At 55.9% G+C, this 55,049-nt stretch carries 60 protein-coding genes and 3 tRNA genes (1 of these 63 running past the window's edge); 40 read left to right on the forward strand and 23 right to left on the reverse strand.

Going from position 1 to position 55,049, the window contains the following annotated elements; all coding sequences use genetic code 11:
* Window positions 1-6: 6 nt before the first annotated feature.
* The 3 genes from ACR0D7_RS13300 to ACR0D7_RS13310 are packed head-to-tail and all read left to right on the forward strand — an operon-like array spanning window position 7 to window position 2,728.
* Entirely contained in the window at window positions 7-1,929 is a 1,923-nt protein-coding gene (locus tag ACR0D7_RS13300) for a nitric oxide reductase activation protein NorD (RefSeq protein ID WP_480679435.1), read from the forward strand.
* Window positions 1,926-2,474, forward strand: coding sequence for a cytochrome c oxidase subunit 3 (locus ACR0D7_RS13305; RefSeq protein WP_480679436.1), 549 nt, complete (start codon window positions 1,926-1,928; stop codon window positions 2,472-2,474). The genes ACR0D7_RS13300 and ACR0D7_RS13305 overlap by 4 nt, the downstream gene beginning before the upstream one ends.
* A gap of 5 nt (window positions 2,475-2,479) precedes the next feature.
* Window positions 2,480-2,728, forward strand: a complete 249-nt coding sequence (locus tag ACR0D7_RS13310) for a cytochrome C oxidase subunit IV family protein (protein ID WP_480679437.1) — start codon at window positions 2,480-2,482, stop codon at window positions 2,726-2,728.
* A gap of 57 nt (window positions 2,729-2,785) precedes the next feature.
* Here the strand turns inward: ACR0D7_RS13310 and hemA are convergent, their stop codons facing one another.
* Window positions 2,786-4,009: a 5-aminolevulinate synthase gene (hemA, locus tag ACR0D7_RS13315; protein ID WP_480679438.1), complete on the reverse strand. Its 1,224-nt coding sequence runs from the start codon at window positions 4,007-4,009 to the stop codon at window positions 2,786-2,788.
* Between the two features lie 180 nt (window positions 4,010-4,189).
* Between hemA and ACR0D7_RS13320 the strand changes: the two genes are divergently transcribed.
* Window positions 4,190-4,882, forward strand: coding sequence for a Crp/Fnr family transcriptional regulator (locus ACR0D7_RS13320; protein WP_170381895.1), 693 nt, complete (start codon window positions 4,190-4,192; stop codon window positions 4,880-4,882).
* Window positions 4,883-5,001: 119 nt separating this feature from the next.
* Window positions 5,002-5,478 (forward strand): hypothetical protein, encoded by a 477-nt coding sequence (locus tag ACR0D7_RS13325; RefSeq protein WP_480679439.1) that lies wholly within the window; start codon window positions 5,002-5,004, stop codon window positions 5,476-5,478.
* Window positions 5,479-6,145: 667 nt separating this feature from the next.
* Here ACR0D7_RS13325 and ACR0D7_RS13330 read toward each other — a convergent pair.
* A tRNA-Thr gene (locus ACR0D7_RS13330) sits at window positions 6,146-6,220 on the reverse strand.
* An 83-nt stretch (window positions 6,221-6,303) separates the two neighbouring features.
* Between ACR0D7_RS13330 and ACR0D7_RS13335 the strand changes: the two genes are divergently transcribed.
* From ACR0D7_RS13335 to ACR0D7_RS13375, 9 genes are all read left to right on the forward strand, one after another.
* Window positions 6,304-6,459, forward strand: coding sequence for a hypothetical protein (locus tag ACR0D7_RS13335; protein ID WP_170381906.1), 156 nt, complete (start codon window positions 6,304-6,306; stop codon window positions 6,457-6,459).
* 6 nt (window positions 6,460-6,465) lie between these two features.
* Entirely contained in the window at window positions 6,466-7,734 is a 1,269-nt protein-coding gene (gene murA / locus ACR0D7_RS13340) for a UDP-N-acetylglucosamine 1-carboxyvinyltransferase (protein WP_480679440.1), read from the forward strand.
* On the forward strand, window positions 7,731-8,207 hold the full coding sequence (locus ACR0D7_RS13345; RefSeq protein WP_480679441.1) for a DUF2948 family protein: 477 nt from the start codon (window positions 7,731-7,733) through the stop codon (window positions 8,205-8,207). The genes murA and ACR0D7_RS13345 overlap by 4 nt, the downstream gene beginning before the upstream one ends.
* A 45-nt stretch (window positions 8,208-8,252) precedes the next feature.
* On the forward strand, window positions 8,253-8,726 hold the full coding sequence (locus ACR0D7_RS13350) for a GNAT family N-acetyltransferase (protein ID WP_480679442.1): 474 nt from the start codon (window positions 8,253-8,255) through the stop codon (window positions 8,724-8,726).
* Window positions 8,727-8,785: 59 nt separating this feature from the next.
* Window positions 8,786-10,087 carry a histidinol dehydrogenase gene (gene hisD / locus ACR0D7_RS13355; RefSeq protein ID WP_480679443.1) on the forward strand — a complete coding sequence of 434 codons (1,302 nt, stop codon included), beginning with the start codon at window positions 8,786-8,788 and terminating at the stop codon, window positions 10,085-10,087.
* A 97-nt stretch (window positions 10,088-10,184) separates the two neighbouring features.
* Window positions 10,185-10,664: a UPF0262 family protein gene (locus ACR0D7_RS13360; protein WP_170575145.1), complete on the forward strand. Its 480-nt coding sequence runs from the start codon at window positions 10,185-10,187 to the stop codon at window positions 10,662-10,664.
* A gap of 3 nt (window positions 10,665-10,667) precedes the next feature.
* The gene (locus ACR0D7_RS13365; protein ID WP_170381914.1) at window positions 10,668-11,120 is read left to right on the forward strand and encodes an arsenate-mycothiol transferase ArsC; all 453 of its coding nucleotides are present in this window, start codon (window positions 10,668-10,670) and stop codon (window positions 11,118-11,120) included.
* Window positions 11,121-11,122: 2 nt separating this feature from the next.
* Window positions 11,123-11,521 (forward strand): ketosteroid isomerase-related protein, encoded by a 399-nt coding sequence (locus ACR0D7_RS13370; protein ID WP_480679444.1) that lies wholly within the window; start codon window positions 11,123-11,125, stop codon window positions 11,519-11,521.
* On the forward strand, window positions 11,514-12,107 hold the full coding sequence (locus tag ACR0D7_RS13375; RefSeq protein ID WP_480679445.1) for a GNAT family N-acetyltransferase: 594 nt from the start codon (window positions 11,514-11,516) through the stop codon (window positions 12,105-12,107). The genes ACR0D7_RS13370 and ACR0D7_RS13375 overlap by 8 nt, the downstream gene beginning before the upstream one ends.
* A gap of 89 nt (window positions 12,108-12,196) precedes the next feature.
* On the opposite strand, the gene ACR0D7_RS13380 is transcribed toward ACR0D7_RS13375, so the two are convergent.
* The gene (locus ACR0D7_RS13380; protein ID WP_480679446.1) at window positions 12,197-12,673 is read right to left on the reverse strand and encodes a nucleoside deaminase; all 477 of its coding nucleotides are present in this window, start codon (window positions 12,671-12,673) and stop codon (window positions 12,197-12,199) included.
* A 225-nt stretch (window positions 12,674-12,898) separates the two neighbouring features.
* On the opposite strand from ACR0D7_RS13380, the gene ACR0D7_RS13385 reads away from it, so the two are divergent.
* From ACR0D7_RS13385 to ACR0D7_RS13430, 10 genes are all read left to right on the forward strand, one after another.
* Window positions 12,899-13,774 carry a carbon-nitrogen hydrolase family protein gene (locus ACR0D7_RS13385; RefSeq protein ID WP_480679447.1) on the forward strand — a complete coding sequence of 292 codons (876 nt, stop codon included), beginning with the start codon at window positions 12,899-12,901 and terminating at the stop codon, window positions 13,772-13,774.
* Window positions 13,775-13,865: 91 nt separating this feature from the next.
* Window positions 13,866-14,084: a translation initiation factor IF-1 gene (gene infA, locus ACR0D7_RS13390; RefSeq protein ID WP_005978431.1), complete on the forward strand. Its 219-nt coding sequence runs from the start codon at window positions 13,866-13,868 to the stop codon at window positions 14,082-14,084.
* A gap of 11 nt (window positions 14,085-14,095) precedes the next feature.
* On the forward strand, window positions 14,096-14,674 hold the full coding sequence (locus ACR0D7_RS13395) for a Maf family protein (RefSeq protein ID WP_480679448.1): 579 nt from the start codon (window positions 14,096-14,098) through the stop codon (window positions 14,672-14,674).
* Complete coding sequence (locus ACR0D7_RS13400) at window positions 14,671-15,693, forward strand: ribonuclease E/G (protein WP_480679449.1); 1,023 nt, start codon at window positions 14,671-14,673, stop codon at window positions 15,691-15,693. The genes ACR0D7_RS13395 and ACR0D7_RS13400 overlap by 4 nt, the downstream gene beginning before the upstream one ends.
* On the forward strand, window positions 15,690-15,872 hold the full coding sequence (locus tag ACR0D7_RS13405) for a DNA gyrase inhibitor YacG (RefSeq protein WP_480679450.1): 183 nt from the start codon (window positions 15,690-15,692) through the stop codon (window positions 15,870-15,872). The genes ACR0D7_RS13400 and ACR0D7_RS13405 overlap by 4 nt, the downstream gene beginning before the upstream one ends.
* 79 nt (window positions 15,873-15,951) lie before the next feature.
* Window positions 15,952-16,026: transfer RNA gene (locus tag ACR0D7_RS13410), tRNA-Phe, on the forward strand.
* A gap of 63 nt (window positions 16,027-16,089) precedes the next feature.
* Window positions 16,090-16,263: a DUF6538 domain-containing protein gene (locus ACR0D7_RS13415; RefSeq protein WP_480679451.1), complete on the forward strand. Its 174-nt coding sequence runs from the start codon at window positions 16,090-16,092 to the stop codon at window positions 16,261-16,263.
* Between the two features lie 168 nt (window positions 16,264-16,431).
* Window positions 16,432-17,979, forward strand: a complete 1,548-nt coding sequence (locus ACR0D7_RS13420) for a 3-deoxy-D-manno-octulosonic acid transferase (protein ID WP_480679452.1) — start codon at window positions 16,432-16,434, stop codon at window positions 17,977-17,979.
* A 567-nt stretch (window positions 17,980-18,546) separates the two neighbouring features.
* A complete protein-coding gene (locus ACR0D7_RS13425) occupies window positions 18,547-18,990 on the forward strand; it encodes a hypothetical protein (protein WP_480679453.1) in 444 nt (147 codons plus the stop codon).
* A 66-nt stretch (window positions 18,991-19,056) separates the two neighbouring features.
* Complete coding sequence (locus ACR0D7_RS13430) at window positions 19,057-19,245, forward strand: hypothetical protein (protein ID WP_480679454.1); 189 nt, start codon at window positions 19,057-19,059, stop codon at window positions 19,243-19,245.
* A gap of 137 nt (window positions 19,246-19,382) precedes the next feature.
* On the opposite strand, the gene ACR0D7_RS13435 is transcribed toward ACR0D7_RS13430, so the two are convergent.
* The 7 genes from ACR0D7_RS13435 to ACR0D7_RS13465 form a co-directional block, all read right to left on the reverse strand.
* Complete coding sequence (locus tag ACR0D7_RS13435; protein ID WP_480679455.1) at window positions 19,383-20,894, reverse strand: mannitol dehydrogenase family protein; 1,512 nt, start codon at window positions 20,892-20,894, stop codon at window positions 19,383-19,385.
* Window positions 20,894-21,667, reverse strand: coding sequence for an L-iditol 2-dehydrogenase (locus ACR0D7_RS13440; protein ID WP_480679456.1), 774 nt, complete (start codon window positions 21,665-21,667; stop codon window positions 20,894-20,896). Before ACR0D7_RS13440 ends, ACR0D7_RS13435 begins: the two co-directional genes overlap by 1 nt.
* Complete coding sequence (locus ACR0D7_RS13445) at window positions 21,664-22,668, reverse strand: ABC transporter ATP-binding protein (protein WP_480679457.1); 1,005 nt, start codon at window positions 22,666-22,668, stop codon at window positions 21,664-21,666. Before ACR0D7_RS13445 ends, ACR0D7_RS13440 begins: the two co-directional genes overlap by 4 nt.
* Before the next feature lie 12 nt (window positions 22,669-22,680).
* Window positions 22,681-23,511, reverse strand: a complete 831-nt coding sequence (locus ACR0D7_RS13450; protein ID WP_170614620.1) for a carbohydrate ABC transporter permease — start codon at window positions 23,509-23,511, stop codon at window positions 22,681-22,683.
* 12 nt (window positions 23,512-23,523) lie between these two features.
* The gene (locus ACR0D7_RS13455; RefSeq protein WP_480679458.1) at window positions 23,524-24,390 is read right to left on the reverse strand and encodes a carbohydrate ABC transporter permease; all 867 of its coding nucleotides are present in this window, start codon (window positions 24,388-24,390) and stop codon (window positions 23,524-23,526) included.
* A gap of 109 nt (window positions 24,391-24,499) precedes the next feature.
* A complete protein-coding gene (locus tag ACR0D7_RS13460; RefSeq protein ID WP_480679459.1) occupies window positions 24,500-25,804 on the reverse strand; it encodes an ABC transporter substrate-binding protein in 1,305 nt (434 codons plus the stop codon).
* Window positions 25,805-25,899: 95 nt separating this feature from the next.
* Window positions 25,900-26,925 carry a LacI family DNA-binding transcriptional regulator gene (locus ACR0D7_RS13465; protein WP_480679460.1) on the reverse strand — a complete coding sequence of 342 codons (1,026 nt, stop codon included), beginning with the start codon at window positions 26,923-26,925 and terminating at the stop codon, window positions 25,900-25,902.
* A 120-nt stretch (window positions 26,926-27,045) separates the two neighbouring features.
* Between ACR0D7_RS13465 and xylB the strand changes: the two genes are divergently transcribed.
* Window positions 27,046-28,482 carry a xylulokinase gene (gene xylB / locus ACR0D7_RS13470; RefSeq protein ID WP_480679461.1) on the forward strand — a complete coding sequence of 479 codons (1,437 nt, stop codon included), beginning with the start codon at window positions 27,046-27,048 and terminating at the stop codon, window positions 28,480-28,482.
* Window positions 28,483-28,506: 24 nt separating this feature from the next.
* Here xylB and ACR0D7_RS13475 read toward each other — a convergent pair whose 3' ends face one another.
* The gene (locus ACR0D7_RS13475; protein ID WP_480679462.1) at window positions 28,507-29,421 is read right to left on the reverse strand and encodes a LysR family transcriptional regulator; all 915 of its coding nucleotides are present in this window, start codon (window positions 29,419-29,421) and stop codon (window positions 28,507-28,509) included.
* Window positions 29,422-29,531: 110 nt separating this feature from the next.
* Here ACR0D7_RS13475 and ACR0D7_RS13480 point away from each other — a divergent pair, with 110 nt between their 5' ends.
* The 5 genes from ACR0D7_RS13480 (at window position 29,532) to ACR0D7_RS13500 (ending at window position 33,245) form a co-directional block, all read left to right on the forward strand.
* Window positions 29,532-30,227, forward strand: a complete 696-nt coding sequence (locus tag ACR0D7_RS13480) for an NAD(P)H-dependent oxidoreductase (RefSeq protein ID WP_480679463.1) — start codon at window positions 29,532-29,534, stop codon at window positions 30,225-30,227.
* A 55-nt stretch (window positions 30,228-30,282) separates the two neighbouring features.
* The gene (locus ACR0D7_RS13485; RefSeq protein WP_480679464.1) at window positions 30,283-30,411 is read left to right on the forward strand and encodes a hypothetical protein; all 129 of its coding nucleotides are present in this window, start codon (window positions 30,283-30,285) and stop codon (window positions 30,409-30,411) included.
* 146 nt (window positions 30,412-30,557) lie between these two features.
* Window positions 30,558-31,523, forward strand: coding sequence for an LLM class oxidoreductase (locus ACR0D7_RS13490; protein WP_480679465.1), 966 nt, complete (start codon window positions 30,558-30,560; stop codon window positions 31,521-31,523).
* A 12-nt stretch (window positions 31,524-31,535) separates the two neighbouring features.
* Complete coding sequence (locus tag ACR0D7_RS13495) at window positions 31,536-32,324, forward strand: SDR family NAD(P)-dependent oxidoreductase (RefSeq protein WP_480679466.1); 789 nt, start codon at window positions 31,536-31,538, stop codon at window positions 32,322-32,324.
* 72 nt (window positions 32,325-32,396) lie between these two features.
* A complete protein-coding gene (locus tag ACR0D7_RS13500) occupies window positions 32,397-33,245 on the forward strand; it encodes an enoyl-CoA hydratase/isomerase family protein (protein WP_480679467.1) in 849 nt (282 codons plus the stop codon).
* A gap of 266 nt (window positions 33,246-33,511) precedes the next feature.
* Here the strand turns inward: ACR0D7_RS13500 and ACR0D7_RS13505 are convergent, their stop codons facing one another.
* Together ACR0D7_RS13505 and ACR0D7_RS13510 are read right to left on the reverse strand one after the other, a co-directional pair.
* A complete protein-coding gene (locus ACR0D7_RS13505) occupies window positions 33,512-35,242 on the reverse strand; it encodes an adenylate/guanylate cyclase domain-containing protein (RefSeq protein WP_480679468.1) in 1,731 nt (576 codons plus the stop codon).
* Window positions 35,155-35,637 carry a hypothetical protein gene (locus ACR0D7_RS13510; RefSeq protein WP_480679469.1) on the reverse strand — a complete coding sequence of 161 codons (483 nt, stop codon included), beginning with the start codon at window positions 35,635-35,637 and terminating at the stop codon, window positions 35,155-35,157. Before ACR0D7_RS13510 ends, ACR0D7_RS13505 begins: the two co-directional genes overlap by 88 nt.
* A gap of 211 nt (window positions 35,638-35,848) precedes the next feature.
* Between ACR0D7_RS13510 and ACR0D7_RS13515 the strand changes: the two genes are divergently transcribed.
* The 4 genes from ACR0D7_RS13515 to ACR0D7_RS13530 all read left to right on the forward strand — a co-directional run bounded on the left by ACR0D7_RS13515 (window position 35,849) and on the right by ACR0D7_RS13530 (window position 38,402).
* A complete protein-coding gene (locus ACR0D7_RS13515) occupies window positions 35,849-36,427 on the forward strand; it encodes a c-type cytochrome (RefSeq protein ID WP_480679470.1) in 579 nt (192 codons plus the stop codon).
* Between the two features lie 9 nt (window positions 36,428-36,436).
* Window positions 36,437-37,336, forward strand: coding sequence for a c-type cytochrome (locus ACR0D7_RS13520; RefSeq protein WP_480679471.1), 900 nt, complete (start codon window positions 36,437-36,439; stop codon window positions 37,334-37,336).
* A 4-nt stretch (window positions 37,337-37,340) separates the two neighbouring features.
* The gene (locus tag ACR0D7_RS13525; RefSeq protein ID WP_480679472.1) at window positions 37,341-37,832 is read left to right on the forward strand and encodes a c-type cytochrome; all 492 of its coding nucleotides are present in this window, start codon (window positions 37,341-37,343) and stop codon (window positions 37,830-37,832) included.
* Window positions 37,833-37,925: 93 nt separating this feature from the next.
* A complete protein-coding gene (locus ACR0D7_RS13530) occupies window positions 37,926-38,402 on the forward strand; it encodes a DUF411 domain-containing protein (protein WP_480679473.1) in 477 nt (158 codons plus the stop codon).
* A gap of 333 nt (window positions 38,403-38,735) precedes the next feature.
* Here the strand turns inward: ACR0D7_RS13530 and ACR0D7_RS13535 are convergent, their stop codons facing one another.
* The 3 genes from ACR0D7_RS13535 to ACR0D7_RS13545 are packed head-to-tail and all read right to left on the reverse strand — an operon-like array spanning window position 38,736 to window position 40,092.
* Entirely contained in the window at window positions 38,736-38,864 is a 129-nt protein-coding gene (locus ACR0D7_RS13535; protein ID WP_480679474.1) for a hypothetical protein, read from the reverse strand.
* A gap of 53 nt (window positions 38,865-38,917) precedes the next feature.
* On the reverse strand, window positions 38,918-39,325 hold the full coding sequence (locus ACR0D7_RS13540; protein ID WP_480679475.1) for an ectoine synthase: 408 nt from the start codon (window positions 39,323-39,325) through the stop codon (window positions 38,918-38,920).
* 17 nt (window positions 39,326-39,342) lie between these two features.
* On the reverse strand, window positions 39,343-40,092 hold the full coding sequence (locus tag ACR0D7_RS13545; RefSeq protein ID WP_170381954.1) for an SDR family oxidoreductase: 750 nt from the start codon (window positions 40,090-40,092) through the stop codon (window positions 39,343-39,345).
* 115 nt (window positions 40,093-40,207) lie between these two features.
* Between ACR0D7_RS13545 and ACR0D7_RS13550 the strand changes: the two genes are divergently transcribed.
* Together ACR0D7_RS13550 and ACR0D7_RS13555 are read left to right on the forward strand one after the other, a co-directional pair.
* The gene (locus ACR0D7_RS13550) at window positions 40,208-40,474 is read left to right on the forward strand and encodes a LysR family transcriptional regulator (protein WP_480679476.1); all 267 of its coding nucleotides are present in this window, start codon (window positions 40,208-40,210) and stop codon (window positions 40,472-40,474) included.
* 18 nt (window positions 40,475-40,492) lie between these two features.
* Window positions 40,493-41,086: a LysR substrate-binding domain-containing protein gene (locus ACR0D7_RS13555; RefSeq protein WP_480679516.1), complete on the forward strand. Its 594-nt coding sequence runs from the start codon at window positions 40,493-40,495 to the stop codon at window positions 41,084-41,086.
* A 411-nt stretch (window positions 41,087-41,497) separates the two neighbouring features.
* Here the strand turns inward: ACR0D7_RS13555 and arsB are convergent, their stop codons facing one another.
* The 5 genes from arsB to ACR0D7_RS13580 form a co-directional block, all read right to left on the reverse strand.
* Window positions 41,498-42,544 carry an ACR3 family arsenite efflux transporter gene (gene arsB / locus ACR0D7_RS13560; RefSeq protein ID WP_480679477.1) on the reverse strand — a complete coding sequence of 349 codons (1,047 nt, stop codon included), beginning with the start codon at window positions 42,542-42,544 and terminating at the stop codon, window positions 41,498-41,500.
* Window positions 42,541-43,806 (reverse strand): organoarsenical effux MFS transporter ArsJ, encoded by a 1,266-nt coding sequence (gene arsJ, locus ACR0D7_RS13565; protein ID WP_480679478.1) that lies wholly within the window; start codon window positions 43,804-43,806, stop codon window positions 42,541-42,543. Before arsJ ends, arsB begins: the two co-directional genes overlap by 4 nt.
* Window positions 43,803-44,801: an ArsJ-associated glyceraldehyde-3-phosphate dehydrogenase gene (locus ACR0D7_RS13570; protein WP_480679479.1), complete on the reverse strand. Its 999-nt coding sequence runs from the start codon at window positions 44,799-44,801 to the stop codon at window positions 43,803-43,805. Before ACR0D7_RS13570 ends, arsJ begins: the two co-directional genes overlap by 4 nt.
* Window positions 44,801-45,631 carry an arsenate reductase/protein-tyrosine-phosphatase family protein gene (locus ACR0D7_RS13575; RefSeq protein ID WP_480679480.1) on the reverse strand — a complete coding sequence of 277 codons (831 nt, stop codon included), beginning with the start codon at window positions 45,629-45,631 and terminating at the stop codon, window positions 44,801-44,803. The genes ACR0D7_RS13570 and ACR0D7_RS13575 overlap by 1 nt, the downstream gene beginning before the upstream one ends.
* Window positions 45,632-45,916: 285 nt before the next feature.
* Window positions 45,917-45,992, reverse strand: a tRNA-Thr gene (locus ACR0D7_RS13580).
* Between the two features lie 556 nt (window positions 45,993-46,548).
* On the opposite strand from ACR0D7_RS13580, the gene ACR0D7_RS13585 reads away from it, so the two are divergent.
* On the forward strand, window positions 46,549-46,917 hold the full coding sequence (locus ACR0D7_RS13585; RefSeq protein ID WP_480679481.1) for a response regulator: 369 nt from the start codon (window positions 46,549-46,551) through the stop codon (window positions 46,915-46,917).
* 11 nt (window positions 46,918-46,928) lie between these two features.
* Here the strand turns inward: ACR0D7_RS13585 and ACR0D7_RS13590 are convergent, their stop codons facing one another.
* Entirely contained in the window at window positions 46,929-48,539 is a 1,611-nt protein-coding gene (locus ACR0D7_RS13590) for an adenylate/guanylate cyclase domain-containing protein (RefSeq protein WP_480679482.1), read from the reverse strand.
* Window positions 48,532-51,642 carry a response regulator gene (locus ACR0D7_RS13595; RefSeq protein ID WP_480679483.1) on the reverse strand — a complete coding sequence of 1,037 codons (3,111 nt, stop codon included), beginning with the start codon at window positions 51,640-51,642 and terminating at the stop codon, window positions 48,532-48,534. The genes ACR0D7_RS13590 and ACR0D7_RS13595 overlap by 8 nt, the downstream gene beginning before the upstream one ends.
* A 629-nt stretch (window positions 51,643-52,271) precedes the next feature.
* Between ACR0D7_RS13595 and ACR0D7_RS13600 the strand changes: the two genes are divergently transcribed.
* The 3 genes from ACR0D7_RS13600 to ACR0D7_RS13610 all read left to right on the forward strand — a co-directional run.
* On the forward strand, window positions 52,272-53,222 hold the full coding sequence (locus tag ACR0D7_RS13600) for an ABC transporter substrate-binding protein (RefSeq protein ID WP_480679484.1): 951 nt from the start codon (window positions 52,272-52,274) through the stop codon (window positions 53,220-53,222).
* Window positions 53,223-53,299: 77 nt separating this feature from the next.
* Window positions 53,300-54,337: a quaternary amine ABC transporter ATP-binding protein gene (locus tag ACR0D7_RS13605; RefSeq protein ID WP_480679485.1), complete on the forward strand. Its 1,038-nt coding sequence runs from the start codon at window positions 53,300-53,302 to the stop codon at window positions 54,335-54,337.
* Window positions 54,330-55,049, forward strand: partial view of an ABC transporter permease gene (locus tag ACR0D7_RS13610; RefSeq protein ID WP_480679486.1) — the start only. The gene runs 870 nt beyond the window's last position; 720 of the gene's 1,590 nt are visible here — the first part of the coding sequence; it begins with the start codon at window positions 54,330-54,332; its stop codon lies beyond the right edge, outside the window. The genes ACR0D7_RS13605 and ACR0D7_RS13610 overlap by 8 nt, the downstream gene beginning before the upstream one ends.

Here is a 55,049-nt window from a genome sequence, read left to right on the forward strand (position 1 = left end):
CGGCCAATGGTCAAGATCGACTTTGAGCCATGGGAACCCGAAGAAACGATCGGGAAACTGTGGCACACCCTTGCCAGCCGCCTCGATGCACCTGAGGTGCATGTTGGAGCCGCGGTCGACCTTTCCGAGGTCGCGGGGCGGTTGGCTGTCCTCTTCCGAGGGCTTGGGGGTAGTCCGGGCGTCGAATTGCGCCCGGTCTCACCCGAGGTTTCACGACACCGGCTAAGTTGGCGCCGCAAGCTGGCGACCGAAGTCGAGCTGATGCCGCGCGCCTCGTTCGACGGTGAGGTTCTGCGCCTGCCGGATAGGCTGGCGGTTTTCCCTGCGCGCGAAGCAAACGGCGCGCTTTATGTCTGGTTGGCGGCCGCAGCGGCCCATGCCGGTACCCGAATTGATGAAGACGATCCGCTGCGTGCCGACCTGCGCGCGCTGATCGCGGCGCAGAGCATGGTCGAGGCGACATTGGACGATGCCTCTGGCCTGCGCCCGCTTTATACCGAGCTCTGTAAGGGGGTTCTCCATCACCGCGAAATTTCCGGCCTTCCGCCGGTTGAAGCAGCCGTTGAAGAGCTGGTTCGTCACATGCTGGGCGACTCTGCGCCCCTGTCCCCGAAGGCTGAGCAGCTTTTGGCTCTGGACGATGACCTGACCGCCCCGCGTGGGTATCAGCATTTCCGGCCTGTCCCACTGTGGCCAGAGCTGCGCCCGGTTGGGTTTTCGGAACATAACGAGGTCGAAAACCCCGAAACCGAAGGTCCACCTGAAGAATCCAGTGAGAAAACCCACCGAGCGCGCCGCCGCAAATCGGATCAGGCCAACCGCAGCGACAGTTTTATTCTGCATAAGTTTGAGGCCATTCTCAGCTGGGCCGAGTTTCTGAACATCAATCGACGCATCGACGACGATGATCCTGACAACGCAAAGAAAGCCGCCGATGACCAGGAAGAAATCGGCCTGGGCCAGATCTCCAAAGCACCGCCGACCAAGCTGAAACTGCATTTGGATCTTGCGCCCGAGGACGTGAATCGTGAACGCCTTTCCGGTCGTATCCTCTATCCTGAATGGGATGTGCGGACCGGTCAGTACCTGCCTGACCACGTCAACGTCCTGCTCTCGGACGCGGATATCCGCGAGGATGCCGCAGAGTTCGGCAAAGACCCGGCCACCGCGCGCCGTATCCGCGCTGTCAAACGCCAGTTTGAAGCACTGCGCCCGGGCCGGGTGATGACGCGCGGTCATCTGGACGGAGATCAGTTGGATATTGAGGCCGCTGTGCGGGCGCAGGTGGACCGCTGCGCCAATGGCGAAGGTACCGAACGCATATGGATGCAATCCCGTCCCGAGGCCCGTGATCTGGCCGTGTCGATCCTGCTGGACGTCAGCCGCTCGACCGAAAGTGCCGTCACCGGCCGCGCCGTGATCGACATCGAACGCGAGGCGCTCGCCGCGCTTGCCTGGGGCCTGAATGCCTGCGGCGACGATTTCGCCATCCACGCCTTCAGTTCGCTGAAACGACAGCGGGTTTATGTGCAGCGTTGCAAACGGTTCGATGAACCGATGGGATCACTGGTCGAACAGCGCATTGCCTCGTTGCGGCCGGGTCACTACACGCGGTTGGGGGCAGCGATCCGCCATTGCTCGGCCGATCTGGCAGAGCAGTCGCGCAAACGCCGTTTGCTTTTGGTGATCACCGACGGCAAACCCAACGACCTGGATCACTACGAAGGCCGTCACGGAATCGAGGACACCTGCATGGCTGTCCGCGAGGCGCGCCGGGGCGGTCAGTCGGTCTTTGGCGTCACAATCGACAAAACCGGCAAAAGCTGGTTCCCGCGCATGTTCGGGCAGGGCGGTTTTGCTGTCATTCCAGACCCGCACCGTCTGACCATGGCCCTGCCGCAGATTTATCGTCAACTGGTTGGCGCATGAGCGATGCGTCTCTGATCGACGAGCTTCCGGGCGAGTTGCTTATGTGGGTGCTGATCATCTCGGAGCTGCTGGTATTCGGTGCCGGGATGATTGCCTTCATGGGTGTACGCCTGTCCGACCCGGCAGGCTTTGCCGAGGCGCAGTCCCATCTGCACCGTACGGGTGCTGCATTCAATACGGCTGTTCTGGTTACCTCGGGCTACCTGGCCGCGCAGGCGTCGCAATGGCGTCAGGTGGCGCGACGGGGCGCGGCCCGTCTGGCGTTGATCGGGGCGGCCCTGTTGGGTGTGGTGTTTCTGGTCATCAAGGGCGTGGAATATGCAGATAAGGCGGCGCAAGGGATCAGTTATGAAACCCACCCTTTCTTTCTGTTCTATTACTTGCTGACAGGCTTTCACGCGGCTCATGTGCTGGCCGGGGTCGGTATCCTGCTGCTGGTCACTTGGCGGGATGATCCCCGCAATATAGAGGCGGGCGCGCAGTTCTGGCACATGGTTGATCTGGTTTGGATCATGCTGTTTCCAGTAGTTTACCTTTTGGGATGAACGCTATGATCAACAATCCATTGATAAAGGCCTGGTTTGCCCTTCTGGGGCTTAGCCTAGGGTCGGCGTTGTTGACTATGACGCCTGTGCCTCCTGCCGTCATGGGCGGGGGTATTCTGCTGCTGGCGCTGATCAAAGGGCGGATAATTCTTGCCCGGTATCTAGAGCTTGCCCACAGTCCGGCCTGGCTGCGAGGGTTTACAATGGTTCTCACCGGTTTCGCTGTGCTGATCTTCGGCCTTTACTCGATTTGAAAAAGAAAAAGCCGCCCAAATTGGGCGGCAGTTAGCCAAGCTAAGGAGCGCTTTGAATTACTGGGCGGCCATTGGCATCCGGGCGATCTGACACCGTTGCCAGAGGGCTGACAGCGCACCGACCAAATGATCGATATCCTCATCCGTGTGCACCGGGGATGGTGTGATCCGCAGACGTTCGGTCCCTTTTGGAACTGTGGGATAGTTGATCGGCTGGATATAGATGCCGAACTCTTCCAGCAGCGTGTCCGAAATGAATTTGCATTTCACCGGGTCGCCTACCATCACCGGGATGATGTGGCTGGGGTTGGGCAGATGCGGGATACCTTCTGCGTCCAGTCTTGCGCGGACTTGCGCCACGCGGGCCTTTTGCTGATCGCGTTCGGTGTTCGACTGTTTCAGATGTCGGATCGATGCAGCAGCACCAGCCGCTGTCGACGGGGGCAGGGCAGTTGTAAAGATGAATCCGCTGGCAAAGCTGCGGACGAAATCACACAGCGCCGCCGAGGCGGCGATATAACCACCGACCACACCAAAGGCTTTGCCCAATGTGCCCTCGATCACGGTGAGGCGATCCATCAACCCTTCACGCTCGGCAATACCGCCGCCGCGTGGGCCATAGAGGCCAACGGCGTGGACCTCATCCAGATAGGTCATCGCACCGTATTTGTCGGCAAGGTCACAGATTTCCTTGATCGGCGCGATATCCCCGTCCATCGAATAAACTGATTCAAAGGCGATCATCTTCGGTGCTTCGGGATCGGCAGCAGCCAGTTTCGCCTCTAGATCTTCCAGGTCGTTGTGCTTCCAGATCACTTTTTGCGCGCGGGAATGGCGGATGCCTTCGATCATCGAGGCATGGTTCAGCGCGTCTGAAAACACGATCAGGCCGGGGATTTTTGCAGCGAGAGTGCCGAGAGCTGCCCAGTTTGAAACATATCCAGAAGTGAAAAGAAGCGCGGCCTCTTTTTCGTGCAGATCGGCCAGTTCGGCCTCAAGCAGCACGTGATCGTGAGTGGTGCCTGATATGTTCCGGGTGCCCCCGGCGCCCGCGCCGCAACGGTCCAGCGCGTCATGCATGGCCCCGATTACCGCGGGGTGCTGGCCCATTCCCAAATAGTCGTTCGAACACCAGATCCGTACATCTCGCTGCACCTGCCCGTCGGTTTGGCGGGCGTTCGGAAAGGAACCGCAGCGGCGTTGCAGGTCGATAAAAACACGATAGTTTCCTTCGTCCCGCAGGTCGTCCAGGCTTTGGGTGAAAAATCGCTCGTAGTCCATCTTTCTGGCTCCCCGGCTTACTGGCTATGGAGCGAAACTAGGCGCATGACCACCGAGGCTACATGACAATTGTCAAGTTGGCGGCGGAAAAGACTGGTGCGTTGATCACAGCTTTGGCATAGCCTGTGCTCGAAGGATGTACCGGTCAGACGATCGACTAGGGAAAAAAGGGGAACCTTCTTGGCGCACGAAGCACAAAAGGCGATTGCGCGGCAGTCTCTCTTGCTCAAGAGCTTGCCGGAGCAGCATATCGATACGCTGTTAAGTCACGCAATTTGGCGCAGCTATGACCGGGGCGAGACGATATTCCTGCAGGAAGAAAAGGCAAAAGCCGTTCATGTGGTGCTGGCGGGGTGGGTCAAGCTGTTTCGTATGTCCCCCACCGGGGCCGAAGCAGTGGTGAGTGTCTTTACCCGTGGCGAAAGCTTTGGTGAGGCAGTCGCACTGCGGAACGTCCCATACCCGGTTTCCGCCGAGGCGGTTTCCGCCTGCGAGGTGATGCACATCCCTAGCCCGGTACTGCTGTCTTTGATGAAGGAAGACCCCGAGATCGGTGTGTCGATTCTGGCTGCGACCTTCACGCATCTTCATGCACTGGTAGCGCAATTGGAGCAGCTCAAGGCCCAGACGGGTGCGCAGCGTGTGGCCGAGTTTCTGCTCAATCTGTGTGATGCAGAGATCGATGGCTGCGATGTCGAACTGCCCTATGACAAGATGCTGATCGCAGGCCGTCTTGGGATGAAACCTGAAAGCCTCAGCCGGGCATTCTCGCGCCTGAAGACGGTCGGCGTAAAGATTAATCGCAACCACGCGGTTATTGCCGATATCGAACGTCTGCGGGACTACGCCGAAAGCGATCCCTCAGAGAAGTGATCGCTTAGGCTTTGCAGCTATTTCCGAAATCCCAGCTAGTAGACACTTAGTAGGATGATCTTCGTGGGGCATGCCTGGGTTCTTGCGCCCAATTGCATGCAAAGGTAGAAATCCTGTGCATGAATTATCCTTTTTTTAGAATTGAGATTATAGTGAATAGACGTTTTTCCACCGCTATTTTGATATTGATGGCCCTTTTATTCGCTGCAGCCTGTGATGATGGCTCAAGCGAAGTGAAATCGGTCACGAAAACGCAGTATTCGGGCAATTTTAATACCATTAGTGGCAAGCTTTCTGACGGCAGCAAGTTTGAAGGCGTGGCTTGGTGGGTATCGGGGGCCTACAGAGGTAAGTTTTGCCTGCAAACCACAAAGGCCGTTTGTTCTGGCACGTTCTCGGCCAGGGCGTCCCGTGTTATCGCTGGTCAGTTCGAATGCTCAGATATGACAACGGGGTCGTATCGTTCGGAACGAATTGAAAAAGGGGCACATCTGCATCCAATAAAAGCGACAGGCATATTGTCTGACGGTCGGACCAGTGTTGCTGAATTCGCGCCGCTGCAAGAAGGTGCCGGCGAAACGGTATGCTACCAGTGATATCAGATTTGGTGTCGAAATGGGCCGCACTCAGAGGGCGCAATGCAAAACCGGGAAACATTTCGAAGCGGGCTTTTCGTGGCTCTCAAAAGGCGGATATCAGTGCGTTTGCGGCTCCGACAAACCCCGCAACAGCCACTGAGCTCGCCAGTAGTATGCAGAAAACTTCCAGTACGCTAAGTTTCATTTTGACCCCCATCAAAACGTTTGGGCGGGCTTAGGGCAAATTTGCCAAGCCGCAAAGAGGCCACAAGTTTACGCTGCGGAAACCTGCTGAGGGGGTGGCGCAAATTTGCCCAAGATAAAAGGTTGGGTGACGAAACACGCATTGGCAGAGGCACTCCAGACTTGCCCTGTAGCAGCTTTGCATCACCAGAATCGCAGAATCCCGGATAACTTGAAAAACCGCAGAACAGTGCGACTTGAAGGCGTAGCGCGACAGCCCCGATTGTTTGTTATCCTGACAATTGCTGCTTCACGGTTTGCTGGGTTCAACTTCACACCGTGCTTGCGACCACCAAGTCATAGACAGCTTCGCTTTGCATCCACACTGTGCAGATAGTGGCAGAACCTTGGTCGGGGTGCTGGTGTAGGGGGCTCAAAATGGCGGTGCAATACGACAGGCGCGTCCCAGGAAATTAATCTACTATCATTTTCTGGAATTGGATGGTGCTGCTGGAGAGAATTGAACTCTCGACCTCTCCCTTACCAAGGGAGTGCTCTACCTCTGAGCTACAGCAGCGCTGTGGGCGGGTGATTAGACTCAAACGAAACGCGGCGCAAGGGTGTCTGGACGGTTTTTTTCACCTCCTGTAGAGAAAGATCATGACAGATAAAAATTCACCCAAAAAACAGGGCAAATCCGGGGATGCACGCGAGGAGCGGCTGAAAGCAGCGCTGAAGGCGAACATGGCGCGGCGCAAGGCTCAGGCCAAGGCGCGGGCGGCTTCCGAGGACAATGCCAGTAAGGACGAGGGATAAGAGCAGATGGACTCGATTCTGGTGACGGGTAACGGCCCGCTGAATGGTCAGATACCGATTGCGGGGGCCAAGAATGCGTGTCTGACGCTGATGCCCGCGACACTTCTGAGCGAAGAACCGCTGACATTGACCAATGCGCCACGGCTAAGCGACATCAAAACCATGACGGCCTTGCTGCAATCGCTGGGGGCCGAAGTGTCTTCGTTGCAGGATGGGCAGGTTATTGCGATGTCCAGTCATGACCTGACTAGTCAGACGGCGGACTATGAAATCGTTCGCAAGATGCGCGCATCGAATCTGGTGCTTGGTCCGTTGCTGGCCCGGTTCGGAGAGGCCGTTGTCTCGCTACCCGGCGGTTGCGCAATTGGCGCGCGACCGATGGATTTGCACGTTGAGGCGCTTGAAGCGCTGGGCGCTGAGATTGAATTGAAAGACGGATATCTGCACGCCAAAGCGCCGGGAGGGTTAAAAGGCGCGGTGCATGAGATGCGCTTTGCCTCGGTCGGTGCGACCGAGAACATCGTTATGGCAGCCACGCTGGCCAAGGGCACAACGGTTCTGAAAAACGCAGCGCGCGAACCCGAGATCGTCGATCTGGTGGAATGCTTGCGCAAGATGGGCGCGCAGATTTCGGGCGAGGGGACATCTACCATCGAAATTCAGGGCGTTGACCGGTTGCACGGTGCCACCCATCAGGTTGTGACCGACCGGATTGAACTTGGTACCTATATGCTGGCCCCGGCCATCTGCGGTGGCGAGGTTGAATTGCTGGGCGGGCGCATGTCGCTGGTTGAATCATTTGCGGCCAAGCTGGATGCGGCGGGTGTCAGCGTTGCAGAGACTGAAAACGGTTTGAAAGTGGCCCGAAAGAATGGGCGTGTGACTTCGGTGGACGTTGTGACAGAGCCTTTCCCAGGCTTTCCCACGGACCTGCAAGCGCAGATGATGGCGTTGATGTGCACGGCTGAAGGAACCGCAGTTCTGGAAGAGCGCATTTTCGAGAATCGTTTCATGCATGCCCCAGAGTTGGTGCGTATGGGCGCGAATATCGAGGTGCACGGAGGCACGGCCACGGTTACGGGTGTAGAACGTTTGAAGGGCGCGCCTGTGATGGCGACGGATTTGCGGGCGTCGGTCTCGTTGATTCTGGCTGGTCTGGCGGCCGAGGGTGAAACAACGGTCAGCCGGGTCTATCATCTGGACCGCGGATATGAGCATGTGGTGCGCAAGCTGGAAGGCGTGGGTGCCAAAATTGAACGGATCAAAGGCCAATGACAGACGCAAGTTTTCACGATGGGCGCGAGGCCCCGCTGAACCTGGGGGCCGAGGACACAGATGACCTGAAGGTGATTTCGACCTTGACGCAGGACGCTGTGTTCCCGGTGACCGAGATGAAATGGCAGCCATCGCAGCGCCGCTTTGGCCTGCTGCTGAACCGGTTCCGCTGGGAGGACAAGGATGCGGCCACCCGTCGCGACCGTCCGTTTGAACGCGTGCAGTCGGTGCTGGTATTCGACTCGATTCTGTCGGTGGCCAGCCAAGGCATCGACCGCAGTGACAAAGATATGATTCTGTCTTTGTTGTCGGTCGATTTCGAAGCAGGTGAAGATGGAAGCGGTCAGATATTGCTGACGCTTGCAGGGGACGGCGCTATCCTTCTGAAGGTTGAGGCTGTGGATGCCACGCTCAAGGACGTCACCCGGCCTTATCTGGCACCTTCGGGTCAAGCACCACACCACCCTGAATAGATGCAAAACAAGCGCGGCATTTCTCAGGCATTCACAGAAGCCCCGATGGGAGTGACCCTGCGCCGCGCTACAGTTTTCGATGTGTTCGACCTGAGCCGGGTGCTGATCCGCTCTATCACGCAGCTCTGCTCTGCGGATCACCAAAACGATCCTCAGGCCATTGAGCAGTGGGTCGCAGACAAAGATCCGGCCACGATCCGAGGCTGGATCATTGATGGTGCAAGCATATGGCTGGCCGAACATGCCGGGCAGACTGCTGCCGTGGGTGGTCTTCGCGGGGCTGAGATCACCCTTCTATACATCGACCCGGATCATAGAGGCCACGGCATCGGGGCGGCTTTGCTGAACCGGCTGGAACAGGAAGTGATCGCATCGGGTCACTCCGAGGCCCGTCTTGAAGCGACACGGACCGCGCAGGCGTTTTACGAACGGAATGGTTGGCAGTTGACCGGCCGGTGCGGAGCACGCGGCGATGTTTCCTGTTTTGGCATGCGCAAATCGCTGCAGCCCACGGACTAAGGGTTGAGGCCGCCCACTGCTGGCGATATGTCCCCGTGAAACGCTCTGGAGTGCCTGACATGCCCGTTTTCCTCGACACCACGTCGCCCGAGTTCGAATCCGCCTTTCAGGCACTGTTGTCAGCCAAGCGTGAGGACAGCCCGGATGTAGACGCGACTGTCGCGCAGATCATCGAAGATGTACGCAGTCGGGGAGATGCCGCTGTTATCGAGCTGACGGCTAAGTTCGACCGACTTGAGTTGACGCCTGAAACGTTGGCATTCTCTGTTGAAGAAATCGACGCGGCGGTTTCCCTGGTTTCGGATGCGGACCGTGCGGCACTTGAACTGGCGGCAGAACGCATCCGGTCCTATCACAAAAAACAGATGCCGGAGGATCTGCAGTGGACCGATGCAGCCGGGGCCACTTTGGGATGGCGCTGGTCTGCAGTTTCGGCGGCCGGTCTTTATGTGCCGGGTGGATTGGCGTCTTACCCCTCTTCGGTGCTGATGAATGCGATCCCGGCAAAGGTAGCAGGTGTCGAGCGGTTGGCAATCGCAGTGCCCACACCAAACGGGGAAGTAAACCCGCTGGTCCTGCTGGCAGCGCGGCTGTCTGGGGTCGACGAGATCTACCGTATTGGCGGCGCGCAGGCCGTGGCTGCGCTGGCTTATGGCACTGGTACGATCCCGCCAGTCGACAAGATCACCGGTCCGGGCAACGCCTTTGTTGCTGCGGCCAAGCGCCGGGTGTTCGGTAAAGTCGGCATCGACATGATCGCTGGCCCGTCCGAGATTCTGGTAATCGCCGACAAGGACAACGATCCGGACTGGATCGCATTGGACCTGCTCAGCCAAGCCGAACATGACGAAAGCGCGCAGTCGCTGTTGATCACCGATGATGCCGCGTTTGGTCACGCCGTGGCGCAGGCGGTCAAAAAACGCCTTGAAACCCTGCAGCGGCGTGCCATTGCCGGGGCCAGTTGGCGCGACTTCGGTGCCGTGATCACTGCGCGCGATCTGGACGAGGCCGCAACCCTGTCCAATCGCATAGCGCCGGAACATCTGGAACTATGTGTTGCCGACCCGGTTGCCCTCAGTGAAAAGACGATACACGCAGGTGCCATTTTCCTCGGTCAATACACGCCCGAGGCCATTGGCGATTATGTCGGCGGTCCCAACCACGTACTGCCTACCGCGCGTTCGGCGCGGTTCTCATCCGGCCTTAGTGTCATGGACTTTCTCAAGCGCACCACGCTCAGCCAGATGACGCCCGAAGCGCTGCGTACCATCGGCCCCGCAGCGGAACAGCTGGCGCAATCAGAAAGCCTTGAGGCACATGGGTTGTCAGTTACCGCCCGCTTGGACCGCTTAAACGGCTGATGTGACGCAAAGACTTATGGTTCGTGGCGCTTCTGTGCGTTGCTCTATGAAATTCGTTGCTATAGGTCTGTGCTGAGCAGAACGGACCGCACACGACATGAACCGCATTTCGCATATCGAACTTGATGATCGAAACTTGCCTCCGCCGACCCCTGAGATCGAGCAGGAGCGTAAGGTAGCCATCTATGATTTGCTGGAAGATAACAGCTTTACCCTACCCCGGCGGGAAGATCGCGTTGTGCCGGACGGGCCGTATCATATGCAGCTATCGATCCGCGACAAACGTCTGGTCTTTGACATCGCCACTGAAGCTGAAGAAAAAGCGGCCGAGTTTCACTTGTCGTTGGGGCCGTTCCGACAAGTGGTCAAAGATTACTTCCAGATTTGCGAAAGCTATTTCGACGCGGTGAAATCACTGCCGCCCAGCCAGATTGAAACCATCGACATGGCCCGGCGCGGGATTCACAACGAAGGTAGCCGTGTACTGCAGGAGAGATTGGAAGGAAAAGCCGAGATCGACAACGATACTGCTCGTCGCCTGTTCACGCTTATCTGCGTGCTGCACTTCGGGGGCTGACGGGTGACGTCTCTGCCGCAGTCAATCCTGTTCTGTTGCGACCACAATTCGGTTAGGTCTCCTATGGCCGAAGGTATCATGAAGAAATTCTATGGTACTGGCACTTATGTACAATCCGCGGGTGTGCATAACGATCTTGAGATAGACGGCTTTTGCATTTCAGTCTGCCAAGAGATTGGCGTTGAACTTTCTCGCCACAGGACGCGCTCGTTTGATGAGATGGAGGAATGGGGCGATGACCTCAGTTCCTTTGACCTGGTGGTTGCCTTGTCGCCCGCTAGCCAACGTCGCGCGCTGGAACTGACTCGAATTTTTCACCTCGATGTCGATTATTGGCCAATAATGGACCCTACCGGGCTGGGCGAGACGCGCGAACAGAAGTTAAATCACTACCGACAGACCCGCGACCAGATCATCAAGCATCTGAAAGACCGCTGGGGCGAACCAACGGAGTGAACATGAACCAGACCGTCAAATCCTATTTCGAGGCTTTCAACGCCGGTGACGTTGATGGCATGATAGCCTGCCTGTCCGATGACGTGGCCCATCACGTGAACGAAGGTCAGATCCGCGTCGGCAAAGAAAAATTTGCTGCCTTTTGCGGCCACATGAATCGCTGCTACCGGGAAAACCTGACGGATATCGTGGTGTTCGAAGCCGAAGAGGGTACGCGCGCAGCGGCTGAGTTCATCGTAAATGGTACCTATCTGGAAACGGATGATGGCCTTCCGCAAGCGCGCGGCCAGACCTATCGGCTGCCTGCCGGGTCGTTCTTTGACCTGAAGGATGGCAAGATCACCCGCGTGACCACCTTCTACAATCTCGCTGACTGGACCAAGCAGGTCTCAAATGGCTGAGGTCTCCGCCGTCCGCCCCCTGATCGGAGCGGCATTGGAGAGCGCATTGGACGATGTTGCACGCCTGCGGATCGAGGTCTTTCGGGCGTGGCCGTACCTATACGACGGTGATCTCAAGTATGAGCGGAAGTATCTGCAATCCTACCGGGACAGCGATAAGGCTATCGTGGTGGGTGCCTTCGACGGAGACCGCCTGATTGGGGCCTCGACCGGTGCTCCCTTGACCGACCACGCTGATGATTTCGCCGCGGCGTTCGAGGGCACTGGGCTGGATCTGTCCGAGATTTTCTACTGTGCCGAATCTGTTCTGCTATCGGGCTATCGGGGGCAGGGTGTGGGGCATAAGTTCTTTGATCTGCGCGAAACGCACGCCCGTGCGTTGGGCTTTAGCAAGTGCGCCTTCTGCAGCGTGCAACGTCCGGCCGATCACCCCATGCGGCCGGAAAGCTACCGGCCACTGGATGCCTTCTGGCGCACGCGGGGATATAAACCGCTACCCGGCGCGGTGGCGCAGTTTTCGTGGAAGGATATCGGGGAAAATGGCGAGACGCTGAAGCCATTGCAGTTTTGGATGCGGGACTTGTGAACAACTGCATTGCGGGCGTAGTGGACATTGTTCCGGGGCGCCCCACTTTTTGATTTCCAGCTTTATTACTTTGATTGGAAGATTGCCTTCTATTGCCAAAAGCCTCTGTGCCCCTCGGCAACTTCATCCTCGATTTCAGAGTAGGGCCCACGAGTTTCAACGTGGCGCTGACCGACGCTGAAGACGGTCTCACAGGGCAAATCTAGCGTCAGGTTTTCCGGATTGTCACCTGTCAAGGCGGCCAAACGCTTTTCGGTCATACCATAGACGACTGTTCCGATCCCCGCCCAATAGCAAGCTCCCGCGCACATGCAGCAAGGTTCTACCGAAGTATATAGTGTACATTTTTCAAGGTATTCCGGATCATAAAGACGGCTCGCCTCTCGTGCGACGTTCAATTCGGCGTGGCCTACCCCCTTTTCATCTTGGTATCTGTTGCCGGAGCGGATGAGGACCTCTCCATTGGGATCAACCAGTGTCGCACCGAAAGGGTGATTGCCAGCCTGACGGCTTTCTTCTGCAATCCGGATTGTCTCGCGTAAATGCTGAAGGTCGCGTTCTCTCATATCGGTCTCCTGCGGATAGATTATCACCAGCGAAGATTTCTATTCGTGCTGCAATGTCAGTATAACCGTACTTGTAATCGGGCCTCTACAGGCAGCGTAATTAGTGCTCCACTGTGAGCTCACAGCGGAATTGGTCGTTCAAAACCCACAGAGTTCGGATTGGGCTATACAGCCCGCAAACTCACACTTAAGTTTCGCCCGAGTTTTGACTGCAAGGTACACCACATGAAAGTCGCCACCGCCGCCTATAACCTTGACTGGCTCGACAGCTGGGCGCAGTACGAGGACAAGCTGGACCGCTGGATTTCAGGCGCTGCCGGGCAAGGGGCCGAACTGCTGGTTTTTCCCGAATACGGCGCAATGGAGTTGTCGACGCTGGACGGTCCAGAAGTGGCGGGCGATCTGGAGCGCTCGATCCGAGCTGTCTCGGATCGTATGGAAGATGCTCAAGCCCTGCTTCAACGTCTTGCGCGGGAAAATAACACATACATTCTGGGCGCATCGGCCCCGGTCGTCGAAGGCCCGGGCCGCCCGGTGAACCGGGCCGCGTTTTATGCGCCGGATGGGCGGCAGGACCATCAGGACAAGCAGATCATGACCCGGTTCGAACGCGATGAATGGGATATCGCACCGGGCGGGCCATTGAAACTATTCGACACCGCGCTGGGCAAGATCGGTATTCTGATCTGCTATGACAGCGAGTTTCCCTTGCTGGGTCGTGCCCTCAGCGAGGCCGACCTGATCCTTGTTCCGTCCTGCACCGAGGCACTGGCAGGTTATTGGCGAGTGCGCATCGGGGCGATGTCGCGGGCGTTAGAAAATCAGTGTGTTACGGTCATGGCGTCTTTGGTCGGGAATAATGACTGGTCCGAGGCCGTGGATTTGAACACTGGAACAGGTGGGATATTCGGCCCGCCCGACAAGGGCTTCCCACCGACCGGTGTGCTGGCCGAAGGCACCTTGAATAAGCCCGGATGGACTTATGCGGATGTCGACCTTTCGGCGATTGCCGAGGTCCGCGCAGATGGGCATGTGTTGAACCGCGCCCACTGGGAGGAGCAATCCCCCAGAGTCGATTCAGTCACATTATCCACCCTTTAGGTGATTCTGGCCTTGAAATAAGCCCAAAATGGGCTCATTTAAGCGCACATCCCCGTAGATTCTGCGGGTGCAACTTAAATGTGGAGACAACATGGCCAAGGAAGATACGCTCGAATTTCCCGGTGTCGTGAAGGAACTCCTGCCTAATGCGACGTTTCGGGTCGAGCTGGAAAACGGCCATGAGATCATCGCACATACGGCAGGCAAGATGCGCAAGAACCGCATCCGTGTTCTGGCCGGCGACAAGGTTCAGGTCGAGATGACCCCTTATGATCTGACCAAGGGTCGGATCAACTACCGCTTCAAGTAACGCCTGCCGCAATGGCGTTTATCTTAGGATCGGGCAGCCCAAGGCGGCTGGACCTGCTGGCCCAGCTTGGCGTGCAGCCCGATGCAATCCGCGCCCCCGACGTTGATGAGACGCCTTTGAAAGGCGAGCTGCCGGTACCCTATTGCAGCCGTATCACGCGCTTAAAAGTGCAGGCGATTCAGGCGGGTAGCGACGATGTAACCCTTTGTGCCGATACTACGGTTGCTCTGGGTCGCCGCATCTTGGGCAAGCCGGAAGACATAGGGCAGGCAGCGGAATTCCTGCATGCCCTGTCAGGTCGGCGGCACCGTGTGATTACCTCCGTCGCGGTCCGGCGTGGGGATCGCGTGCTGCAACGGGACGTGGTGTCTCAGGTCAAAGTTAAACGACTGTCAGATGTTGAGATCAACGCATATCTAGCGACCGGAGACTGGCAGGGCAAAGCAGGTGCATATGCCATTCAAGGCCCGGCTGGTGCGTTCATCCCATGGATTTCAGGATCGTTTACCGGCATCGTAGGTCTGCCTTTGTCTGAAACAGCCGCCCTTTTGCAGGGCATCGGCTATCCCCTGTATTGTGAGGCGTCATGAAGGGTCGCACCATCGTTCTGGACCATATCGACAACCGCGAAGCAGCCGCCCTGATGGTGGATGGTAAACTGGACGATTTCCTGATTGCATCAGACGCGCCCGCACCGGGTACGATTTACCGCGCTCGGGCCGATCGCCCGGTCAAAGGGCAGGGCGGGATGTTCTTGACGACACCTGACGGCCCGGCATTTCTGCGCCAGGTCAAAGGTTTGGCGCCCGGAAGTCTGATACTGGTACAGGTGACGGGCTATGCCGAGCCGGGCAAAGCGCTGCCGGTAACGGATCGCGTCCTGTTCAAAAGCCGCTACGCTATCGTGACGCCCGATGCACCGGGCCTGAATATCTCGCGTAGTATCCGTGACGAAGACGAACGCGACCGCCTGCTGGAAATTGCACATGAGTGTATGGACGGCAGCACCCATGGCCTGATTCTGCGTTCATGCTGTCTGGGTGAGGACGCCGGAGAGATCGCCGAAGACATCAGCGCCATGCTGGTCCATGCCGATCAGGTTTTGAATGATACGGGGACCGAACCCGAATTGTTGCTGGAGGGCGATGGCCCTCATGTCCTGGCCTGGCGCGACTGGACCGACCCGGCCGAGGTTGTGACGCAGGACGGAGGGTTTGAAACGCAGGGCGTGCTGGATGCTTTGGACGTGGCGCGTGGTATATCCGAACCGCTTCCGGGTGGTGGTCATCTGTATATTCAGCCCACACGTGCCTTGGTCGCGGTGGATGTGAACACCGGGTCCGACACGTCTCTGGCAGCCGGGACCAAAGCAAACTTCGCTTGCGCCAAGGCGCTGGCCCGTGCGCTGCGTGTGCGCGGATTGGGTGGGCAAATCACGTTGGATCTGGCCCCGATGCCTAAGAAAGACCGTCGCGGGTTTGAATCTGCCCTGCGTGCTGCGTTCAAGGCGGATGGGATCGAGACCACTCTGGCTGGTTGGACCCCGTTGGGCCATTACGAATTGCAACGCAAACGCAGCCGCATTCCGTTGGCGGAGGTGCTGAGATGAATTGCCCGATCTGTGGCGAGGACACAGTGACCAAGTTCCGCCCCTTCTGCTCGAAACGCTGCGCAGACATTGATCTGGCCAAATGGTTGAACGGGTCATACGCTGTCCCGTCGCAGCGGGAAGAGGACCTGGAAGCGGATGCTTCCGAAGGTGAAACCGAACAACAACGCCCGCATTGAAAAAATCTGAAAAAGCCTCTGGACACTGCCTGTAGCAAGTCATAGAAGGCCTCCACCCAACGATAAACATCGTTCCCGTGCCCGGGTAGCTCAGGGGTAGAGCAGTGGATTGAAAATCCTCGTGTCGGTGGTTCGATTCCGCCCCCGGGCACCATTCCGAATAGGTAAGATACTGTTTCCCTTCAGCTTTAACCGGAGCTGACCAAGGGCGTAGTACATGCTGGAAAACAAAACCGTTCCCTTCTCAATTGCAAAAGCAGGGGTCTTGTACATTACAAGGCGGGTCCCGAAGGCCCTTGTTCACCACTATACCACTGGAAAAATATCACTCTCGCTGCGGACAATATCTGCAGCGGTCGCAAAGGCCCGTGCGCAAAGAGCTGCTCAGTAACTGGATGAACACTGGTATCACCTTTGTATCCAAGGCTTAGACCTACCGGGCAAGCATCTTCTGAGGATAGGAACTGAGGTCGATTTTGCTAGGCAGAACTGCCACTTTTCCTAACATTTCAATAAGTTTGTTGTTGGAATCCCTCCTTGGGAAAGCCAGGGGAGAAGAATGGGTTATAGCCTTTCGAGTGATTGCGAACCTATGCAGCGCTCAAACGCGGGACAGTGCGCTCGATGTTTAATTTCTGGTGCGCGCTTTCAGTCGCTCTGGCTGAAGGGCGCAATACAGACAAACACAAGAGGGCTTTCGCTGACGCGACACAACCTGACAGGACAGTTATTTGGTGAGTTTTATAGACATATTCATATGTGGCGCTATTTGCTCGGTGATGGTTTTGGCGCGGCGGGGGCTTCCACAAGTCGCTTAGTGTCAGTCCTCCAGCCTGAGACCATATGGCAGAGTGAATTGAAAAGCGCCTTCGTGGTCATGTCAAACGTACCCCTCATGCTACGCGCCTATGATTGGGCGACCCACTTGCGCCCGATGGTTGCAAGGCGTCATCTGCAAAAACGGATCAAAATCGACAAAGAAGACCCCAAACGCTGGCGCGAGCGCCTTGGCTACCCCTCAGCCACCCGACCCGACGGGACGTTAATCTGGTTTCATGGATTGGGGCTGGGTGAGGTTCTTTCTATTCGGGGTTTGGTGCATATCATGGCAGACCTGTCGGATGCGCATTTCCTCGTCACGTCGGGTACCAAGGCGGCGGGTCAGGCGTTGTTGCAAAATATGCCGCCACGCACTCGCCACCAATTTTTACCGATTGACGCGCCTCGTTATCGAAACGCCTTTCTTGACCATTGGCGACCAGATCTGTGCATCTGGGCTGAACAAGACGTCTGGCCGGGTTTCGTGTTGGAACTCACACGGCGCAAAATCCCGCAAGCGCATGTCGTCTGCCGAATGCACAGGGAAAGCTGGCGTAAGAAATCTCGGTTTGTGACGGCCTATAGCTATATATACAACCAAATGGCCCTTGTAACAGCTAACGATCAGTTGACGCAGGATCGTCTACGAACCTTCGGGATCACGGATGCACCAGTCACGGGGCCGATCAAGCCCACAGCACCTCCACTTAGCTGTGATTCCGCGGAACTTGAAAAATTGCGGTCTATTCTCGGGCGGCGGTTTGTGTGGATCACGGCGCCCTCGCACCCGGCAGACGAAGAATTGGCGCTTTCCGCCCACCGACGGCTGCTTGCTAAGCGCCCAGATGCCCTTCTGATCATCGCGCCACGCTACCCAAAGCGGGCATTCAATATTTCGCTTCCACATGCAGTCCGTTCCAGAGATGAAATCCCAACTCTATCCCACCAAGTGTACTTGTCAGATACGTTCGGCGAGTTGGGCTTACTTTATCGCCTCGCACAGGCTGCCCTGATCGGCGGTACCAACGATGAAACGGAAGGCCATTCCCCTTGGGAAGCCGCGAACCTTGGCAATGCAATTTTGCATGGCCCTCGCACTGGGAATTTTAACGCAGACTTCGAAAGGCTGGATGCTGCCGGAGCCGCAATCAAGGTGCACTCGGCGGACGAGATTTTGGTCAGCCTGCAAGGGGACCTTGATGGTCAGATCGCTAAAATAAATTCTGTGGTCAACACCTATCGAAATTCGACAGAGACCTTGGCTAAAGATCTAATATCTTTGGTGTAATTTCCTTTCCCGCGCTTTGACCCAATGGTTTTTGTGGGGCTGCCGATTGAGTGGGGCAGTGAATCCGGGCTTGGTGAGGCTGGTGCTAGTTTACACCGCCGCCGATAAGTGATTAGCGGATGATGGTCGCATGACATTTGTCATCGCGGGTATTGTCCCCAAGATCCCGTCTTCCGAGCTTCCGGACTTTCCAGATCAAGCCCAAGAACGATCAATCCAAGCTCCTTGCGTCGCACCTGGTCGACGACGTGAGGAAGCTAAAGCCCCTCGAGGATTTTATGAAACACATGACCGTCGTTATCTTCCACAAGACAGATACGCGCAGTGGCTGTCCTATCCCCTAAGAAGAATGGTCAGCTGCCGCCGGTTTTACCAGGGCGATCCCGATGGAGACATGGGGAGCCCTTGGGCAGTGCTCGATCCGGAGTGCTGCGCGGTCCTGAGCGCCATGTCTGGCGAATGTGACTGGAATGCCGGCCGCAGGGGTATCACGGCCGACTTGAATGGCGTCTATTTCGTGCGTCCTTTGAGCAGCAATGGCAAACTCGTCGAGATTCAGGCTGCCCCTTGGCGGGCAAGAAAGTCATCGGTGTTGCGAGGACTTCATGCATTGAAAATGACCTTCTCTATCCGCCCCTCAAAGGCGCCGGAGAATTCGAGGCATTCAATCTGAAACTTACTGCACCTGGTGCCGCGCCATTCCTGACATTCGTGCCGAATGACGCGATCAACGGTGACGATTGTGAAGCGGCAGACCTCGCAATGATTAGCCTGCAACTGGCAAGGAGTCGCGCTTGGTTTTCCCAATTTAAGCAATTGCTCGATCAGTGTTCGACCTATCACCGCCAGATGGAGGGTGCCCCACATTTCGCGATATACAACGTGGAGTCTTATACCTTCCAATCTCGGAAAGTGGTATGGCTGGAGATGTCGTCGAAGTTCTTCGCCTCCATCGCTGTATCGGCACCAATTCTTGGGAGCGGGCTTAACCCATTCGTGCCAGACCACTAGATCTACTTCGCTGCCTTCGATGACAAAGATATCGCGTATTTCCTCTGTGCGCTCCTGAATGCACCGATGGTCCGTGAGTGGATCGAAGCGCACAATGTCCCCATCTATGTGGGTGACGTGTTCAAGCACACGAACCTCCCTGAGTTCGACCCAGGCGACGCGCAACATGCTCAGGTAGCGCAGCTGCAAGAGCGAGCGCACCAGACCCACAGCTTGGCCGCCAGAGAAGCCATGGTGGCTCAGATGCACTACTGACCGAAGCTCTTGTTACGACCTGGGTGAACCGCCCCTAACCTGTCAGCCCGTCGCCGCCGTCCGACTCCAAAGGACGCGCGGGAGATTCCCATGCACAGCGAGAATATTTGGCCTGGCTGGGAATCATCCAGTCTCCCTTAGTGTGACATCGAACTGGTCGCGGCATATTCAGCTAACACTGCCCGGCTGCCACTTTGCCAGATCTTGGTCAGCCACAAGGCAAAGGCGTCGGAAAACTCTGTACCGCGGCCAAAACCACCACCGTACAAGCGTTGCTCGAGCCAAAGTCCTGGATCGGTTCTGGCCGCCAACGCGGTTTCATATAGGTTTTCCCAAAGCGGGTCATTCGGAGCGATTTCGGAGCCATCTTCACGAACCCCCGCGCACATCCGGCACCAGAATGCCTCGGCCAGCGCAAGCCCATTTGCGGAAGAGTCGGACGCAAGTGCATCGCGCAGCGATGGCATCAGAAACCCTGGATGTCGCGCCGATCCGTCGAACGCGACTCTGCGCGTTGTGTCGTGAATTGCAGTGTTTGCAAATCGCCTCTCAACCAACTCAAGGTATTCTTTCGCGGTCGTTCCGGGCACAGCTTCAACAAAAGGCAGAATCTCTTCAGCTTGAACCTTTCTGAAGAAAGCCAAGATGTCCGGGTCCTGCATGCAGGCTGAAATCGTCGGGACATTCAAAATTTCACCGACGTTTGCGAGCAGCTGGTGCCCTCCGTTCAATATGCGCAGCTTCATCGTCTCATAGCTGTGAACATCGTGGGTCAGCGTTACCCCGACCTGATCGAGAGGTGGCCGCCCGGCGCAGAAGTCATCCTCGATCACCCATTGGCGAAAGTTCTCGTGCGAGACAGGAGCGCGGTCATCAATGCCGAGTGCGAGGCATTGTGATACCACTTGGTCAGTCGTCGCAGGCACGATGCAATCCACCATCGAGTTGGGGAATGCGCCGTTTTCGTCGATCCAGTCGGCCAGATCAGGATCGGACATGCGCGCCAAGCCAACGACGCAGTTCCGCAGGATCGCACCATTGCCCTGAAGGTTGTCGCAGCTCAGCGTGGTAAAGGGTTTGAAACCGCCCGCCCGGCGCTGCCTGAGCGCTGCAACAATGGCGCCGAAGGCTGTGCGGGGCTGGTTCGGGTTTTTCGCATCATGGCGAATGTCTTCGTGATCAGTGTCGAAGGTACCGGTGTTGGAATCCAGGTAATACCCGCCTTCGGTTATGGTTAGCGAAACGATACGGATGGATGGGTCGGCCATCTTCTGGATTAGAGCAATATTGCCCGCCTCAATCGGTAAATAATCGATCATCGGACCAATGACCTCGGCGGATACCCCATTCGGATCCAGCTCAATCAGCGTAGTCAGGCAATCCTGCTCAATAAGCCTTACTCGCATCTCGGCGTCATAGTTTCGCAAGCCGGCTCCGATGATCGCCCAATCATGGGCCTGACCTTGCTGCATCAGCTTGTGAATATACCAAGCTTGATGCGCGCGGTGAAAATTACCGAGTCCAATATGGACAATGCCCGGCGAGAGGCTCGATCGCTCATACTTAGGATGCCTGACATTTGCAGGCATTTCTGAACAGTTACCAAGTTTCAGCCGTGTTGGAGGTTTTGCATGCGCCAGAGGATTCATTAGCTCATCCAGTTTCCGCCGTCGACATTGTAGGTCTGTGCGACGATGTATTTTGCTTCGTGCGAGGCAAGGAATACCGCCATCCCGGTCAGGTCTTCGGCCCGGCCCATACGGCCATAGGGGACGGCGGACGCGACTTCGCGTTTCTTTTGGCCGGGGGATTTTCTTTCGTGTTTTGCAAAGAACGCATCTACGCCGTCCCAGTGCTCACCATCCACCACGCCGGGAGCGATGGCGTTCACGTTGATCCCATGAGAGATGAGGTTCAGCCCAGCCGATTGGGTCAGAGAAATGATCGCGGCCTTGCTGGCGCAGTAAACAGCGACCAAAGGCTCGCCCCGCCTTCCGGCCTGCGACGCCATGTTGATAATCCGGCCTTTGGTCCCGTGTTCTATCATATGGCGCGCGACGGCCTGCATCGTGAACAGCACGCCGGCGACGTTTATTTCGAAGACGCGGTTGTAGTCAGCGCGCTCAATCTCAACAATCGGAGCAGCGGTAAAGATGGCCGCGTTGTTGATCAGAATATCGATCGGGCCGAAATGGGCCGCCGTAGCCGCAACAGCTTCGTCGATGCTTTTCTGATTAGTCACATCCATTTCAATCGCAAAAGCGGCCTCACCGATTTCAGTCGCTGCGACTTTCGCCCTTTGGATGTCTATGTCTGCGATGGCGACACGCGCGCCTTCGGCAACATAGGCCTTGGCAAATGCCAGTCCGATGCCACGCGCGGCCCCGGTGATTAGGGCGATTTTGCCTTCCAGCCGTGTCATTCGATCCGCAAGCCGTTCGTATCAAACCGGTGGATCACATCCGAACGTGGTGTCAGATGAATACGGTCCCCGTGGCGGAAGCCAACCTCGCCATCTGCACGGACGGTGATCGTTTCTGCCAGACCGGTATCGTGGACGTGGAAAAAGGTGTCTGAGCCCAGGTGTTCAGAGACGCTAACGACCCCGGACCATTCGCCCTCGGTTTCCGAAACTGCGATGTGCTCAGGGCGGATTCCGATGGTTTGAGCACCGTGTTTTGCCGCCTCTGGCCCTTCGATGAAGTTCATTTTTGGTGAACCGATGAACCCCGCGACAAATAAGTTGCGCGGCGTCCGGTAAAGCTCCAGAGGACTACCGACCTGCTCGATCACACCGGCCTGTAGAACGACGATCTTGTCGGCCATGGTCATGGCTTCGACCTGATCGTGGGTCACGTAGATCATCGTGGTCGCCAGACGTTCGTGAAGTTCGCTGATCTCTAGGCGCATGCCCACGCGCAGTGCGGCGTCGAGGTTGGAAAGCGGTTCGTCGAACAGGAACGCAGCGGGTTCGCGCACGATTGCCCGGCCGATAGCAACGCGCTGGCGCTGACCCCCAGACAACTGACCAGGTCGACGATCCAGATAGTCGGTCAGGTTCAGAACACTCGCGGCGCCTTCGACGCGTTTGTCGATCTCGGCCTGATCCAGTTTCGCCATGCGCAAGGGAAAGGCGATATTCTTGCGGACGGTCATATGCGGGTACAAAGCATAGGACTGGAATACCATCGCCAGACCGCGTTTCGCGGGTGGCACGTCGGTGGCATCCGCCCCGTCAATGTCGATGGAGCCCGAGGTGATATCCTCCAACCCCGCAATAAGGCGCAGAAGGGTGGACTTGCCGCAACCCGAGGGGCCGACGAAGACGGTGAACTCGCCATCCTCGATGGTCAGATCCAGAGGGGGAATGACCTGCACGTCGCCGAAGCTTTTGGTCACAGACTTGAGTTGAATACGTCCCATAAGTCGATTTCCTTATTTCACAGCGCCGAAGGTCAGGCCGCGGACAAGTTGTTTCTGGCTGAACCAGCCAAGGATCAGGATTGGTGCAATCGCCATGGTTGATGCCGCACTGAGCTTGGCAAAGAACAGGCCCTCGGGGCTCGAGTAGCTGGCGATGAAGGCGGTGAGCGGGGCAGCATCAACGGCGGTCAGGTTGAGGGTCCAGAACGCTTCGTTCCATGCGAGGATGAAGTTCAGCAGCACGGTCGAGGCAATGCCGGGGATGGCCATTGGGGTCAGGACGTAGAGAATTTCCTCTTTCAACGTCGCCCCATCCATCCGCGCGGCTTCCAAAATTTCACCCGGAATTTCCCGGAAATAGGTGTAGAGCATCCAGACAATGATCGGCAGGTTGATCAGCATCAGGACAACGACCAACCCTCCGCGCGTGTCGAGCAGCCCGAGCCGAATGAACAGTAAGTAGATCGGATAGAGAACGCCAACCGCAGGCAGCATCTTTGTGGAGAGCATCCACAGCAGGATGTCCTTGGTCCGCTTGGATGGCACGAAGGCCATTGCCCATGCCGCGGGTACCGCGATGATCACGCCCAGAATGGTGGACCCTCCCGCGATGATGACCGAATTCCACAGGAACCGCATATAGTCCGAGCGTTCTTGTACGATGGCGTAGTTCTCAAGCGTCCAATCGAAGTTTAGGAACAGGGGCGGGCTGGCGATAGCCTGCGCCTCGGTCTTGAAGCTGGTCAGGATGGTCCAGAGGATTGGGAAGAAAATCAGCAGTCCAACAGCCCAAGCCAGGGCGGTGTTCAGTGATTTGCGGCGGGTTGTGACGGCGCGGGCCATAGTCTTACCTCCTCACGCGTCCAGGTTTTTGCCGACGATGCGCATCAGGAAGATGGCAACGATATTGGCAAGGATGATGGCGTAGACACCTCCGGCTGATCCGAGGCCGACATTCTGGCTTTCCAGCACCCGCTGGAAGATCAGGTAGGTGAGTGTACGGGTGCCGAATGCACCGCCGGTGGTCACGAAGATCTCGGCGAAGATCGACAAAAGGAAGATCGTCTGGATCAGGATAACTATCGTGATCGCGCGGCTCAGATGCGGCAGGACAATGTAGTAAAAGCGTTTCAGAACTGGCGCTCCGTCCATCTCAGCTGCTTCCAACTGCTCACTGTCAAGAGACTGGATCGCGGTCAGAAGGATCAGCGTCGCAAAGGGCAGCCATTGCCACGAGACGATCATGATGATCGAGGTCATCGACGCCTCGGACAGCCATGAGATCGGCTCGGCCCCGAAAAAGCGCCACAGATGGGCCAGCAGGCCGTTCACCGGGTCCATGAACATGTTCTTCCAGACCAACGCGGAGACCGTGGGCATGACGAAGAACGGTGCGATCACCAGAATTCGGACAACGCCTTGGCCCCACATGGGCTGATCCAGAAGCATTGCCAGGAGAATGCCCAGAACGACTGTGATCACCAGGACACCGCCAACGATCACCAAAGTTGCCTGAACCGCGGGCCAGAAGGAGCTGGATGAGACGAACCGGACGTAGTTGTCGAACCCGACCCAGCCCAGATCACCGCCGCGCAGGGGCAGGTATTTCTTGAAAGAAAAGTACAACGTCATCGTGAGCGGCACGAGCATCCATCCAAGCAGTAAGATCACTGCGGGTGCCATCATCATGCGTGCGACGGATCGGGAATGTTGAGTTGCCATAACGCAAACCCTCTCTGTTCAGGCGTAACACAGCCTGCGAGAAAAACGCGAGTTGTGGAAGAGTAGGAGCGGGGGGCAGTCCTCTGCCCGCCCGCGGGGGAGGGACGCCTCAGTACCCTGCGGCTTCCATTTCTTCGGAGGTGAAGGCCTGCGCTTTCTCCAGCGCTTCTTCCACGGTTTGCTGCCCGGCGTAGACTGCCGAGAACTCCTGGCTCACCTGAGTTGCGATGCCCGCAAACTCCGGAATTGCCGCAAACTGGATGCCAACATATGGCACGGGCTTTACCGTCGGATTGTTCGGGTCGGCCGACAGGATCGAGTCCAGCGTCATTTCGGCGAACGGAACTTTCTGATATTCGGGGTTCTCATACAGCGAGGTGCGCGCACCCGGAGGAACGTTGGCCCAACCTTCGTTTTCGGCCACCAACTCAATGTAATCTTTGGACGTGGCCCATTCGATGAACTGCTTGGCTGCTTCTTCTTGCTGCGTACCTGCCGGAATGGCCAGCGCCCAAGCCCAAAGCCAATTGGACCGTTTGTCAACGCCGTCGGCGTTGGGAGCCAGCGCGAAGCCAACTTTGTCCGCCACGGTCGAATCGTCGGGATTGGTCACGAATGAAGCGGCAACGGTGGCGTCAATCCACATACCGCATTTGCCTTGCTGGAACAGTGACAGGTTCTCGTTGAAACCGTTAGTGGCATAGCCCGCAGGCCCGGATTCCGCCATCATGTCAACAAAGAACGTCAACGCCTCGTTCCATTCGGGCTGATCGAACTGAGGCTTCCAGTCCTCGTCGAACCAGCGCGCACCGAAGGAGTTTCCGGTCACGGTGATGAAGGCTCCCCCTTCACCCCATCCGGCCTTGCCGCGCAGGCAGATGCCGTTGATGTCATTGTCCCGGTCGGTCATCGCCGCAGCCGCTTCGCGGATGAATTGCCATGTCGGGGCGTCAGGCATTTCCAACCCGGCCTTTTCCATCAGGTCCTTGCGGTACATGACCATCGAGCTTTCGCCATAGAACGGCGCTGCATAGAGCGTGCCGTCATGGCTCAGTCCGTTGCGCATCGCGGGCAGGATGTCCTCTACATCATATTCGGCAGACATGCCTTCCAGCGGCACCAGCCATCCATTGGCGCCCCAGATCGGGGTTTCGTACATACCAATGGTCATGATGTCGAACTGACCACCCTTGGTGGTGATGTCTGTGGTCACGCGCTGACGCAGCACGTTTTCCTCAAGTGTCACCCACTCGACGTCGATGCCGGTCGCTTCGGTGAATTTGTCAGTATAGCCCTGCATCCGGATCATGTCACCATTGTTCACAGTGGCGATCGTGATGGATTGCGCGTGGGCTGATGCCGTGGCGACGAATGTCAATGCAGTCGCCGCACGAAGTGTGTGCTTCAGATACATCCCTGTCCTCCCTGAGCTTGGATGTCGTGCAGAGAACGTAATGTGTAAATTATCGCGCCGTCAATAAAAACTTTACGCGCGTTAAATTAAATTTGTTATGCAGAGTCCCTTAAAACAAGTCGCGCGGGGAAAAGAGTCTCGACTCGGGATTCAAATTTCCCATCGTTTTCAATGAGTTCGAACAGCGTCTCGACGCTTCGCTTAGCCACGTTGTCATAGTCATGCGCAGCCGTCGTCAGGGAAGGACACGTAAATTTTGAGAACGGATGGTCGTCATTTGAGGCCACGCGCAATGTGCAATCTTTACTTCGACCGACCCGAATCCCCTGTTCGTAACAGGCCGCAAGAAAGCCAATTGCCAGCCGGTCGTTGCTGCACAATACCGAATTCGTTCTTAATCCACGCTCTTCCAGAATTTTCAGCGCACCCTTGTGCCCAATCTCTTCAAACGCCCATCCTTTGCCATCAACTTTGATGATATGCGGCTCGAACCCGAGACGCTCCATCACTTCAATATATGCCTTCCTTCGTTTGTTGGCGTTCGGGTTGGCAGGTGTGCGCATTTCAAAGAACGATGGGGGTTCACCCGTCCGGGTCATGTATTCAACGGTCTGTGACACAAAACTGAAATTGTCCGATCCGATAAACGCTGCACCCAGCCCATCAAGATTACTGTCAAACAGAACAGTCGGTACGTTGGCGCAGAACTTCTCGATCACGGATCGGTCTGAAATCCGCCCCAATGGCGCCAACAAAACCCCAGCGGGCTTCATCGATTGCAGCCCGTCCAGAACTTCGTTTTCCAGCTTTTGTTCTCCGTGGGCACTAAAGAGGGAAGGACGATAGCCCGCCGCAATACAGCTTTGCTCTAGATAGCGTGCGATTTCGGCAAAGAATGGATCGGCCAGATAGGGTACGACGATGCCGATATTCTTGGTCAGTTTACGGTTCTGGTTCACAGCATAGATATTCGGACGATAGTCAAACCGTTCGAGCGCCTCTTCGATGCGCGCCCTTGTTGTCGGGCGAACGCTGTCGGGATCGTGGAAGTACTTGGACACCGTGGGTCGAGAGATGCCGCTGAGGGCCGCGAACTCTTCCATATTTTTAATTTTGGTCATGTCGGTCTGCCTGCGGATCTGAGCCGCCTTGATCTTATCCTATTTTTACATATTCTTTGCGCGCGCTAAAAAATCAATAGCCAGACAGTTTCCGGGCGTTTCAGCAGGCAGGGAGTTTGAATGTATCTCGGGATCGATATCGGAACGTCAGCGGTCAAGCTTGTCTGTGCGGATACAAATCGAATTCTTGCGACATCATCAGCAGGTATCGATACATCCTCACCGCAACCCGGTTGGTCAGAGCAGCACCCGGATATTTGGTGGCAGGCGACTTGCGATGCATTGAGCCTGCTTGCAGGTCAGATCACGTTGTCAGAGGTTAAGGCCATCGGTTTGTCCGGCCAGATGCACGGGGCCGTTTTGCTAGGCCGCGATCAGCGTCCGATCCGCCCGGCAATCCTGTGGAATGACAGCAGGGCCGCAATTGAGTGCGATGAGCTGCGCATTGCCCAACCGCAGATTGGTCAAATCGCGGGTGTCCTTCCGTTGCCCGGCTTTACCGCGCCCAAGATCGCTTGGTTGAAACAACATGAACCCGCCAACTATGTCCAACTTGCCCATATCTTGCTCCCCAAGGACTATATCGGATTGCGCCTGCATGGAGAGTTGGCAACTGACACATCCGATGCCGCCGGGACAATGTGGCTCGATCAAGCTTCGCGCACTTGGCATATCGGAGTTGCGGAAGCCACCGGTGTGGCGCTCGACTGGCTGCCGCAAGTGTTTGACGGCCACAGTGTCGTTGGGACTGTGACGTCACAAGCCGCAGAAGCAACCGGATTGAAGCCCGGCGTGCCCGTCGTAGCCGGAGGAGGAGATGCAGCGACTGGGGCGGTGTCTTTGGGCGCGACGGAACCGGGGCGGGGCTTCATCTCGCTTGGGACGTCAGGTCAGCTGTTCGTGACGGACCGTAGGTACAAGCCCAACCCTGAACGCTATGTGCACGCTTTTGCTCACACACTGCCCGACCGCTGGTATCAAATGGCGGCGATGCTGAATGGTGCGAGGCCGATTTCATGGATTGGCGGTCAGTTGGGGCTGTCCGCAGCCGAAGTTGTTGCGCTTGCCGAAACGGTTACCGGTGATCGCGTGCCGGTATTCCTGCCATATCTGACAGGTGAACGCAGTCCGCTTGGGGATCCCCATATCCGGGCCTGCTTTTTTGGTCTTGAGGATTCGACAACGCGCGCAGACATCTGCCGTTCCGTGGTCGAGGCAATCGCTTTTTGCTTTGCCGACGCCGCGCAGAGTTTCGGCGACACTATCGACAGCTTGCCGGTATTGGCTGCAATCGGAGGAGGCAGTCAATCAGATCTGCTGCTGGGTCTGATCGCGACAGTGACCGGCAAACCTATTGTACGTTCGGATGGGGCGGATACGGGCCCGGCCTATGGCGCGGCCCGGCTGGCAGCCTATGGAGACGGTGCATTGGACAGAGTTGATCTCGCACACCAGAGGCCAACAACGGATAGGTTCGAGCCCGCTGATATGGCATTACTGTCCGAGCGGTTGATGCGATTTCGTGCACTCTACGCCGCAGTTAGCGCCGTCAAATAGCTGCCTTGGCGTCGTTAGCAGAGCCTAAGTCAATGGTTTTTCCCATGGCGGTTGCATAGCAATTTCGGCAATCAGGAAATCCATGAACACGCGAACCTTGGGCGACAGCACATTTGATTTCGGGTAGATGAGCCATAAAACGCTCTCTTCTGCAGCTTCATAGTCGGGGAGGACACGCCTCAGTCTGCCCGATGCAAGCTCTTCCTGAACGCTCCACAGTGAGTTCATTGATATGCCTGCGCCTGCGACAGTTGCGAGCTTTTGGCTGTGCCCATCATCCATAATCAGCGGACATTTTGTTGAACCCGGATCAAAAGTCGCGGTAGCGCCGCTCGCAGACTTCAACGCGCGCGCGCGGATATGACGAAATGCGATGAGTTTGTGGTTTTTTAAATCGTCAGGGGTTTCGGGCTCGCCGTGCTCGTCCAGATAGTGAGGAGCAGCGCACAAGATGCGCCTATCGTCGGCAAGTTTTCTCCCCTTGAGGCTGGTGTCGACCAACGGCGCGTTCCGCAGTGCAAGATCATAACTGCCGTCGATCAGATCGAACTGCGTGTCCGACAGGCGCAAGTCCAGCGTAACCCCCGGCTGCTGATCTTGGAACTTCGCAAGAATCGGCGCGATGTATAACTGCGCAAAAGTGCTGGGTGCGGTAAACCGTAGGGTGCCGGTCGCCTGCGCCGCACCTTGTCCTAAAGCGGACAGAGCGGCCTCTTCCTGCGCCAGGATCTCACGTGCATAGGGAAGGAACTCGGCTCCTTCCAGCGAAACGGAAACTTTGCGCGTTGAACGATGAAGTAACTCGACGCCCAGGATGTGCTCAAGCTTGGCAAGCCGTGCGCTGGACACAGCCGGGACCAACCCCAATTCGCGCCCCGCAGCCGAAATGTTCAGCTTGTCTGCTGCTAGTACGAAAAGGCGAAGGGATTGGGTGTCCATAGCTCAATTATATGTGAAATACGAAAACTGAAACCTGTTTTCCCCAGTTTTCTCGGTTTTATCAAGTGTTATTTCCGGTGCAACGCAAGACACACCAAATGGAGCCTCAGATGTCAGTCCGTTCAAACGTCCAGTCACAGATCCTTGAAGCCTTCAATTTTCGGCACGCGACCAAGATCTTTGACCCCGACAAAAAGATCAGCGATTCCGAGTTCGAAACTATTCTTGAGGCCGGGCGTTTGTCTCCCACCTCTTTCGGGCATGAGCCGTTCAAGGTACTGGTCATCCAATCTCCGGAGATGCGCGAGCACTTTCGCGATTTTGCCTGGGGCGCGAACGGAATGATGAACGGCAGCGCAGGCCAACTGGGCACCGCGAGCCATTTTGGTATCATCCTCGCCAGCACCGCAGAAACCATGACCGCAGGATCTGACTATCTGCAGCATCATTATCGCTCGGTCAAACAACTGCCTGATGATGTCATTGACCTGTTCAACGGCGCCTACGGCAAGTTCCAATCGACGGACCACCGTGTGACAACCGACCGTGAGATCACAGATTGGTCCGGAAAACAGGCCTATATCGTCCTGGCCAACATGATGACAGCCGCCGCCCTGATGAGGATCGATTCCTGCCCGATCGAAGGGTTTGACATGGGGCTGACCACCAAGGTTCTGTCCGATCATTTCGATGTGGATACGGCCAAATGGAAGCCAGCTGTGATGTTCGCCTTCGGGCATCGCGCCGATGATCCCCAGTTCCCGAAAACCCGACGCTCGATGGCCGAGACCGTAAGTTGGTTTTAACGCCATCGGGGCGAGCGCCAGTCCTGCCTGATCACTGAACACACGGAGAAGTCGGATGCAAAGAAGTGGTATCGTAAACTACCACGTCCACAAGCCGTTGCGACAGGTGTTCGAGCTGGACGCCGGCGGCATTGTGGGCAACGAAAACCATGAATGGGTGTATCTTTCCGAGATGGTCGGATGAGGTCGCGGTATTTAATATCTTTGACAATCAAGGGCTGCCCTCGGTCGTGCACAGCGCGGTTGATATGATCGAAGACCCGACTGTCAAAAACACACCCAAAAGCATCGAGAGCCGCACCATTGTGCGCTACTGAACGAGGTACCAGCATGTTGGACAAGAGCCAAAGCCCGTCCTTTGCCCCCATCAATCAGGCCTTCAACCACGTGTTTCGTCCCAATCGGCTGAGCATCGGGCTCGTGATCCCATTGGAGGCCTACGCGGTCGGTGCCGAACCAACCATGACAGGCCATCTGGAATTAGCTCAACTGGCCGAGCAGCTGGGATTCTCAGCGCTTTGGCTGCGGGATGTGCCCTTCAACGTGCCAAGTTTCGGCGATCCGGGGCAGATATTTGATCCCTTTGTCTATCTGGGTGCTCTGGCGGCCGTGACGGATCGCATCGCACTTGGGACGGCAAGCATTGTTCTGCCTCTTCGTCATCCTGCCCATGTTGCCAAGGCCGCGGCATCGGCGGATGTGCTGTCGGGTGGACGGCTGCTATTAGGGGTCGCGTCCGGCGACCGACCCGAAGAATACCCGGCCTTGAACCAAACCTACCCGGATCGCGGGGAGCGGTTCCGCGACAGTGTCGACTATATCCGGGCTGTCGGGGCATCCTATCCGATACATGAAAACAGGCAGGGCAGTCTTTCCGGCGGTATTGACCTTTTGCCCAAACCCGCGAGCACGCGCCTACCCCTATTGATCACGGGCGGCAGCCAGCAATCCCCCGATTGGGTGGCGCAGAACGGAGACGGTTGGATGACCTATCCAAGGGATGTGGCGTCGCAGGCGCGCGTCATTGCGGATTATCGGGATCGGCTGGAAAATTCGGGGCAGCCGGATAAGCCGGTGATGCAATCGCTCTGTGTCGATCTGCTTGAGGATTCTGATGCCCCGGCACGACCTATACATCTGGGTTTCCAATCGGGTGCGAACTTCCTGCGTCGCTACCTGAGCGAGACTAAGGCTTTGGGGATCAACCACGTCGCCCTGAACCTGAGATTCAACCAGAACTCTGTCGACAGAACTCTCAAACTTCTGGCGGATGATCTTCTGCCCGACTTTTTATAAAGGGATACTCACATGACCAAGACAATTCTTGTCACTGGGGCGACCGACGGCATTGGGTTGCTAACGGCCAAAAAGCTTGCGGCGGACGGCCATCGAATCCTCATTCACGGTCGCAACGCTGCTAAGCTGGAGGCTGCGCAGCAAGATGTTGGGGATGAGGCCGAGACTTACCGCGCCGATCTTTCCGACATGTCCGAAGTTGCTTCACTCGCCGCAGCCATCCGCGCCAATCACGACAGATTGGATGTGATGATCAACAACGCGGGCGTGCTGAAAGCGCCGCAACCAACCCTCGAAAACGGGTACGATATCCGCTTCGTCGTCAACACCTTTGCGCCGTACCTGCTGACCGAGCTGCTGTTGCCAATCATGCCCAATTCAGGCCGCGTCGTGAACCTGTCTTCGGCGGCTCAAGCGCCGGTGGATATGGGTGCGATGATGGGCAAAAAGCGACTGTCAGATATGGACGCATACGCCCAAAGTAAGCTGGCAATTACAATCTGGACCCGTGAATGGGCCAAATCGCTGCCAGAAGGACCTGCGATGATCGCGGTGAACCCCGGGTCTTTGCTTGCCTCAAAGATGGTCAAGGACGGATTCGGCGTTGCGGGTAACGACCTCAACATCGGTGCCGATATCCTGATAGACGCGGCGCTGGGCGATCGGTTTTCGGATGCATCCGGGGCCTATTTCGACAACGATAGCGGCGCGTTTTCCGACCCGCATTCCGCCGCGTTGAACATCGATCACGCATCGGACGTGATGAGAACGCTTCAAGCCATTACCCGCCGGCAAAGCTAAGCCGGTACCCTTCCAATCCATTAATGCCACCCCTCGCATCTGTGATGCCGAGGGCCAAGAAAGGAGTGTATGATGAAATACGATAACTTTCAAACCTTCAATGTTCAGGTCGAAAACGGGATCGCTACCGTGACTTTCGATTTCGGCACAGTAAACGTGCAGGGTCAGGAGATGCTGGCCGACCTCAACAGTCTTGCGATGCGGCTGGAGCGAGACCGGGAGACAAAGGTTGTGGTTTTCCAATCCGCAAACCCGGAAATTTGGGTTTGCCACTACGATACCGAGCTGCTCAAGGATATGTCGACCGAGGCCGTTTCGCGCGAAGATGCCCAGTTGCTGGACTTGCAAGCTGTTTGCGAACGCCTCAGCAAGGTCCCTCAGGCAACTATTGCCAAGCTTGAAGGATTTGCGCGCGGTGGCGGGCACGAATTGGCGCTCGCTTTGGATATGCGCTTTGCGGCCCGTGGGAAATTCAAGTTCATGCAGATGGAGGTTGGCATGGGTATCCTGCCCTGTGGCGGTGGTGCATCGCGGATGGCCCGTCAAACCGGCCTTGGCCGCGCGCTCGAAATCATCCTCAGTGCGCAGGATTATGATGCGGACGAGGCGGAGCGCATGGGCACGATCAATAAAGCGCTGGAGCCTGATGAAATCGGCCCCTTTGTCGACGCGTTGGCAAAACGCATTGCCCAGTTCCCGGCCGAGTCGATCAACGTGTGCAAGCAGATGGTTTATGAATCCATCGATAAACCCATTGCAGACGCCCTGAAGGCAGAAGCTTTTTGGCTTTATCAGGCGACCAGTAAAACTCCTGCAATTAAGCGTTTCACGATCGCCGACGAGCAGGGCCTGGAGCACGATATCGAGAATCAGCGCAATTGGAATGAGCTTGTTATAAAAGTGCAGGAGATCACGGGCTGATTGTTGGTGGGTCACTTGACTGGTCACTCCCAATTTCGGGTGATCGGTCGTCGTGCCGTAAATTAGGACACCAAGCAGTAGCGCAAGTCGCAAGCAATTATGCTATGGGCGGATAGCTTAACGGGTTCCATCATCTACTTGGCGACAATAAAATTGGTGTGTTCTCTTTTCGGTGAACCATCTTTGTGCGCCGAAGATTAACAACTGCTTCGGTGAAGCTGCATTGCAGCATCGGGCACTAGTGTGAACGGAAATATTGGACCGCTTCACCGAATCAAACCCGCTTCGCGCAAACCCTGTTGATAGCGCATTTGATCTTCCAATCGCACGAATGGATGCGTGCGTTCTGCCAACTGGAGCGAGGCGCCGGGGTCAAGACGCTTTAGGTCGAAAACGGCTTGCCTGGCTTCACTTAACTTGCCGCAAATGGCATTGTTGACAGCAAGATCCAGATAAGAGCTACTTCGGTTTGGCTGGATGCGGATTGATGTCTCGGCCCACTCGATGGCTTCTTCGTGTCGGCCTGCTACGAAACTACATAGTGAACGAATAGAGTACCACAAAGCGATAAAAGGATCACGCGGGCTAAGCCTGATCGCGGCCTTGATGTTGGTGAGGGCTTCTTTGCTGTCCCCCAGATAGACCTGCGATCTGGCAAGCAAAGCATAGGCATGGGGGTCGTTGGGATTGAGGACTATGGCATCCTGCAACTTCCGCACAGCGTCCTGATGACGACCAGAAAACAGATCCGCCGCACCAAGTAGCGCCATCGCATACGCGTCGCGGCCGTTTATCGAAACCGCCCGTTGCGCCAGGCTTACCGCCTCGGCCTTCGAAGCGTCAGGATCATCACTCCAACCGTTCACGCACTGCATCAGGTAAGTGAATGACAAATCCGCCAGCCCGAATGAGCTTTGCGGATCCAATGCGACAGCTTTCAACAACAGGTTCTGGGCTTCGGCTACGTCGGTTTTTGTGAATTGTGAGATATGCCAATGGGCGCGTGCTGACAATTCCCAGGCATCCATCCGCGGGACAACCTTGCGCCGTGCGCGTTGCATTTCTGCAGTCAGATATTCAGGTGCGACTGCCGCTACAATTTTCTGCGTGATCTCGTCCTGCAGATCGAAGATGTCTTCAATCACACCGTCAAATCGCTCGGTCCAGACGTAGTGGTTTGCAAGGGCGTCGATTAGTTGCGTTGAGACCCGAACTCTGTTGCCCACCCTTCGAACGCTGCCCTCAAGAACGTATTGTACTCCCAGGTCCCTGGCGACTTGCTCTGTTTCGACAGCGCGACCTTGATAGGAAAAGCTTGTGTTTCGAGAGATCACGAAGAACCAGTGAAATCTGGACAGCGCAGAAATGACATCTTCGGCGATACCTTCGGCAAAAAATGTCTGATCGTCGTCGTCGGACAAATTGTCAAAGGCCAAAACCGCAATCGAAGGTCGATCCGGCACCTCAAAAAGGTACCTCTGGATAGCTGATGCTGACATTCCCCAACCATAAGCGACCAAAGGCTCTGCGATGTTTTTGAGATTTTGAGAACCAAGGCAGGTGAAGTGATCTGAATGTTTGGCATCGAGGCTGCGCCGCGCAGTTTCGGAAATCACCAGAGATCCGGGCTCGGCCAGGTCCTGAAGACGTGCGGCCACGTTAATCCCGTCGCCGAAAACGTCTTCATCAGCAAAGCAAACATCGCCGCTGTGCAATCCCATCCTTAAGGTGATCCGAGGGTCGTCGGCCAGTTCGTTTTGGACAGTTATTGCGCACTCGATGCCATTGATCACGCTTGGAAATTCAATCAGCCACCCGTCCCCCATGCTTTTTATCAACTTGCCGTCACACTCGCCAATTGCTGGAGCAAGAATATCGTTGCGAAAACGACGCAGCGCGGCCAATGTGGCTATTTCATCCTCACCCATGAGTTTGGAATAGTTTGCCACATCCGCAACCAGAACAGCGGCCAGCCTTCGTTCTGAGACGTTTGACATAGGTGAAGCATAGCCGACGGCAGCCGGATAACAAACTTCAGCGGTGCAGGCGGTTGAGCATCGGAAAAAACGCGGACGCTTTGTTGCACGCGGTCGCGCTTCAGTGTCCGTTCGGCGAGATGCCGCCTGTTGTAGGCTTGACGCTGATGGGCGTTGAGAACATCATCAGCCCGGCAAGAGAGTTGAAACGAAAAATCGGGATAAACTGAACGGTGCCCTTGGACGGTCGCAGATGGATTGGGCTGATGCTCGTCGCGGTTGGCGTATTTGCCGTCGCTCTGCTTTTGTCCGGTGGTGCGGCTCAGGCACATGGAAAACATGAGCTTGCCGTAGTTTCTGCCGAGGTTCAAACACACGCTGAACATACTGCAAAGGATCACCAGGGCAATTGTCATGGCGGGGCATTCTGCAGCGGCCCTGCGATCGTCCAGCAGTCAAATCTGAACGCGAATTTATTGGGATGCCGTGAACGGTATGGACTGCCGCGTGCGACGAAAGGCATCCCAGTGGTTTCTAATTTTGATCCGCCGCCACCCAAAGCCCTGATCTGATCCGTATACGCACACGTCATTTGGCGTGATGAGAAAACTCAGACAGGGAAATCTGATGAAAACTGAAAAACTGTTTCTGGGCGTTGTGGTTGCGTCCGTACTGGCTGTGGCAACCCAATCGGTGTTTGCACATGGCGGCGCTACCGGCGTTGTCAAAGAACGCATGGATGGCATGGGCGTGATGAAAGAGGCGATGAAAGTGCTGACGCCGATGATGCGGGGGCAAGTCGATTATGATGCATCCATTGTGCGCAAACGGTCTGAGGATATCAGCCGCCATGCTGGCGAGGCGCTGACCAAACTGTTCCCCGAAGGCAGCCTGGATGCGCCATCCGAGGCGAAGCCAGAGATCTGGCAGGACTGGGCTGCGTTTTCGGCCATGGCCGATCAGCTGCGTGTGATGGCGGACGGATTGGCGGACGCTTCCGAAAACGGGTTGATGATGGCGGGTGAAACAAATGCTGCCGGCGGTATGATGGGCGGTCAGGGCAGCTCGATGATGGGCGGTGACATGATGGGAACAGGAGCAGGCGGTGGCATGATGGATCTTGCTCAGATGCCGGCTGATGGCGTTTTCACCATGATGGGGCAGGTATGTTCGGCCTGCCATACACGCTTTCGGGTCGAGAAATAGGCCGGGACGATGCGCAGGCTCTATCGTATTGGGCTGGCAGGCGTAGTTGTCGCTTCGGTCAGCTTTGCCGGCCTGATGGCCTGGCCAATTGGCCAGCCTCTCGCACACATTCCTCTGAAGGGGGATGTCAATCGCGGCGCTTATTTGGCCCGCGCGTCCGGCTGCATTTCATGCCACACCAATTTCGCGAAAGGAGGGGCACCCTTGGCGGGTGGAGTGGTTTTGGAAACCCCGTTCGGCACGTTGTATTCGCCGAACCTGACCACCGACCCGGATCACGGGGTCGGAAGCTGGACGCAGGCGCAATTTGCCCGCGCCGTCCGCGAAGGGGTCTCGCCCGAAGGGCACGCCTATTACCCGGCGTTTCCCTATCCCTTCTATGCCAACTTCTCGGATCAGGAGGTCGCCGATCTCTGGGCCGCTTTCCAGACCGTGCCACCGGTCGCCGAACCCTCGCGTCCGCCTCAAATGGACTTTCCGTTCAATCAGCGCTGGGGGCTGAAACTCTGGCGCGCGGCCTTTCTGGAACCTCCCGGAACAGAGCCGGTGGCGGGGAAGGGCGAGGTGTGGAACCGAGGCCGGGAATTGGTCGAAGGGGCCGGCCATTGCGCAGCTTGCCATACGCCGCGAAACCTTGCTGGCGCGCGCAAATCGGACACGCAGCATCTGCAGGGGAGCGACGCGCTGCCAGGCGGAGAGAAAGCGCCAGCTATCGATCACCTGACTTTGGCGGGCAAGGGATGGGATGTGGCCAGCCTGGCCTACGCCCTGCGCACCGGCATCACCCCCGAGGGGGATGCCTTTGGCGGGTCCATGGGCGAGGTCGTGCTTTATGGCACAAGCTTCCTGACCGAGGCCGACCGGACGGCCATTGCGACCTATCTGATGGACGAACATGAAGGGGGATGAGGCAATGAGAACCGGAACACTCTTTGCATTTGTCCTGGCCGGGATTGTGGCAATCGGCGCCTCGGTCGCATGGCTTGTGTCGTCGAGCACACAGGCAGGACCACCGCTGCAATCGTCAGAGTCCGATGCCTCAGAGGGGGCGGTGCTCTACGCCGAGTTCTGCGCGTCCTGCCACGGCACCAATCTTGAGGGGCAGCCCAACTGGCGCGCCCCGAATGACGACGGAACGCTGCCAGCCCCGCCTCATGATGAGACCGGCCATACATGGCACCATGGGGATGCGCTGCTGTTTGACTATACCAAACAAGGTGGCGCGGCGGCGCTCGAGGCGCGCGGCGTGTCCGACTTTGCCAGTGGTATGCCGGGATTTGGCGACAGCCTGAGCGACCAGCAGATCTGGGACATTCTGGCCTATATCAAATCCACCTGGCCCGAGCGCATCCGCGAGATGCAGGCGGTGCGCACCGAAAGCGAACAGATGCAGGGCGGCTCATGACCGCCCCCTTGACACATATCATGACACTTGCCCGCGGTTTCGGTCACAAGAACCATCGTCACACCGCAGGCGCGAAAACGGAAAGGAAATGACATGACCAACCCGAAATTCGACCGCCGCCTCTTTCTGGCTGGCCTTGGCGCCTCCGGCGTCGCCTTGACTACACCGGCCTTTGCTTCCGCCAAACCTCTGGTAGAAGTCCTCAAGGACCCGAACTGCGGGTGCTGCGGCGCATGGATCGACATCATGCAACGCGAAGGCTTCAAGATGGTGGTGCAGAATGCCTCGTGGGAGACTTTGGCGCAATTCAAAGCCACAAAGGGCGTCCCGGATGAGATGACGTCCTGCCATACTGGTCTGGTCGAGGGGTACGTCATCGAAGGCCATGTGCCACCAAACGATATCCGGCGGCTTCTGTCCGAACGCCCCGATGCGGTCGGGTTGACCGTGCCGGGTATGCCCTTCGGATCACCCGGCATGGGACCTGAGAGCGAGCGGGAGGCCTATTCGGTCTTCCTGATCCGCAAGGACGGCACCACAGAAGTGTTCAACCACTACGAGGCTGCGTGATCGGTGGCCCCGTTCCTGAAGCCCCGGTGAAACATGGAGCTTCACCGGGGCGAGTTCACATAGAAACTGTCAGCGATCTTTTAAAGCCGGCAGTTGAGAGCATCGCGCAGGATGTATTTCCTCTATCCCAGTTTGCAGTGAGTTCATTCAGTGCCGCTTCCACACGTTAAAGTCCGATCATTTTCTCACGTACGTTAGAAATATGAAGTTCTGCCATTTCCATTACGGCCTGGCAGGCTTCAGCGCCATGTTCAGACAAGCCATGAAGTGTTTTCCTCTGCGAGCAGGAAACCCAAGTCGCGGCACTTCTTTAGGAAACTAAGCCTACCAACGTCATGTGCCGAGTAAAGCGCCGATTTTTGGTGCCCGTTGGGGCTTTGGTAAAATTCCTTCGCGCTCATAGAGGCGGATCGCTTCAATTCCTGCGCCGCTTTGCCGGGATGCGTCGTCAATCGCAACCATGTGGAACTATCCTCCTTGGCCTATTGCGACTGCAGGAATTATGGATGGGATGCTCAGACATCATTGCTCTCATCAAGATTCATAGGCGCATAGCTTCCGTCTTTGCGGTGCACCTCGCGTCCACTGAGCGGTGGACTGAATACGCAGACAAGCCGCAGATCAGCGTCTATGGCTTGCACCAAGTGTCGGTCATGTTGATCCAAGGCATAGAGGGTGAATGGTTCGAGGGAATGCCAGTTTTCCTCATCGGCCGCCCTGATCTGACCAATGCCATCGATGCAATAGCACGCCTCTAAATGATGGGTGTATTCAAGCTCAAGCACTGCACCCTTCTTGATGATCGTATCTGTCAGCGAAAACCCCATGCCATCAGATGCCAGTAATAGTCTCCTACTATTCCACCCCGGACCAGAGACGTCCCGATCTGTACCAAAGATATCCTTGAGCGCCGTCACAATCATCTTTCACTGCCTCTTTGCTATCTTACTGCGCGGTTCATCCCGCCGTCGGACAGTATACTCTGACCGTTAATATACCGGGCTCCGTCGCTGGCAAGAAACACGCAGGCTTGCCCAATTTCTTCGAAAGTTGCGGGTCGCTGAGCGGGGATTTCCCGGCGGGCCTGTTCTGACAGGTTAACGTTCTCACAGAATCCGGGCAGCAGGTTGTTCATGCGAATGTTATGCCGTGCATAGCGATCACCATAAAGTTTTGAGAAACTGTGCAGAGCACCGCGCAACATGCTCATGGGATAGGGTGCTCGCGGTTCGATTGTATTCATGGACGAGATATTTACGAACGCACCGCCGCCTTGTTCGATCAGAATAGGCGTGACAATGCGTGCAATCTTCACAACGTTAAGCACATACATGTCCAGACTTTCGTGCCACAACTCATCGCTGAGTTCCAAAAGCGGGCCGTCAAAGTCAGGATCGAATCCGACAGTTTTAATGGCTTCCGGTACTGTACCCCCATGCCCCATATTGCTGACGATTGCATCAATACGTCCGTACTTGCTCATGGTGTCGTCGATCATCGCTTGCAAATCATCGACATCCAGCACCGAGCCTCGGCGGCCAATGCCCCCAAGCTCCTCCGCCAATTCAACCGAGCGATTGGACGGGGACATCAGCGAGACCTTGTAACCTGCCTTTGCCATTTCAATGGCGCAGCCCCGGCCAATGCCTTGTCCGGTCCCTGTCATCAGCGCGACTTTGGTATCGGGCATGGTATGTCCTTTCTTTGGCAGATGGTGTGAGGTTTTCTGGAATGAATTCAGGATAGCCCTAGTAAACTGGCAGTTCCTATCGAGTTTTTTGGGCATTGCTGTTAGATTTTCTCACATGGCGGAAAACCTCAGACACCTTCGTGCCCTTCAGGCTTTTGACGAAACCGCGACCCATTCCAGCCTGACCAAGGCAGCGGATGTTCTGAACGTCACCCACGGGGCGATCAGCCGGCAAATCAAGTTGCTGGAACTGCATCTTGGCGTGACGCTTTTTCACCGCCGCCCAAATGGCGTGGAACTGACCCAAGCCGGGGAACGCCTGTATCAGTCAACGCGGGGGGCGTTTCCGGCCTTGCAACTCGGTGTTTCGGAGGTGAAGTGATTACATCACCGCCAGTCGATTACAGTGTCTTTGTCGACGTCGTTGGCGCTCAAATGGCTTGTACCGCTACTGAGTTCGTTTCAGCAAAAACATCCGGGTATCGCATTGTTGCTGGACACAAATGATGCCTTTGCGGAATTCGATACGTCCGAGGTGGATGTTGCCCTGCGGTTTGGGCAACCTGGCTGGGACGGGTTGTATCATGAGCAGATAAGACAAGAGGAACTGGTAGTCGTGGCCGCGCCGTCCCTTGTTGGCAAAACTCGCCTACCAATGCGCGCAGAGGACGTGGCTGACCTGCCATTATTGCACGATGCCTTCAACGTCGGATGGGAAAGTTGGGCAGCGCAAGTTGGACTGAGCGCTGATCGGATCAATTCGCAGAGCATCAAATACGTAGATAGCGCTGTTCTGCTGGAGGCCGCAATTGACGGACAGGGTGTGGCATTGGCCAGACGTCTTCTGGCGGCCAGGGACTTGGAGCTTGGACGACTGATCCGTCTCGATGAAAGCCGTATTCCACTGGATCGCGGGCTCTACTTTGTATGCCGACGCGGCGACCAGGAACGGGTTACGGTAAGAATTTTCAAGAAATGGCTCATGTCGCTTTGATCTTTATGTCCGCGATGCGCAAATTGGCTTGGCTTTGTGGATAGAAATTGCTGCGCGCACCCAGTCAAACGGGCCGCGTCGCAGCGTCGAGCCGACGCTGTGAATGGCGTGTTAGGGCCGTTCTTACCCTATCTAATGGTGCTTTCTCTGGTTCGGGGCCATTTAGGTAAGCTATGCAGGATAGTGACGAGCTTTCTAGCGACAGCTGTGGTAATGACTCTGTGCGTTTTTGTCGAAACATCACGGCACCTACACAAGAGATCGTTGAGGACTTGCTGTAAGTAGGCAAAGCCTGAGCAGAATACTCATCCAATTGGCCGATCAGAGATCGTGTCTTTCTATTCGTAAAGTACTGTAGCGACAAATGAAATTGGTTTACCTTCGCCATACTCAGCGAATCTGTCCGCGACCTTAAGGCTGAAGCTCTTTGCCGCTGAGCGTATCCAGTGGACCCGGGAACCGTGCACGGGTGCGGTTGGCAAATGCCACCAGAGAAAGCATCACGGGTACTTCGACAAGAACGCCCACAACTGTTGCCAGCGCCGCGCCAGAGTTCAGGCCGAATAGGCTGATGGCGACGGCAACGGCCAGCTCGAAAAAGTTCGACGTGCCGATCATGGCGCAGGGGGCAGCTATGCGGTGAGGAACTTTCAGCGCGTAAGCTGCACCGTAGGCCAACGCAAAGATTCCATAGCTTTGGATCACAATAGGCACCGCGATCAGAACGATAACGAAGGGTTTTGCCAGAATGGTTTGACCTTGCAGGCCGAACAGGATGACGACTGTGGCGATCAGGCCCATGATCGACCAAGGCTTCACCTTAGTTGAGAAAGCGTCGATGGCCTGTTGAGAACCCAGCTTTCTGCGTGTGATCAGGCCAGCGATCAGGGGTAGAACTACATAGAGCACTGTGGCCAATACCAGTGTTTGCCACGGGACCGAGATGTCGGTGACCCCCAACAGGAACGCCACAATAGGGGCAAAGGCCACAACCATTATCAAGTCGTTCACCGAGACCTGAACCAGCGTATAGGTTGCGTCGCCCTTGGTCAGTTGGGACCAAACAAACACCATTGCGGTGCAGGGGGCCGCGCCCAGCAGGATCAGGCCCGCAGTGTATTGCGCTGCGTCTTCAGGCTGAATCCAGGGGGCGAAGATATAGTCGAAGAAAAGTACCGCCAGCAGCGCCATGGTAAAGGGTTTGATCAGCCAATTGACCACCAGCGTCACGATCAGCCCTTTTGGTTGGCGCGCGACACCAACAACTGCGCCGAAATCGACACCGACCATCATGGGGTAAACCATAGCCCAGATCAGAACAGCCACCACCAGATTGACACTGGCGACTTCGGCAGAAGCCACAAGAGCGACAAGATTTGGTGCGGCCAGGCCGATCAGAACTCCACCAACCATTGCAAGGGCAACCCAGACGGTCAGATAACGCTCAAAGATGCTCATGTGTACGCCTCAGTTGTTTGATCGGTGAGCTTGCCCGAGGTTAGTGCTGCAAGCGCGACCATCAACGCGGCGGTGCCCAAGACAAGGGGCAGCCCTGCGACCTGATAGGTGAAGCCGGATAGGACGGTGCCCACAAGGCGGCCCGTTGCGTTGGCCATGTAGTAAAAGCCCACATCCATCGTCACCCGTTCAGACTTGGTGAATGCTAGGATCAGATAGGAATGCAGCGCAGAATTCACCGCGAATATGGCTCCGAACACCAACAGGCCCAGAACCAGTGCAACGGTCAGCCAAGCCTGCGGCCCCGAGGACAGCAGGGCGGCGAGGGTGAGCGCGGCGGGCACGCAAAACAGCGTCACGGCCCAGCTGCGGGCGGCGCGGATCAGGTCGCCTTCTGCGCGTTCACTCGCGCACAGGATCTTAGGTGCACTGGCCTGAACGGCTCCGTAGAGGATGACCCAGACCGCCATGAAGGTACTGATCATGAAGAACGCGGCGCGGTTGCCTTCTTCTGTGCCGTCGGACAGCACGGCGTAGAAATAAATCGGAATGCCGACCACGAACCACACGTCCCGCGCACCAAACAGAAAGACACGCGCAGCCGATAACCAGTTTACGTTGGCCGATTTCGAAAAGACCTCGGAGAATTTCGTACCTTTGCGCCCCTTAGGCAGCCCTGGTGGCATAAAGACGATTATCGCAATCAGGATGATTGCCAGAACAGCCGCCATAACGAGGATCGCCATCATAAATCCCAGCGTCGCCAGCATTGCAGCGCCCAGCAGGAAGCCCAGACCTTTCACGGCGTTTTTTGATCCGGTTAGAATCGCAACCCAGCGAAACAGCCCTCCGCCTTCGGTGGGGGCGAGCAACTTCACAGAAGATTTTGAGGACATTTTGGCAAGGTCTTTGGCCACGCCACTGGCCCCCTGCACCATCATCACGAAAGCCACCGAAGCCCCGATGGTCCAGTTCGGATCAATCTGTGTCATCGCCAGCAGTGCCAAGACCTGCAGTCCTAGCCCGGCATAGAGGGTGGAAGTCAGCCCGAACCGCGCCGCAATCCAGCCTGCAGTCAAGTTGGTGACGATGCCCGCAATCTCATACAGGACAAACAGATAAGCCAGCTGTACCGGAGAGAATCCCATCGTATGAAAGTGCAGAAGCACCAGCATCCGCAAGGCCCCATCGGTCAGCATAAAGGCCCAATAGGCCGCCGTAACCGCGATATAGGCCGACAAACCTTTGGGCCGCTGTGTCACAGCGAAGCCCCAACCATCAGTGCCACGTCGACCAGACGGTGGGCATAGCCCATCTCGTTGTCGTACCACGCATAGACCTTCACCTGCGTCCCGTTCACTACCATGGTCGAGGGCGCATCGACGATCGAAGACCGTTCGTCATTGGTGTAATCGGTCGAGACCAGTGGGCGGGTCTCGTAACCCAGAATGCCCTTCAACTCGCCCTCGGCTGCGGCTTTGAAGAAGGCGTTGACCTCCTCAGCGGTGGTTTCGCGTTCCACCTCGAACACGCAGTCGGTCAGTGAGGCGTTCAGTAGCGGCACCCGCACGGCGTGACCGTTCAAACGCCCCTTGAGTTCCGGATAGATCAGCGTGATCGCCGTGGCCGAACCGGTGGTGGTTGGGATCAGCGAGTTCAGCGCCGACCGCGCGCGGCGCAGGTCTTTTGCGGGGCGGTCCACGATGGTCTGCGTATTAGTCACGTCATGGATTGTGGTCATCGAGCCGTGGCGAATGCTTAGATTCTCGTGGATCACTTTGACCACCGGGGCCAGACAATTGGTGGTGCAGGATGCGGCTGTCACGATCTGATGGATTGCCGGGTCGTAGGTCTCGTCATTGACGCCAACGACGATATTGGCGGTCGGGCCGTCCTTGACCGGCGCCGAGACAACAACCTTTTTCACACCGGCCTCGAAATACGGGGCAAGCTTGGCCTCGGTTTTGAAGACGCCAGTACAATCAATCACCACGTCTACACCGTCCAGCGGCAGCGCGCTTAGATCTTTGGTGCCGATAAAAGGCAGGCGGGTGCCATTGATGGTGATGCTGTCGGTGTCATGTTCAAACGTCGCGTCCCAGCGGCCATGTACCGTGTCAAATTCCAGCAGATGCGCGTGCATTTCGGGGTCGCCGACCGCATCGTTGATCCATGCGATCCGGGCGCCCTTCTCCAACAACGGTTTCAGGGCCAGCTTTCCCATCCGGCCGAGGCCGTTCAGTGCGTAGGTCGTCATTATTCTTCCTCAACAGATGTTCTGCCGATGTCATCGACAGCAGATTGCAATGCGATCCGGTCGAGGCTTTCGACGGGCAAAGAGGCAAATGCCTGAATCCGGCGCTTGAGCGCGCCATACGCGTTCTGGAAAGCCAGGCTTTTCTCGGCATCGGTGCCTTCGGTGTTGACCGGGTCAGTCATGCCCCAATGGCCGCTGATCGGCTGGCCTTCCCAAGCGGGGCATTCTTCGTTTGCGGCCTTGTTGCAGACGGTGAACACGAAATCCAACTTCGGCGCATCCGGACCGGAAAATTCGGATATGTTCTTTGCCCGCAGAATATCGGTGTTGTGCCCCTTGTCTTGCAGAACTTGCATCGCGAATGGGTTCAGTTCGGAACTAGGTTTGGCTCCGGCGGAAAAGACATTGAACTGATCGCCGGCAATATCTCGCAGTAGCGTCTCGGCAAAAATGGAGCGCGCCGAGTTGCCGACACAGATAAATAATACGTTGAATTTCCGATCCGTCATTTTGCTGTTTCCTTGCTCCAAGGGCATGCAGATATCAGGGCGACCACGGCAGCAATCATTCAGCAAAAAGCCGAGCATGTGCTGCACATTTTTCATTTCAACTGAATAGAGCAGAGAGGTTCCCGACCGCTCTTGCGTCACCAAACCTGAGCGCTGCAGGGCGTTCAGGTAATTCGACAGGGTGCTGGGCTTGATGTCCAATTCTGTCGCCAGCTCGCCTGCGGAAACAGTGTCAGGAAAACGTCGCATTAACATGCGAAACACCGAAATGCGTTGCGGATGGCCGAGGATGGCTAGTTGGTTTGTAGTTTCTTCTATCATATTTCATGAAGTATGGAAATAGAATTGAACCGTCAATCAACATCGCAAACTTTTACAAAAATTTCATACTTGCACTGTTCGGCTGGATTCTTGGGTAGGGGGTCTGACGGATAGTAAAGTGTCTCGCGGATCAGTACCTTCGTTAAAAGGAAGATGGGAGCCCTACAATATCAGACTGGCGGCATCAGTCCGACGTTATACTTCAACAAAGTGCAAATTTCACCTTGCGAACTTATCGAAAGTTTTGGTTCCATTTCTAATTTTTATGGGTGTCGAAAGGAAGAGTGGTGCCGCATGAGGGACTTGAACCCCCGACCCATCGCTTACGAAGCGATTGCTCTACCAGCTGAGCTAATGCGGCGATACCGACTGACCGTGTAGTCGCTCGACGCTACGTGCGCAAGGTGATTCAGATGAGATTTTGGTGTTGTAATCGCGAAAGAAGGCACGTGCCTCCTCTTCACGGGCGACCATCTCAGCCCGTTTGTTTTGGTGGGTCAGTTGGACGAGTTTTTCAATTTCATATTCGACCCACGCTCGTGGCATCAGCAGTGGTAAAAGGTTTCAGACCATCTGAACGCTCCAGGAGCCAAGGTGTTTTAAAAACTCTGGTAAGCTCGTGCTTTGGCTGACGAATGGTGGCCGCTGCACTTGAGGAGGCCCACCTTTTTCCGGCTTATCTGATTAACATCACAGGTGTTGGTGACAGACATAAGTTGAGCGAAGGCTATAGATCGATTTCGCGCCGGGATGAATTTGATTGGCGTGGCTAACCAGTAATCCGTTGCATGAAACCCCATTATTGAGAGAATGTAACCAGAAGCAGGATGTGCGTCCTGATCATTGGGTCATGTTTGGCCAGTACTTCATCCGGTCTCGACCGTTCGAAGTTATTGGTGCGGTTTGCAGGGGGTGAGTTGGCCAAAGTTTTATTAGTTGAAGACAACGAAATGAATCGAGATATGCTGTCGCGTCGGTTGACACGCAAAGGTTATCTCGTCGTTGTAGCGAAGGATGGGCTGGACGGTGTTTCTATGGCTGGAAGCGAAGCTCCGGATATTATTCTGATGGACATGAGCTTGCCTGAGATTGACGGATGGGAAGCTACGCGACGAATAAAGGGCGCGCCCGAAACAGCCTCGATTCCGGTGATTGCGCTGACAGCGCACGCAATGGCCAGTGATCGGGAGAAAGCACTAGCTGCGGGTTGCGATGATTTCGATACCAAGCCTGTCGAACTTAGTCGCCTGCTGGAAAAAATGGAAAGACTGTTGCCTGCGCTTTGACAGGCAAAAGGCTAACCAGACACAGATTTGCGCGCAGTGACATAATGAGTTCTGACCTGTCCCTTGCCTTTTATTCGGGTCCAAACCGGATCGGTTAGATCAAAACGATGCTTAACACGGTTTGCGGTTGCCTCGGATATCTGTATCCGACCCGGCGCACCGGTTGTTTCCAGTCGGCTGGCAAAATTCACGGTATCGCCCCAGACATCGTACAGAAAACGGTGTGAGCCGATTATTCCCGCAACGACAGGCCCGCTATGGACACCAATTCTGATGTGCATCGGGGTATCGATTTGCAGGTTGAGTGCCTCGACTTGCTCGAGCATACGAAGAGCCATCTCCACTATAACCTCGGCATGATCAGAGCGGCCATCAGGGACGCCAGCGGCGACCATGTACGCGTCACCGATTGTCTTGATTTTCTCTACGCCAAGCTCCATCGCTGCCCTGTCGAACCCCGAGAATACCCGGTTGAGATCGCGAACCACCTGCGCCGGAGGCAGGCTTGCCGACATCTCGGTGAAACCTACGATATCGGAAAATAGAACGGTCACATCTTCGTAACGGTCAGCAATTGCGGTTTCACCACCGTGTAACCGAGTAACGATTTGCTGTGGCAGAATACTATGTAAAAGGGTTTCGTATTTCTGTTTCTCAGCGTTCATCTGCTTCAGATAGTGACGTTCACGTTCGTGCCAGCGTTTTTTCTCCAGTGCCGCATTGATCCGGGCCTGCAATAGGATAGGGTCAAATGGTTTGGGTAAATAATCTTCGGCGCCCGCCTCGATGCATCGCGCTACATTTTCGATCTCGTCCAGGGCTGAAATCATTATGACAGGCAACTTGCGATGGGCGTCGTCTTCTTTCAATTTTGCCAATACGTCAAAGCCGTTAATGTCGGGCATCATAAGATCAAGAAGCACCAGATCGAACTGCTGTTGAGACACCATTTCCAACGCGGCGTACCCACCCGCAGCAGTCCAGACCTGGTGGCCATCGCGTTCCAGACGGCGGGCAAGAAGGCTTCGGTTGGCCTCGACATCATCAACAACCAGAATCTTGCCTTTTTCAGGCTGAGTGAGCTTGGACCGGTCAACCGGCTGCATACTTTTGACCAGATTGGCAAACATCGCGGCTGTTGTTGGCGTGCCGGACCCCTTATAGTCGTCGCTTCGAGGGGTTTCGGGCAGGGTTGCTGCCGAGTCTACGTGTCGGAGCAGGGTATCTGTATGTTCAAGAAGTCCAAGCAAATCCGGTTCAAGATGCCCGGCCTGCAAATCCTCCAAGTCCTCCAGCAACATCTCGCTGTAACCTTTGATCGCATTCATGGGCGTACGCAGGTCGTGGCGCAACCTTTTCAGGCCCTCATCGCCGTTGTTCGTAAGATTGAGCGCCACGTCTCGATGCAAAAGCTCGTCCACCAAAGCATTTAACTCTGTTGCGGCATTTGAAATTTTGTCGAGATCAGAGGCAACATCCTGCAGTGCCAGACGGGCGGCATCAGTTCGTAGAAGATCGCAAATGCCGACGATCGCACTGACAGGAGAGATCAGGTTTTGGCGCAAATTCGCCAGCCACGCCTTCCCTGCATACCGTGTTGCGTTATCCTGATCGTCATTCACGATCACTGTCCCTATCAGCAGCGGGGCTAGAACTGGGCAGGATTTCGTTCAATTGCCTGAGGATCGTTTCGATTTGATCCCCATCTTTTTCAATCAGCGTTTTGATTGAGCCATTCAACCGAGCCCGATCTTCGTTAGATACCGTTTTCGCCGTCACGACGATAACCGGTATTTCTTTCCAGTCAGGGTTCTTTCTCATGTTTGCCAGAAACTCGAAACCGTTCATCTCGGGCATCAAAAGATCCAGTAAAATCACATCCGGCACAGATTGTGAAAGACGCCGAAGGGCATCTAGGCCGTTTACAGCTTCCTCTATCTGCCAACCGTCTTTGCTCAGAACCCGGCAGATCAGTTCCCGTGTTGCGGTTTCATCTTCCACGACCAGAACCCGAGGTGCCGGGACAACAGGACAGTGCTGTTTCAAGGCATTTAGCAGTTCAACGGTGTCGATGGGTTTGCCGAGGTATTCGCTGGCCCCTAGTGACAGCCCTTTGGTTCGGTCTTCCGCAAAGGTCAGCATGATAACCGGAATTTCCGACAGCTCAGGATCTTCTTTCAGTTTCGACAAAACGGCCCAGCCGTCTATCTCGGGCATGAACACATCCAGCGTTATTGCGTCTGGTTTGGTTTCACGGGCCAGCGCCAGCGCATCTTCACCCTTGGTCGAAGCAAGAATACGGTATCCCTCCTTGCGCAATCGCCGTCCCAAAAGATCATGTACCGTGGGGTCATCATCCACCAATAGAACCAGCGGCGCGTTAGGATCGCTGTGCAGATCGTTCTCTGAATAATCTGCTTTCTGCAGCCGATCGATCGAAGGGTCTTGGCAGACGGCCGGTAAGCGGATGATGAAGTTGGACCCTTCACAAAGAGTGCTGATACACTGAATACTTCCCCCCAATTGTTCGCAGAAGACTTTGGTGATCGACAGTCCCAGACCGGTACCACCATAGTGACGTGTCGTGGATGAATCCGCCTGAGTGAATGCGTCAAATACCTTGTCGACTTGTTCAGGGGACATGCCGATGCCCTGGTCAGCAACAGAAAACTCCAACTCATCCGGTGTCGACGACCTTGTAACCGTCAGCGCGATCGTCGCATTTTCAGTGAATTTGCAGGCATTGGAAAGCAGGTTGAGCAATGCCTGACGCACCTTGGTCAAGTCACAGACCATCTCTCCGATATCTTCTGTGCATGAAATCTCTAAGGTGTTGTTGTTCTTGTCGGCCAACGGTTGCACCGTGGTTATGACGTCTTTAACCATCTGGAATACGTCAAAGGATTCCAGATTAAACTCCATCTTGCCGGCTTCGATTTTGGATAGATCCAAAATATCGTTGATCAGGGCCAGCAAGTGTTTTCCGGCAGATTGGATTTTTCGAAGATCACTTAAGTTCGCTTGGTCATTCTGGTCAGTGGCTTCTTCCAGCATCAACTCGCTGTATCCGATAATCGCATTCAGCGGCGTGCGAAGTTCGTGACTCATATTCGCAAGGAATGTGCTTTTGGTTTTGTTGGCGGCTTCGGCGATATCCCTTGCCACGCGCAATTCGCTTTCCACCTGTTTCTGGGTGGTGATGTCGCGGCCATAGATATTTGCATATCCGCCTTCGGGAACCGGCCACAGCAACAGGGCATAAATCAGACCTCCTGCTTCGTATTCGAAATCCTGCCGCTGATCCTCAAGCAACCCTTTGGCGACACGCTTGCGCCACCCTGTTCCCACCCGGTCACCGACCTTTAACTGTAGGGCAGTGATAAGCGGGGCGCTTGCTCGGTTGGCGTAGATCAATTTGCCCTGACTGGTAATGCGCAAGACCGGGTTTGGGTTCTCCTCTGGGATGCGCGCAAGCTCTCGCATCCGGTTTTCGGCCTGCTTTAACTGCGTGACATCCCGTCCGTACAGGTTGACATGCTTGGCATCCGGAACTGGCCAGAGCAGAAATGTATAAACCATACCCCCGGCGTGACATTCAAAGTCCTGGCGTTCGTTTTCGCGCAACCCCTTCTCAACGCGCGCCAGCCAGTCCTCGCAGACTTCGGCCCCGACCTTGAGGTTCAGCGCATCCAGCAACTGCGCGCAGGCTCTATTCGCAAAGATCAGTTTTCCATCGTTGCTGATGCACATCACCGGGTTGGGGTTTTCTTCCGGGATTTGTGCCAGTTCGGCATTCCGCGCCTCGACCTTTTTCAGCTCGGTGACATCGCTGTAGATCGCGGCGATGCCATTATCGGCAGTTTTACGTTCGCTTATCTTGATCCACTCCCCAGATGCCCGACCTTGCATTTGGGAACCTTGGGGATTTTTGTGTCTTTCAAGCCGTTGCGTCAGCCATTCTTCTTCGCGCCCGACTGCATCTGCGATCACATTGAGCGACAGCGCTTTTCGAACAACTTGTTCAAATTTCATCCCCGGTTCGACCAGGTTTTCCTGCCCCGGATACAGCATCTTACGATACATCTCGTTCGCTAAAACCAGGCGATCATCCGCATCGTAAAGCGCAAAGCCCTCGGGTATCACGTCAATTGCATCAATAATTCTGTTCAGGGCCTGTCTTGGCGATGATTGCCCCAGATGACTGGCTTCCACGATCAGAGCGCATTGGGTCATGGCACTTTGGGCGATTTCAATATCTTCTCGAGAGTAACCCGAGGCATGATTGGTACTGAATGTGATGGCTCCGACAACCTTGCCAAAGGCCTTCATCGGCAGCACCATTGCCATATTCGGTTCCGTAGGGGCGGCAGTTCTACTGGCGGTTCCAGCCGACTTCTTTTCACGTGTCGGGCCAGGAAGTAGCTGCGTTTGCCCGCTTTGTAGCACTTTGCCTAAATGGCCTTGTGTTACAGGGATTTGCGTCTGTGATAAAACGGGTCGCGGGTTCTGGGTATCCAGCAGCGACCCTTCTTGATACGTATTTCCATCTGCACTTAGCACTGCCAACGTGCATTCATCGAAATCAAAAGCGCCCCTCAACCGACGTGTGATCTCAAAAAGTACACCATCCGGTTCCAGGCTATCCGCGATCAGAGTTTCTATTTCCGCAAGTATTTGCGATTTTTTATTGAGTTCAGGCTCTGGATGATCACCGGATCGGTTCATGAAAATGCTCTCCCACGGGCGAAACCAGTATGTCGGCGAAGCATTCTTCCTTGGTTTCCCATCCCGTTTGCAGTTCAAAGGAAATAAGGGAACAAAACAAGTTTTTTTGAGACTGACTGATTGCACCCGCGGATTGAGGCGGGCCAAACGAGCTTACTTTGACTTCCTGACTGCATTTTCTTCAAGAGAACAAAACGTTCCATGCAAAAAACTTACTCGACTACGAGTTAGCTGGGATACCCGCTCGCCAGCCCTAGACAATAGAGACAGAGGGACGCGAACAGTACGCGAGAGTTCTGCAAAGGCTGAGCTATCTGGATGTTATTGCCCTAGTCGCCGCATTCTGGGTGTCCTCATACTGCCGACAGATAAGGCGGGCTGGTTTTACAGTCCATGTCATGATTTGCAAAAAACAAAAACTAATTTACGATAATATCGCATATGTGTGTTTGTCACGTCTGCCTCTTGATGGGTAGCATGCTGGCATGTTTCACTTTTCCGGTCAAAACGGTGCAATCATGCCGTTGGCCAAAATGATCCGGAGGCTTTGCCTGCCGACAATTGTCTAAAAGGCGCGCCCCGTCCGGACCGAGACAAAAAACGACAGACTACCAACATGGAGATATCAGATGAAAAAATTTGCAACGCTACTGGGAAGCGTATCAATGGCGGTCGCCGGACCGGCGATGGCAGCGGATATCGTAATAGGTGTGCCGAACTGGCCTTCGGTGAACGCTACCGCGCATATCCTGAAGGTGGCGATTGAACAGAACCTAGGGCTGGAAGTTGAATTGCAGAACGGTACCAACCCGATCGTTTTCGAGGCAATGGATTCCGGTGCGATGCATGTCCACCCTGAGGTTTGGATGCCGAACCAGCAAAACCTACACGACACATACGTCACCGATAAAGGCACCGTTGCGTTCAACGCTAATGGTGTTGAAGCCTTCCAAGGCATGTGCGTCGACAAGGCAACAGCGGATGCAAACGATATCCGCTCAATCGACGATTTGACCAACCCCGACATTGCCGCGCTATTTGATAGCAATGGCGACGGTCAGGGCGAGGTCTGGATAGGTGCGCCGGGTTGGGCCTCGACCAATGTTGAAAAAATCCGCGCCAAATCCTATGGCTATGATCAGGTCATGGAGCTGACCGAGATCGACGAAACTGTGGCCTACGCGAATCTGGATAACGCGATCAAGGCAGGCGAGCCGTGGGTCGGATTCTGCTACACGCCTCATTACGTGTTTGCGCTGCATGACATGCAGATTTTGGAAGAACCAGCTTATGACGCCTCCAAGTGGAATGTTCTCCAGCCCACTGACGATCCTGAATGGCTTGAGAAATCCGAAGCAGGGGTAGCGTGGGATCTGGCGTATCTGCACCTGCATTATGCAAAGTCTCTTGAAGAGGAGTATCCCGAGGTCGCCCAGATGCTGGCCAACATGAAGTTGGACACCGATGCGGTATCCGCCATGACCTACGCGCTGGTAATCGAAGGCAAAGAGCCGTTGGCCTATGCCGAAGAATGGGTCGCCACGAACGAGGATGCCGTTCTGGACTGGATGTCTCAGTGATTGACGCTGATCCAAGCTGAAACTCAGACAGGCTGCCGGATTCGTTCGGTGGCCTGTTCTGCATCAAAGGGACAAAAATGACCGAAACAGTCGTAAAGCTGACGGATGTCTGGAAGATCTTTGGCGCACGGGCCGAAGAAGCCATGACCGCCGTGCGGAACGAGGGCATCGGAAAGCCTGAAGTTCTTGAGAGATTCAATTGCGTCGTGGGTGTGCAGGGCGCCACCTTCGAAGTGCCTCGGGGTGAGATTTTCTGCATCATGGGCTTGTCGGGCTCGGGCAAATCTACGCTGGTGCGGCACGTGAACCGCCTGATCGAGCCGACCTCGGGCAAGATCGAGATTTTGGGCCATGACGTGTCCAAAATTTCCGAGTCCGAGTTGCGCCGTATCCGGGCACAGCAGATTGGGATGGTGTTCCAGCATATGGCGCTGATGCCGCACCGCTCGGTGCGGGATAACGTGGCCTATCCATTGGAAATCCGGAAGGTATCGAAATCCAAGCGCTGGGCGGTCTCTGATCACGCGCTGGGATTGGTTGACCTGACCGGGTACGAAGATCGTCTGCCGAAAGAACTGTCGGGCGGGATGCAGCAGCGGGTGGGGATTGCCCGCGCGCTGGCGTCGGACCCGGAAATCCTGTTGATGGACGAACCGTTCTCGGCCCTTGACCCGCTGATCCGGCTACAATTGCAGGATCAGTTCAAGGCACTGGTGGCGCAGCTTCAGAAAACAACGTTGTTCATTACTCACGATCTGGATGAGGCCATTCGCATCGGCCATCGGATTGCCATCATGAAAGATGGTGTGATCGTGCAAATCGGCACGCCGGAAGACATCGTCATGAACCCGGCAGACGACTATGTGCGCGAGTTCGTACAGGGCATTTCAAAGCTCAAACTGGTCAAGGCGCATTCGATTATGGAGCCGATGGACAGCTATTCTGGATCGCTCGACGGTGCGCCACGCGCGGATGAGGGATCAGATCTGGATCAGTTGATTGATTTGGCGGTGAATACCGAAATGCCGGTCGTCATCACCGATGCGGGCGCAGATGTAGGCGTTGTAACCAAGCCGCGCCTGCTGCGTGGAATTCAGGGGGGCAAAAATGACTGATGCAGCAATGGAAGTGAAAGTCACGGCCGCCTCTGATATCGAGGTCGACCGCGAGGCGCTGGACCAGTCCATTCACGACTTTGCCGGACCAAATGGCGACTACTATGTCAATGCGTTCCACAAAATCCACGATGCGACCAGCCCGGTGCCCAATACGTTCAACCATTGGGCGGCGGTGCTCGGGCCTTTCTGGTCGGCGTCGCGCGCAATCTGGGGCATGTTCTGGACCTTCCTGATCCTGGAAATCATTGCGTGGGTGCAGATCGGTCGCGGTGCATGGGGCAACCCCGGTGCTGATCTGGCCGAACGGGCCGAACGGCAGCAAGCCCGCGCAGACGAGTTGCTGGGAAGGGCCGCCGATGCCTCTGAAAAAGCCGACATAGACCGGTTCACCAAACTGGCCGAGAACATCCAGAAGGCTGCGGATAACAGCTTTGCGCAGGCGCAGGCCGCGCAGTCCGAGGCGACGGGGATCATGATCACCGGCCTACTGATGTTGCTGGTTTTCAAGCTGGCTCAGGGTTTCTACGCGGACCGAGTCTATGAAAAGCAGTACTCGAAATGGCGGATTGATCCGGCCAGTACGGAAAGTGGCCGGTCGACGCGCAACACGGTACTGGGTGCCGTACTGGTGGCTGCAATTGCACCGCTGATCATCTACAAATTCACGGTGAACGCCTCATTGGCGATGCTGGATGCCTTCCCTGAACAA

Source organism: Ruegeria sp. BB7 (assembly GCF_056539365.1).

Bases quoted from the DNA above. Each gene is read 5' to 3' on its own strand.
- ACR0D7_RS13535 (WP_480679474.1), bottom strand. From the start codon at position 38,864: ATGGTTGCGATTGACGACGCATCCCGGCAAAGCGGCGCAGGAATTGAA.
- ACR0D7_RS13490 (WP_480679465.1), top strand. From the start codon at position 30,558: ATGTTGGACAAGAGCCAAAGCCCGTCCTTTGCCCCCATCAATCAGGCC.
- ACR0D7_RS13370 (WP_480679444.1), top strand. From the start codon at position 11,123: ATGAACCAGACCGTCAAATCCTATTTCGAGGCTTTCAACGCCGGTGAC.
- ACR0D7_RS13440 (WP_480679456.1), bottom strand. From the start codon at position 21,667: ATGACACGGCTGGAAGGCAAAATCGCCCTAATCACCGGGGCCGCGCGT.
- ACR0D7_RS13375 (WP_480679445.1), top strand. From the start codon at position 11,514: ATGGCTGAGGTCTCCGCCGTCCGCCCCCTGATCGGAGCGGCATTGGAG.
- ACR0D7_RS13515 (WP_480679470.1), top strand. From the start codon at position 35,849: ATGAAAACTGAAAAACTGTTTCTGGGCGTTGTGGTTGCGTCCGTACTG.
- ACR0D7_RS13510 (WP_480679469.1), bottom strand. From the start codon at position 35,637: ATGACAATTGCCCTGGTGATCCTTTGCAGTATGTTCAGCGTGTGTTTG.
- ACR0D7_RS13400 (WP_480679449.1), top strand. From the start codon at position 14,671: ATGAAGGGTCGCACCATCGTTCTGGACCATATCGACAACCGCGAAGCA.
- ACR0D7_RS13480 (WP_480679463.1), top strand. From the start codon at position 29,532: ATGTCAGTCCGTTCAAACGTCCAGTCACAGATCCTTGAAGCCTTCAAT.
- ACR0D7_RS13600 (WP_480679484.1), top strand. From the start codon at position 52,272: ATGAAAAAATTTGCAACGCTACTGGGAAGCGTATCAATGGCGGTCGCC.
- ACR0D7_RS13450 (WP_170614620.1), bottom strand. From the start codon at position 23,511: ATGGCCCGCGCCGTCACAACCCGCCGCAAATCACTGAACACCGCCCTG.
- ACR0D7_RS13570 (WP_480679479.1), bottom strand. From the start codon at position 44,801: ATGACGACCTACGCACTGAACGGCCTCGGCCGGATGGGAAAGCTGGCC.
- ACR0D7_RS13430 (WP_480679454.1), top strand. From the start codon at position 19,057: ATGGTCCGTGAGTGGATCGAAGCGCACAATGTCCCCATCTATGTGGGT.
- ACR0D7_RS13465 (WP_480679460.1), bottom strand. From the start codon at position 26,925: ATGACCAAAATTAAAAATATGGAAGAGTTCGCGGCCCTCAGCGGCATC.
- ACR0D7_RS13520 (WP_480679471.1), top strand. From the start codon at position 36,437: ATGCGCAGGCTCTATCGTATTGGGCTGGCAGGCGTAGTTGTCGCTTCG.
- ACR0D7_RS13485 (WP_480679464.1), top strand. From the start codon at position 30,283: ATGCAAAGAAGTGGTATCGTAAACTACCACGTCCACAAGCCGTTGCGA.
- ACR0D7_RS13350 (WP_480679442.1), top strand. From the start codon at position 8,253: ATGGGAGTGACCCTGCGCCGCGCTACAGTTTTCGATGTGTTCGACCTG.
- ACR0D7_RS13525 (WP_480679472.1), top strand. From the start codon at position 37,341: ATGAGAACCGGAACACTCTTTGCATTTGTCCTGGCCGGGATTGTGGCA.
- infA (WP_005978431.1), top strand. From the start codon at position 13,866: ATGGCCAAGGAAGATACGCTCGAATTTCCCGGTGTCGTGAAGGAACTC.
- ACR0D7_RS13460 (WP_480679459.1), bottom strand. From the start codon at position 25,804: ATGTATCTGAAGCACACACTTCGTGCGGCGACTGCATTGACATTCGTC.
- ACR0D7_RS13540 (WP_480679475.1), bottom strand. From the start codon at position 39,325: ATGATTGTGACGGCGCTCAAGGATATCTTTGGTACAGATCGGGACGTC.
- arsB (WP_480679477.1), bottom strand. From the start codon at position 42,544: ATGAGCATCTTTGAGCGTTATCTGACCGTCTGGGTTGCCCTTGCAATG.
- ACR0D7_RS13405 (WP_480679450.1), top strand. From the start codon at position 15,690: ATGAATTGCCCGATCTGTGGCGAGGACACAGTGACCAAGTTCCGCCCC.
- ACR0D7_RS13380 (WP_480679446.1), bottom strand. From the start codon at position 12,673: ATGAGAGAACGCGACCTTCAGCATTTACGCGAGACAATCCGGATTGCA.
- ACR0D7_RS13545 (WP_170381954.1), bottom strand. From the start codon at position 40,092: ATGCCCGATACCAAAGTCGCGCTGATGACAGGGACCGGACAAGGCATT.
- ACR0D7_RS13575 (WP_480679480.1), bottom strand. From the start codon at position 45,631: ATGATAGAAGAAACTACAAACCAACTAGCCATCCTCGGCCATCCGCAA.
- ACR0D7_RS13550 (WP_480679476.1), top strand. From the start codon at position 40,208: ATGGCGGAAAACCTCAGACACCTTCGTGCCCTTCAGGCTTTTGACGAA.
- ACR0D7_RS13360 (WP_170575145.1), top strand. From the start codon at position 10,185: ATGAACCGCATTTCGCATATCGAACTTGATGATCGAAACTTGCCTCCG.
- ACR0D7_RS13475 (WP_480679462.1), bottom strand. From the start codon at position 29,421: ATGGACACCCAATCCCTTCGCCTTTTCGTACTAGCAGCAGACAAGCTG.
- ACR0D7_RS13305 (WP_480679436.1), top strand. From the start codon at position 1,926: ATGAGCGATGCGTCTCTGATCGACGAGCTTCCGGGCGAGTTGCTTATG.
- xylB (WP_480679461.1), top strand. From the start codon at position 27,046: ATGTATCTCGGGATCGATATCGGAACGTCAGCGGTCAAGCTTGTCTGT.
- ACR0D7_RS13605 (WP_480679485.1), top strand. From the start codon at position 53,300: ATGACCGAAACAGTCGTAAAGCTGACGGATGTCTGGAAGATCTTTGGC.
- ACR0D7_RS13325 (WP_480679439.1), top strand. From the start codon at position 5,002: ATGAATTATCCTTTTTTTAGAATTGAGATTATAGTGAATAGACGTTTT.
- ACR0D7_RS13310 (WP_480679437.1), top strand. From the start codon at position 2,480: ATGATCAACAATCCATTGATAAAGGCCTGGTTTGCCCTTCTGGGGCTT.
- ACR0D7_RS13505 (WP_480679468.1), bottom strand. From the start codon at position 35,242: ATGTCAAACGTCTCAGAACGAAGGCTGGCCGCTGTTCTGGTTGCGGAT.
- ACR0D7_RS13415 (WP_480679451.1), top strand. From the start codon at position 16,090: ATGCTGGAAAACAAAACCGTTCCCTTCTCAATTGCAAAAGCAGGGGTC.
- ACR0D7_RS13420 (WP_480679452.1), top strand. From the start codon at position 16,432: ATGGGTTATAGCCTTTCGAGTGATTGCGAACCTATGCAGCGCTCAAAC.
- ACR0D7_RS13595 (WP_480679483.1), bottom strand. From the start codon at position 51,642: ATGAACCGATCCGGTGATCATCCAGAGCCTGAACTCAATAAAAAATCG.
- ACR0D7_RS13335 (WP_170381906.1), top strand. From the start codon at position 6,304: ATGACAGATAAAAATTCACCCAAAAAACAGGGCAAATCCGGGGATGCA.
- ACR0D7_RS13435 (WP_480679455.1), bottom strand. From the start codon at position 20,894: ATGAATCCTCTGGCGCATGCAAAACCTCCAACACGGCTGAAACTTGGT.
- ACR0D7_RS13395 (WP_480679448.1), top strand. From the start codon at position 14,096: ATGGCGTTTATCTTAGGATCGGGCAGCCCAAGGCGGCTGGACCTGCTG.
- ACR0D7_RS13500 (WP_480679467.1), top strand. From the start codon at position 32,397: ATGAAATACGATAACTTTCAAACCTTCAATGTTCAGGTCGAAAACGGG.
- hemA (WP_480679438.1), bottom strand. From the start codon at position 4,009: ATGGACTACGAGCGATTTTTCACCCAAAGCCTGGACGACCTGCGGGAC.
- hisD (WP_480679443.1), top strand. From the start codon at position 8,786: ATGCCCGTTTTCCTCGACACCACGTCGCCCGAGTTCGAATCCGCCTTT.
- ACR0D7_RS13345 (WP_480679441.1), top strand. From the start codon at position 7,731: ATGACAGACGCAAGTTTTCACGATGGGCGCGAGGCCCCGCTGAACCTG.
- ACR0D7_RS13385 (WP_480679447.1), top strand. From the start codon at position 12,899: ATGAAAGTCGCCACCGCCGCCTATAACCTTGACTGGCTCGACAGCTGG.
- ACR0D7_RS13300 (WP_480679435.1), top strand. From the start codon at position 7: ATGGTCAAGATCGACTTTGAGCCATGGGAACCCGAAGAAACGATCGGG.
- ACR0D7_RS13455 (WP_480679458.1), bottom strand. From the start codon at position 24,390: ATGGCAACTCAACATTCCCGATCCGTCGCACGCATGATGATGGCACCC.
- ACR0D7_RS13530 (WP_480679473.1), top strand. From the start codon at position 37,926: ATGACCAACCCGAAATTCGACCGCCGCCTCTTTCTGGCTGGCCTTGGC.
- ACR0D7_RS13495 (WP_480679466.1), top strand. From the start codon at position 31,536: ATGACCAAGACAATTCTTGTCACTGGGGCGACCGACGGCATTGGGTTG.
- ACR0D7_RS13445 (WP_480679457.1), bottom strand. From the start codon at position 22,668: ATGGGACGTATTCAACTCAAGTCTGTGACCAAAAGCTTCGGCGACGTG.
- murA (WP_480679440.1), top strand. From the start codon at position 6,466: ATGGACTCGATTCTGGTGACGGGTAACGGCCCGCTGAATGGTCAGATA.